Origin of the sequence: Bacteroides sp. 3_1_13 (genome assembly GCF_001185845.1) — a bacterium.
In the GTDB taxonomy this organism is placed as follows: Bacteria; Bacteroidota; Bacteroidia; order Bacteroidales; family Bacteroidaceae; genus Bacteroides; species Bacteroides xylanisolvens.
Window position 1 is genome coordinate 2,542,914 of record NZ_KQ236955.1, and the last position, 46,666, is coordinate 2,589,579.

General features: G+C 41.4%; 33 protein-coding genes (1 of these 33 running past the window's edge). 15 read left to right on the forward strand and 18 right to left on the reverse strand.

Going from position 1 to position 46,666, the window contains the following annotated elements:
• From HMPREF9009_RS08990 to HMPREF9009_RS09025, 7 genes are all read left to right on the forward strand, one after another.
• A protein-coding gene (locus HMPREF9009_RS08990; protein ID WP_049701962.1) for a hypothetical protein crosses the window boundary here: on the forward strand, nt 1-818 show its end. Its footprint begins 853 nt before the window's first position; the window shows 818 of its 1,671 coding nt (coding positions 854-1,671); the start codon falls outside the window, past its left edge; the stop codon is at nt 816-818.
• A gap of 21 nt (nt 819-839) precedes the next feature.
• A complete protein-coding gene (locus HMPREF9009_RS08995) occupies nt 840-3,983 on the forward strand; it encodes a SusC/RagA family TonB-linked outer membrane protein (RefSeq protein WP_049701963.1) in 3,144 nt (1,047 codons plus the stop codon).
• Nucleotides 3,983-5,665, forward strand: coding sequence for a hypothetical protein (locus HMPREF9009_RS09000; RefSeq protein ID WP_008645534.1), 1,683 nt, complete (start codon nt 3,983-3,985; stop codon nt 5,663-5,665). The genes HMPREF9009_RS08995 and HMPREF9009_RS09000 overlap by 1 nt, the downstream gene beginning before the upstream one ends.
• 121 nt (nt 5,666-5,786) lie before the next feature.
• On the forward strand, nt 5,787-7,898 hold the full coding sequence (locus HMPREF9009_RS09005) for a hypothetical protein (protein WP_049701964.1): 2,112 nt from the start codon (nt 5,787-5,789) through the stop codon (nt 7,896-7,898).
• A 16-nt stretch (nt 7,899-7,914) separates the two neighbouring features.
• Entirely contained in the window at nt 7,915-11,178 is a 3,264-nt protein-coding gene (locus tag HMPREF9009_RS09010; protein WP_053095306.1) for a DUF4450 domain-containing protein, read from the forward strand.
• A 35-nt stretch (nt 11,179-11,213) separates the two neighbouring features.
• A complete protein-coding gene (locus tag HMPREF9009_RS09015) occupies nt 11,214-12,623 on the forward strand; it encodes a glycoside hydrolase family 28 protein (protein ID WP_192918837.1) in 1,410 nt (469 codons plus the stop codon).
• A gap of 974 nt (nt 12,624-13,597) precedes the next feature.
• Nucleotides 13,598-17,887, forward strand: coding sequence for a hybrid sensor histidine kinase/response regulator transcription factor (locus HMPREF9009_RS09025; protein ID WP_049702327.1), 4,290 nt, complete (start codon nt 13,598-13,600; stop codon nt 17,885-17,887).
• 66 nt (nt 17,888-17,953) lie between these two features.
• Here the strand turns inward: HMPREF9009_RS09025 and HMPREF9009_RS09030 are convergent, their stop codons facing one another.
• Nucleotides 17,954-19,093 carry a glycoside hydrolase family 88/105 protein gene (locus HMPREF9009_RS09030; RefSeq protein WP_049701966.1) on the reverse strand — a complete coding sequence of 380 codons (1,140 nt, stop codon included), beginning with the start codon at nt 19,091-19,093 and terminating at the stop codon, nt 17,954-17,956.
• 264 nt (nt 19,094-19,357) lie between these two features.
• Between HMPREF9009_RS09030 and HMPREF9009_RS09035 the strand changes: the two genes are divergently transcribed.
• Complete coding sequence (locus HMPREF9009_RS09035) at nt 19,358-19,681, forward strand: nucleotidyltransferase domain-containing protein (RefSeq protein ID WP_004301671.1); 324 nt, start codon at nt 19,358-19,360, stop codon at nt 19,679-19,681.
• The gene (locus HMPREF9009_RS09040; RefSeq protein WP_004313789.1) at nt 19,678-20,079 is read left to right on the forward strand and encodes a HEPN domain-containing protein; all 402 of its coding nucleotides are present in this window, start codon (nt 19,678-19,680) and stop codon (nt 20,077-20,079) included. Before HMPREF9009_RS09035 ends, HMPREF9009_RS09040 begins: the two co-directional genes overlap by 4 nt.
• Nucleotides 20,080-20,102: 23 nt before the next feature.
• Here HMPREF9009_RS09040 and HMPREF9009_RS09045 read toward each other — a convergent pair whose 3' ends face one another.
• The 4 genes from HMPREF9009_RS09045 to HMPREF9009_RS09060 all read right to left on the reverse strand — a co-directional run bounded on the left by HMPREF9009_RS09045 (nt 20,103) and on the right by HMPREF9009_RS09060 (nt 25,868).
• Nucleotides 20,103-20,753 (reverse strand): HAD family hydrolase, encoded by a 651-nt coding sequence (locus HMPREF9009_RS09045; protein ID WP_049701967.1) that lies wholly within the window; start codon nt 20,751-20,753, stop codon nt 20,103-20,105.
• Nucleotides 20,754-21,022: 269 nt separating this feature from the next.
• Nucleotides 21,023-22,699, reverse strand: coding sequence for a glycoside hydrolase family 43 protein (locus tag HMPREF9009_RS09050; protein ID WP_049701968.1), 1,677 nt, complete (start codon nt 22,697-22,699; stop codon nt 21,023-21,025).
• A gap of 154 nt (nt 22,700-22,853) precedes the next feature.
• On the reverse strand, nt 22,854-24,095 hold the full coding sequence (locus HMPREF9009_RS09055) for a DUF4861 domain-containing protein (protein ID WP_008020781.1): 1,242 nt from the start codon (nt 24,093-24,095) through the stop codon (nt 22,854-22,856).
• Nucleotides 24,096-24,248: 153 nt separating this feature from the next.
• Complete coding sequence (locus tag HMPREF9009_RS09060; RefSeq protein WP_049701969.1) at nt 24,249-25,868, reverse strand: glycoside hydrolase family 28 protein; 1,620 nt, start codon at nt 25,866-25,868, stop codon at nt 24,249-24,251.
• Nucleotides 25,869-26,219: 351 nt separating this feature from the next.
• Here HMPREF9009_RS09060 and HMPREF9009_RS09065 point away from each other — a divergent pair, with 351 nt between their 5' ends.
• From HMPREF9009_RS09065 to HMPREF9009_RS09075, 3 genes are all read left to right on the forward strand, one after another.
• Nucleotides 26,220-27,077 carry an enoyl-ACP reductase FabI gene (locus HMPREF9009_RS09065; protein WP_004301687.1) on the forward strand — a complete coding sequence of 286 codons (858 nt, stop codon included), beginning with the start codon at nt 26,220-26,222 and terminating at the stop codon, nt 27,075-27,077.
• Nucleotides 27,078-27,083: 6 nt separating this feature from the next.
• Nucleotides 27,084-28,091, forward strand: a complete 1,008-nt coding sequence (locus HMPREF9009_RS09070) for a gliding motility protein GldB-related protein (protein WP_008020785.1) — start codon at nt 27,084-27,086, stop codon at nt 28,089-28,091.
• A 98-nt stretch (nt 28,092-28,189) separates the two neighbouring features.
• Entirely contained in the window at nt 28,190-28,894 is a 705-nt protein-coding gene (locus HMPREF9009_RS09075) for an SAM-dependent methyltransferase (protein ID WP_008645497.1), read from the forward strand.
• Here the strand turns inward: HMPREF9009_RS09075 and HMPREF9009_RS09080 are convergent.
• The 3 genes from HMPREF9009_RS09080 to HMPREF9009_RS09090 form a co-directional block, all read right to left on the reverse strand.
• Nucleotides 28,860-29,978 carry a hypothetical protein gene (locus tag HMPREF9009_RS09080; protein WP_049701970.1) on the reverse strand — a complete coding sequence of 373 codons (1,119 nt, stop codon included), beginning with the start codon at nt 29,976-29,978 and terminating at the stop codon, nt 28,860-28,862. The genes HMPREF9009_RS09075 and HMPREF9009_RS09080 overlap by 35 nt on opposite strands.
• Before the next feature lie 63 nt (nt 29,979-30,041).
• Complete coding sequence (gene lipA / locus HMPREF9009_RS09085; RefSeq protein WP_009040139.1) at nt 30,042-30,890, reverse strand: lipoyl synthase; 849 nt, start codon at nt 30,888-30,890, stop codon at nt 30,042-30,044.
• Nucleotides 30,890-33,100: a S9 family peptidase gene (locus HMPREF9009_RS09090; protein WP_008645487.1), complete on the reverse strand. Its 2,211-nt coding sequence runs from the start codon at nt 33,098-33,100 to the stop codon at nt 30,890-30,892. The genes lipA and HMPREF9009_RS09090 overlap by 1 nt, the downstream gene beginning before the upstream one ends.
• Nucleotides 33,101-33,254: 154 nt before the next feature.
• Between HMPREF9009_RS09090 and HMPREF9009_RS09095 the strand changes: the two genes are divergently transcribed.
• From HMPREF9009_RS09095 to HMPREF9009_RS09105, 3 genes are all read left to right on the forward strand, one after another.
• On the forward strand, nt 33,255-33,557 hold the full coding sequence (locus HMPREF9009_RS09095) for a hypothetical protein (RefSeq protein ID WP_004301693.1): 303 nt from the start codon (nt 33,255-33,257) through the stop codon (nt 33,555-33,557).
• 139 nt (nt 33,558-33,696) lie between these two features.
• Entirely contained in the window at nt 33,697-34,065 is a 369-nt protein-coding gene (locus HMPREF9009_RS09100) for a BlaI/MecI/CopY family transcriptional regulator (protein WP_004301694.1), read from the forward strand.
• 23 nt (nt 34,066-34,088) lie between these two features.
• Nucleotides 34,089-36,206 carry a M56 family metallopeptidase gene (locus tag HMPREF9009_RS09105; protein ID WP_049701971.1) on the forward strand — a complete coding sequence of 706 codons (2,118 nt, stop codon included), beginning with the start codon at nt 34,089-34,091 and terminating at the stop codon, nt 36,204-36,206.
• Between the two features lie 6 nt (nt 36,207-36,212).
• Here HMPREF9009_RS09105 and miaA read toward each other — a convergent pair whose 3' ends face one another.
• The 10 genes from miaA to HMPREF9009_RS09155 form a co-directional block, all read right to left on the reverse strand.
• On the reverse strand, nt 36,213-37,115 hold the full coding sequence (miaA, locus tag HMPREF9009_RS09110; RefSeq protein WP_049701972.1) for a tRNA (adenosine(37)-N6)-dimethylallyltransferase MiaA: 903 nt from the start codon (nt 37,113-37,115) through the stop codon (nt 36,213-36,215).
• Nucleotides 37,116-37,237: 122 nt separating this feature from the next.
• Nucleotides 37,238-37,792, reverse strand: coding sequence for an IS1096 element passenger TnpR family protein (locus HMPREF9009_RS09115; protein ID WP_004308535.1), 555 nt, complete (start codon nt 37,790-37,792; stop codon nt 37,238-37,240).
• 21 nt (nt 37,793-37,813) lie between these two features.
• On the reverse strand, nt 37,814-38,581 hold the full coding sequence (gene lpxA / locus HMPREF9009_RS09120; protein ID WP_004320906.1) for an acyl-ACP--UDP-N-acetylglucosamine O-acyltransferase: 768 nt from the start codon (nt 38,579-38,581) through the stop codon (nt 37,814-37,816).
• Nucleotides 38,582-38,599: 18 nt separating this feature from the next.
• Nucleotides 38,600-39,985, reverse strand: a complete 1,386-nt coding sequence (locus HMPREF9009_RS09125; RefSeq protein WP_004301699.1) for a bifunctional UDP-3-O-[3-hydroxymyristoyl] N-acetylglucosamine deacetylase/3-hydroxyacyl-ACP dehydratase — start codon at nt 39,983-39,985, stop codon at nt 38,600-38,602.
• Between the two features lie 11 nt (nt 39,986-39,996).
• Nucleotides 39,997-41,037, reverse strand: a complete 1,041-nt coding sequence (lpxD, locus tag HMPREF9009_RS09130; RefSeq protein ID WP_004320905.1) for a UDP-3-O-(3-hydroxymyristoyl)glucosamine N-acyltransferase — start codon at nt 41,035-41,037, stop codon at nt 39,997-39,999.
• 82 nt (nt 41,038-41,119) lie between these two features.
• Nucleotides 41,120-42,349, reverse strand: coding sequence for an HD domain-containing protein (locus tag HMPREF9009_RS09135; protein ID WP_004308539.1), 1,230 nt, complete (start codon nt 42,347-42,349; stop codon nt 41,120-41,122).
• Between the two features lie 30 nt (nt 42,350-42,379).
• Nucleotides 42,380-43,204 (reverse strand): orotidine-5'-phosphate decarboxylase, encoded by an 825-nt coding sequence (gene pyrF, locus HMPREF9009_RS09140; protein ID WP_004301706.1) that lies wholly within the window; start codon nt 43,202-43,204, stop codon nt 42,380-42,382.
• Nucleotides 43,205-43,286: 82 nt separating this feature from the next.
• Nucleotides 43,287-44,399 (reverse strand): peptide chain release factor 1, encoded by a 1,113-nt coding sequence (gene prfA, locus HMPREF9009_RS09145; RefSeq protein ID WP_004301709.1) that lies wholly within the window; start codon nt 44,397-44,399, stop codon nt 43,287-43,289.
• A 3-nt stretch (nt 44,400-44,402) separates the two neighbouring features.
• A complete protein-coding gene (locus HMPREF9009_RS09150) occupies nt 44,403-45,569 on the reverse strand; it encodes an AIR synthase-related protein (RefSeq protein ID WP_049701973.1) in 1,167 nt (388 codons plus the stop codon).
• A gap of 270 nt (nt 45,570-45,839) precedes the next feature.
• Nucleotides 45,840-46,421, reverse strand: a complete 582-nt coding sequence (locus HMPREF9009_RS09155; protein ID WP_004304537.1) for a LemA family protein — start codon at nt 46,419-46,421, stop codon at nt 45,840-45,842.
• Nucleotides 46,422-46,666: the final 245 nt, after the last annotated feature.

Here is a 46,666-nt window from a genome sequence, read left to right on the forward strand (position 1 = left end):
TTAACAGCGTTTATAGCAAGGAAGATTTTGAAACAAACGAAGATCTGACTTCTGTGTTTGATAAACAATGGCGTACTACTGTACAGGAAGTAGACCTTGAAAATCCGATTCCTATGAGTAACGGAACGGCTTACCGTGTCACAAAAATGAAAATACCGACTAACGTATTGATTTACCGTCTTAAGGAACTTTTCAGAAACTATGAATATCTGAGCGCAAGTGATAAAGAAAAGTATTTCAACACTACGAATCTTTCATTTGAAAAGATCAGTGAAACAGACGAAGCAACTATAAATGGATGGCCGGCATTAGGATTTCCCAAGATAGGATATAGGGTACTTTATTTTACTCTGACAGATTTGGAAAATAAAAATTATACGCTGGACTATACCCCGTTTAGAGGTGAAATGGTAGGAAAAGATTATGTCGCTACTTCATACAAAATTCCACCTGGAACTTACACGTTTGCTATGGGATTCCGGCAAGCTAAAGACTTGGGAGCGATTGATTTTTCAATTTTCAAAGATGGAGAGGAAATTCAAGTTGGTACTTTTTCACAGTCTAAATTAAACAACAATTCTGCTCTCCATTACGACCGTGGTAAAGAAGGGGGATACCCGGAAAATATAGATGAAGCTGTTAAACAAGGATTTAAAGATAAAGCAAAATACGATCGTGACGGTGGTACTGTAGGCACAGTTACTATTCCAGGTGATAAAGCTTCTGAAATTGTGATCCGCTTTAAAGGCTCTGGAAGCAACTTGAAACACGCATCGTTATATCATTGGTGCCTAAGACCAACTAAGGACTGTTATTAATCTTATGAAAATAAAGACAACATGAAAAAGATACAAGTTTTATTTTTCGCCCTGTTAATTTGCCTGTTCGCAGCTAATCTGTATGCACAGGAACAAGGCAAAATAAGCGGTAAAATATTATCTACCCTGAATATTCCGATTGAGGGTGCGGTAATCTCTGTCACCGGAAGTGAAGATGTCACTACGGACAAAAATGGAGTATTTCAAATTCAATGCAAGGATCCGCAGAAAGCCAATATTTCTGTTTGGGCTGCCGGGTATTATACAGTGTTTCAGGCGGTAAATAACCGTAAGGAGATGTCTATTATTCTGATTCCCGAATCGGAGTACAAGTATAATGAGACAACGGTGTTGCCTTTCCGTATTGAGACAAACGGTGTTACTACTTCCGCTGAGAATATTGCCAAAAAAGACTTTGTGCCTGCCGGCATGAAGATAGACCGTGCTTTGGCTGGACAAATTGCCGGTTTGCAGGTAACTCGTGGTAGCGGTATGCCTGGAGAGGGAAGTTATCTCAATTTCCGTGGAGTACGTTCGTTTGTGGGTAACAATGCTCCGTTAGTTGTTATTAATGGTATACCTCATATACCGGACGTGAATGATTCTCCGTTGATTAACGGATTGAGCCGTAATATTTTCCAAGCTTACAATCTGCAGGATATTCAGAATATTACAATTTTGAAAGGTGCAGAGGCTGCTTTATATGGTTCTATGGGTGCTAATGGCGTTATTCTGATTGAGACAGATGGTGCTAATTCGGACAACATGAATACGGAAATCAGTTACTATGGACAATTTGGTATCAATTGGAATAATAAGCGTATGCCATTATTAAACGGAATCAACTACCGTTCGTATTTGTCGGATATGGGTATGAGTTATTTCGGTAATATGGATGAGTTCTTTACTGAATTTCCTTTTATGAGTGATCCTAATAACAGCAAATATGCTAACTACTACAATAACAATACGAACTGGCAGGATGAAATCTACCGGAGAGGATTCGTAACGGAGAATCTGTTTCGGGTAGAAGGTGGTGATGCTATCGCTAAATATGATTTATCTTTGGGGTACTCTAAAGAAGATGGAATATTGAAAAGTACCCAGCAGAATCGCTACCATACCCAGTTGAACGGAAACTTCTTGGTGAGTAAGAATTTTGAAGTCTATGCTACTGTCGGATTGGCATATATCAATGGCAATTATCAGGAACAAGGAATGAATATGCGTACCAATCCGTTACTCACTGCTTATGCACAGTCTCCGTTGCTGGCCCCTTACCAAAAATCTGATAATGGAATATTTACTCCGGTTTATTCTACCTATTATTATGGAATTAGCGAGAATATGGCTTATGCCGTAAGTAATCCGCTGGCTATTGTTAATACATTAGATGCGAGAAGTCGGCAGTATGACGTCAATATCAAAGCTGGTTTCAATTATAAAATGTTTCCCGGATTTTCTCTTGGTGGTGTGTTTGGGTTGTATTATAATTACAATAAAGAACACATTTTTGTTCCGGGACGTACGGATCTTACCATTGTTCCTATCACCGACTCATATGGTACAGAAGAAAATACGATACGAGAAGGTGTAGCGGAAGCCACTAACTACTTTTATAATTTAAATGCGCGCTACAACAAGTTGTTCAACAGCCGTCATGCACTGAACGTTATGGCAGGATTCCAGGCAATGACTACTTTGCAGGAATATGACGGAGCATATGCCCGTAACACTACTAATGATTTCTATCAGGTGTTGGGATCTGCAAATGCTGTTGGTCGTTATTTCGATGGTTATCAGAACAAATGGAACTGGGCGAATATCTATGCTCATGTCGACTATACTTATAATAATGTTCTGAATACTGCATTCAATATGGCAATTGACGGTTCTTCTGCCAACGGAAGATATACAAATCATTTCCAGGTATATCCGTCAGGTAGTGCCACCTGGATGATGAAAAACATGTCTTTCCTGATTGATAAAGATTGGATAAATCGTCTGGATATTCGTGCGGAATATAGTCTGATGGGAAACAGTCGTTTTTCTTCTAATTACGGAAAGTCGTATTATAGTAGTTCGCCATATATGGCAGTGTCAGGTATTTTGCGTACACAAATTCCGAATACACACTTGAAACCTGAAGTAACTTCACAAATGAACTTGAGTTTGGACGCAAGCATTTTAAGAAATCGTATTAACGTAGGGGTTGATTACTATCGTGGAAGAAGTAAAGATGTTATTATGAACATTAGTAAATCTGCAGTTTATGGTACGTCTGCTTATTATGCAAACGTCAGTAAGATTGACAATAATGGAGTAGAGCTTTCTTTACAGGCTTCACTTGTTCGCCTGCGTGATTTTGAATGGATTGTCGGAGGTAACATTTCTTTTATGGAAAGCAAAATCAAGTCGTTAGGTGGCAAGGAACAAGAAGTAATTGAATATGAAGACGGTTCCATGTTGGTGAGTCGAGTAGGAGGTAATCCATATGAGTTTTACGGACTTCAGGCAACGGGTGTTTACTCCACTCAGTCGGAGGCAGAAGAGGCAGCATTGCTGAACAGTAGTAATCAGCCATACCGTGCCGGTGATGTACGTTATGTAGATCAGAATAATGATGGTCGGATCGATTCTAAAGATTATGTATCTTTGGGTAGTGCTACTCCTGATTATTTTGGAGGATTTTACACCAACATCCGTTACAAACAGTTTGCTTTAGCTGCTGAGTTCTCATATTCAAAAGGAAACGAAGCTTACAATGCAGTAAGGCAGACACTGGAATCAGCTTCATCTTTTTCCAACCAAAGTGTTGCTGTAGCCAATCGTTGGAGTGTGGAAGGACAAGTGACCAATATTCCGCGTGCCAATTATGGAGACGCTATTGGCAATAACAAATTTTCTTCTCGCTGGATTGAAGACGCTTCTTATTTGCGCATGAAGAGTGTTACGTTAAGCTATAGTTTTGATAAGCCAGTTTGGAAGTTCTTCCGTTCCGGCACACTGTATGTGACAGGAGAAAATCTGCTTACTGCTACTAAATACTTGGGACTGGATCCGGAATTTGCTTACTCGTCCGGTAATAGTGCAATACAAGGATTTGATTATGCGAAAGTAATGCAACCGAAATCTGTCAAATTGGGTATTAACTTGAAATTCTAATGATGAAGATGAAAAAAATATTATTAAATGTCGCTTTCATTCTAGCGGCTACCTTATTGGGAGGATGTGATGATTTCTTTAATCCCGATACGGATGTTACACTCGATAATGAGGATTATATATCGGAAGAAAGTGAGATGTACTCCGGTTACATTGGTATTATGACTAAAATGCAAGCTATTGGAGACAAGGTGATTTATCTGAATGAACTTCGTGGAGAAATGGTGGTGCCGACTGCAACGGCACCCACTGAACTCTATAACTTGTATAATTATGATGATGATTTGAGTGGTAATTCGTATGCAGATCCTTCCGGATTTTACGAAGTGATTAATGCTTGCAACGATTATCTTCGAAAATTGAAAACATACGAAGAAAATAATTCTATTAACGAAAGCCATTACAAGGCGTTGGTCAGCAGTACGCTACGTGTTAAGACATGGATGTTTATGACAATTGCCAAAATCTATGGAGAGGTAGTTTGGGTGGATAAACCGATGACTTCATTAAGAGACTTGTCAAAGTTTGACGTGTTGAATCTTGATGAAACAATGGTTGCTTGTAAGAATTTGTTGGATATTGGTTTTGATAACATTGATGGAACTTATGAAACGGCTTGGAAAGACTGGGTAGATCCGGACACAGAATTAGCGAACAGTGAATATCGTCGTTGGGATATGATGACTCCGCCTTATTATGCTTTATATGCAGAGATTTGCTTGTGGTTAGGTAGATACCAGCAGTGTATCAATATGATACTTAACAAAATGAATAGTATGTATGAAAAGACCAACAATCAATCTATTGCTTTTTTACGTAATGATATGTTGTTCAGTCATTATAATAATTTTTTTAATAATGAGACACCGTATGATTATGAATCTGCATCAGCAATCATGTATGACTATCAAAACAGACAGACGAACAATCTGTTGAAACATTTCGATTCTGATTATCCGAATAAATATTGGTTAGCACCGGCCGAAGTGGCAGTTGAACGTTTCAAAGACAATGAATTCGATCCGCTGGGTAATCAAACCAAAGATTTCCGAATGGATCGTACGGTTTATGATTACAATGGAAAATGGGTGGTTTGTAAATTTCGTCCGATTTCCAGTCCTTTGCGTGCTGCTTATCGTGATGACGTATTTGTGTATACTTATCGAGGGGCAGACCTCTATTTCATGTTGGCGGAAGCTTTCAATCAGTTGGGTAGAAGAGCGGTAATAGACGCTTTAATTAATGTTGGTGTTAGTGGGTATATTAGTGAATTCGACGTTAATGAAGAAGGAACTTATTCTGGTAACTGGTATGGGTTTACCCCTCATTGGACAAATGCTAGTACCGTATACAATTATTCAAATGGAACTTCAGGAATCGCTAGCCGTAAATATGGTGACAAGGGGATTCGTGGAACGGAAGTAAGTTATAGTGGTTTAGGATCACGTACCTTTACCTCCGATAAGCAAAACAATGATGAAGAAATATTGAAAGAAATGATGCTGGAAATGGCATGCGAAGGAAAAGTTTATCCGGCTATGATTCGTATGGCAAAACGTTATAATGATAATAGTTTCATGGCGAAGTATATTTCGGAAAAGTACGAAACTACTGGCAATGCTGAAGACATTCGTTCCAAAATAATGAATGGAGACTATTTTATCAAATGGAATTTAAAATAAAGATCCTCAAATCATCCTTTGGTTTGGATTATTAGGGTGGAGTGACGCGGGTTTTTGAATGAGAATCCGCGTCATTTGTTTCAAAAATAAATACTTTTGTAAATAACAATAATAAAGAAAAATGAAAACATTCGCAGTATCTATTGCAGCACTTTTTATTTGGACAGCTTGCGGAGATGGAAATCAGCCGATAATTGACCGCGAGGCATTAGTAGAAAGGAATAGTCCTGTTGTGACGGCATTCGATTCATTAGCTTCACTTTCTGTAGGAAATGGAGAATTTGCTTATACGGTAGACATAACCGGATTACAGACGTTTCCGGACAATTATAAAAAAGGAGTTCCATTGGGAACGCAGAGCCAGTGGGGCTGGCATAGTTTCGCCAATCCGGACCGGCTTACTCCGGAAGAAACCCTGAAAGAATACGATTTTGGCAGGGGAAAGAAAGAACTTTACGCTACTCAATTCAAAGAAGAAGGCAGACAACAGGATGCCGCTAATTGGTTTCGTGTCAATCCGCATCGTCTTCATTTAGGAATTGTCGGCTTTGACGTGGAAGAAGGTACGGATATTGGACAGGTAACTGACGTTCATCAGAAACTTTGCTTGTGGGATGGAAAAATCGAAAGTCGGTTTAAATTAAACGGTGAAGATTATCAAGTGGAGACAGTCTGCCATCCTTCTAATGATATGATTGCTGCAAATATTACCTCTAAGGCGCATACCGGGATTTGTTTTCGCTTTCCGTATCCTACGGGCGCTCATTGTGATGATGCATGTAATTGGGAAGCCGTTGATAAACATACAACGACTATTGTTACTCAAAATGAATCTTCCGCAGTTTTGAAACATACTTTAGATAGCACAGAGTATTTCGTAACTTTGTATTGGGAAGGGAAGGCTACTTTCAATGAGAAAGCAAAACATTATTTTGTTCTGACTCCAATGGACGATCATTTAGCTTTTACATGTGCTTTTACTAGTACAGCTCCTTCAACGCAGCCTGTTACTGTAGCACAAACTCAAGAAGAAGCAAAAAACTATTGGAACTCGTTTTGGAAGGAAGGCGCAGCTGTTGACTTTTCGGCATGTACAGACCCACGGGCCAAAGAACTGGAACGACGTGTGGTACTTAGCCAATATTTGCTTGCTATTCAGAGTGCAGGTACTACTCCTCCGCAAGAGACGGGGCTTACCTATAATTCGTGGTTTGGCAAATTTCATCTTGAAATGATCTGGTGGCACGAAGCTCAATTTGCTCTTTGGAATCGTAGCAACTTACTTGACCGTACATTAGGCTGGTATGAGAAGGCTGAACCGATAGCGCGTCAAATAGCCCAAAGACAAGGGTTTGATGGTGTTCGCTGGATGAAAATGACCGATCCTTCAGGAACAGAAGCCCCTTCCAAAGTAGGAAGTTTTCTGATTTGGCAACAACCTCATTTAATTTATTTGGCAGAATTACTTTATCGTGCTGATCCGACTAAAGAAGTATTGGAGAAATATAATCGTTTGGTACAGGAGACTGCAGAATTTATGTACTCTTTTGCTACATACGATGAACTGGAAGGACGTTACATATTGAAAGGTGCCATTCCTGCACAAGAAACGTTGCGTGCTGCAGAAACAGTTAATCCTCCTTTTGAACTTTCTTACTGGCATTTTGCCATGCAGACCGCCCAACAATGGCGTGAACGTATGGGACAGCAACGCAGTTTGGAATGGGATGAAATGATCGATAAACTTTCCCCTTTAGCATCTAATAATGAAGGACTTTATCTGGCTGCTGAAACAGCCATAGATACTTATAAAGATATTCGTTATACTTCCGACCACATGGCAGTATTAGGTGCAGTCGGTATTCTTCCGATGAATAAACTTATCCGGGAAGATTATATGAAAAATACATTGCACTGGATTTGGGATAACTGGAATTGGGGTAAAACCTGGGGATGGGATTATCCGATGACGGCTATGAATGCTGCCCGTTTGGGTGAACCGGAAAAGGCCGTCGGAGCTTTACTGATGGATAAACGCACAAACACATACTTGCCGAATGGTCATAATTATCAGGACGGTCGTTTACGTATTTATTTACCGGGTAATGGCGGCTTGCTGACTGCTATTGCGATGATGTGTGCCGGTTGGGACGGATGTACGGAGACTAATCCGGGATTTCCGAAAGATGGAACTTGGAATGTCCGTTGGGAAGGATTGAAGCCATTACCATAATCAAACACAAAAAAATATGAGTTATTTTCATCTGAATCTTATTTTAAAAGGAAAGCTGACTGTTTGTTGCCTCTTGATGTTGTTGGTGATACCATTAAATGCTCAAAGAGAGGCAAAGCAGATCGGTGACTTTAAAGAATCCATCTCCTTGAATGAACATCTGCGAGGTACAAAAAGGACGTTGCAATATCGTCCCGATGGTGATGAGTTTGTTTGTGTCAATGGTAAGAATCGGTATACCCGTGCTTTGTACGGTAGTCACAGTCCTTTTCGTGTAGAAACAAGTGACCGACCGGTTTTTGCTTTTTATAATAACGGACGCGGAGGAAATATAAGTTTCAAAGTCATTCTTCGTGACGGAACAGAATTGGCGCTTGATCGCACCGGGTATTGTGAATCCCGTTATTCGGCTGGAAAACGTACCTATTATTTGACAGACCCGTCTTGGGGAAAAGGAGAACTGCGTATTTCAGTATTGGCATTAGCCGATATGGATGGAGCTATTTGGCGTTTTTCTCCTTCGAATATGCCTAAAGGAGCTATACTTCGTTGGCAACATGGGGGAGCTACCGGAAAACGTTTGAGTCGTAATGGAGATATGGGGGTAGATCCGGCTGATTGCTTCGAACTTCCTGCCGAAGCGACTGACCTTGTCACAGGTGAACTTGCTTTGCAGAAAGAAGTATACTTGGTACGTGGGGAGGTTCCCGAAGGCTATAATGTCCGTAAACTCTATCAACAAGCGGAGGCAGCCTCTTTGGCGTTGGCTTCTCATTTGAAGATAGAAACGCCGGACCCTTATTTGAACACGTTGGGTGGTGCATTGGTCGCAGCTGCCGATGGAATTTGGGACGGACAGGTTTGGTTGCACGGTGCTATTGGCTGGCGTATGCCGTTAAGTGGATGGAGGGCCGGATATACTGGTGATGCCTTAGGTTGGCATGACCGGGCACGGACTCATTTTGATGCTTATGCAGCCAGTCAGGTGACTGATGTCCCGAATACAATACCTCATCCGGCACAAGATTCTACAATGAATCTGGCGCGTTCGGAAAAACGTTGGGGAACTCCTCAATATAGTAATGGGTATATTTGCCGGAATCCTGGACGTAACAATCAGATGCACCACTATGACATGAATCTTTGTTACATGGATGAATTGTTATGGCACTTCAACTGGACGGGAGATACTGCGTATGTCCGCAAAATGTGGCCTGTGATTACCCGCCATCTAGCTTGGGAAAAATTAAATTATGATCCGGACAATGATGGTTTATATGATGCATACGCTTGTATTTGGGCAAGTGATGCGCTTTACTACAACAGTGGCGCAGTCACCCATTCGTCGGCTTATAACTACCGTGCCAATAAAATGGCTGCTTTTCTTGCTTCTTTGATAAGCGAAGACCCTTCACCTTATCAGAACGAAGCCGAGCAAATATTGAAAGCGATGAATAAGCGTCTTTGGATGCAGAGCAAAGGTTGTTGGGCGGAATATCAGGATTTTATGGGACATCGCCGGCTTCACGAAAGTCCGGGATTATGGACTATATACCATGCACTCGATAGCGACGTTGCCGATCCTTTTCAAGCATATCAGGCTACACGGTATGTTGATACGGAAATACCACATATCCCCGTGTATGCCGATGGATTGGAAGAGGGGTATGCAACGATTGCCACTACCAATTGGTTACCTTATTCCTGGAGTATCAATAATGTGGCTTTCGCAGAGGTGATGCATACAGCTTTGGCCTATTTCCAGGCAGGACGTCCGGAGGAAGCATATCGATTGATGAAAAGTTCATTTCTGGATGGTATGTACTTAGGTAACAGTCCCGGAAATTTGGGGCAAGTCAGCTTTTATGATGCTGCCCGTGGAGAATGTTATCGTGACTTTGGAGATCCGATAGGGGTAGCTTCCCGATTACTGGTACAAGGATTGTATGGCATTTTACCCGATGTATTGAACGGGAAGATGGTGATTCGTCCGGGATTTCCCGCAGGATGGTTAAAAGCTTCTATTTCTTTGCCTGACATAACCTATCACTTTGTCAGGGAGAATGATACGGATATTTACCGGATAGAGCAACGTTTTAAGGCGCCTTTGGCATTGACATTACAAGTGAATGTCGGAAGAGAAAGGATTCATTCTGTGAAAGTAAATGGGAAAGAAGTTGACTGGAGCTTTGCGGAAGCTGCTTCCGGTTATCCGGTGGTTGTTATTCCTGCTTCTTCTGCCCAAAAAGCAATTGTCGAAATTGTGTGGAAAGGAAACTGTCTGAATCCGGTTCTGCCTGAAATACAGGCGGAGGCTTTAGCGGAAATCCGTATTCCATCCATTTTAGGGGCGGTATTCGGTAAAATATATGATCCGCAGGGAGTGCTGATACAACCGAATGTTAGTGATACATCTATAAGAAGTAAGGTCAATGATCATTTGGGGCATCATACATTCTTTGTTCGCATGAAACAAGGACAGATGGAATGGTGGCAGCCTGTAAACGTACAGATTACGAAATCGGAAAAAACATCAGTCATTCTTCCTTTCTCACAGGTGAATACGTCAGAGTGCCGGGTGATGAATATGGATTCTTTGTTCAATGCGAATGTGACTGATATTTTCCGGAATGAGTATCTGACACCCCGTTCGCCTTATACCACTTTGCAACTTCCTGTTCAGGGCATTGGCGAGTGGTGCCATCCCAAATTAACTGCTGATATTGATGATGCAGGTTTGCGTGCCTTGGTACGTGATGAGATGCTGACTACCAAACTGGGTGTGCCATTCCGAACATTGGCTCAAGGAAGCAATATTGCTTTTACTTCGTTGTGGGATAATTATCCCGACAGTTTGAGTATTCCGCTTTCCGGTCGGGCTTCTCATGCCTATTTAATGATGGCAGGCAGTACCAACCACATGCAGTGTCGCATTGCTAATGGTATTGTTCGTGTATACTATACAGATGGAACTTCTGATGTATTGGAATTAGTGAATCCGGATAACTGGTGTCCTATTGAGCAAGATTTCTATGTTGATGGTCAGGCATTCACCGTTGTTTCTCCCCGTCCTTATCGCATTCATTTTAAGACGGGTTTGGTTAGCAATGATTTGGGAAAGGACTTAGGCATAAAGGGTGTTTATGGACGTTCCATCGAGGGAGGAGCAGGTGTACTTTTGGACATGCCTCTGAATCCTTCCAAAGAGTTAAGTCATCTGACGTTGGAAACACTTTCAAACGATGTTGTTATCGGTCTGATGGGAGTTACATTGCAATAAAATAAAAATAACATATTAATAAAAGGATAAGAATTATGATGAGAAGAACTATTAATTTACTACTGATGTTGCTTTTGGTGTCAGAGGTAACATTTGCGAATACTGTTGATTTTGATAAAGCATTTAAAGAAAGCGCCCGTATCGAAAAACAGATTAAACGGACCTCTTTTCCGAAACGAACATTTCTTATAACTGATTTTGGAGCAAAAACGGATGATGAGGCTAATCCTTGCCATGAAGCCATTAATCAGGCTATTCTACAGTGCAGTCTGTCAGGAGGTGGCACAGTAATTGTTCCTAAAGGTACTTTTTATACCGGACCTATTACTTTAAAGAGCAATGTGAATTTCCATCTCGAGGAGGGAGCTGTTTTGAAATTCTCTACAGATCAAAGCCTTTATTTTCCTGCTGTTTTAACCCGTTGGGAAGGAATTGATTGCTATAACGCTCACCCCTTGATTTACGCTTATGGTGAAAGCAATATTGCCATAACCGGAAAAGGGATTATTGATGGACAAGGTAGCATGGAAACTTGGTGGCCGATGTGTGGGGCCGTAAAGTATGGTTGGAAAGAAGGCATGGTGGCTCAACGTAATGGAGGTCGTGAACGTCTGTTGATGTATGGTGAAACATCGACTCCTGTTTACAAGCGTCTGATGAAGCCGGAAGATGGCATGCGTCCGCAGCTATTGAACTTACATTCCTGCCACACCATCTTGATTGAAGGTGTTACTTTGTTAAATTCTCCATTTTGGGTGATTCATCCTCTTTTCTGCGAGAGCTTGATTGTTAGCGGAGTGACTGTTTTCAATCGTGGACCTAACGGAGACGGATGTGATCCTGAATCTTGTAAGAATGTGTTGATAGAGAATTGTACATTTGACACGGGTGATGATTGTATTGCCATTAAATCAGGACGTAATGAAGACGGACGTAAATGGAATATTCCCAGTGAGAATATTATTGTACGCGGTTGTATGATGAAGAATGGACATGGAGGAGTCGTGATCGGCAGTGAGATTTCGGGTGGTTACCGCAATTTGTTTGTAGAAGATTGCCGGATGGATAGCCCGAATCTGGATCGTGTCATTCGTATTAAGACGAGCACTTGCCGTGGAGGACTTATAGAAAATGTATTTGTTCGTAATGTAACGGTAGGACAATGTCGTGAAGCAGTGCTGCGCATCAACTTGCAATATGAGAATCGGGAAAAATGTAAGAGAGGTTTTGACCCGATTGTTCGTAACGTGCATTTGAAAAATGTGACTTGTGAGAAGAGTAAATTAGGTGTGCTTATTATCGGATTGGAGGATGATAAACATGTATATAATATCAGTGTAGAGGATTCTCATTTTAATAATGTAGCCAAAGGAGCAAATGATATTAAAGGGGCGAAAGATGTTACTTTCAAAAAACTTTATATCAATGGTGAATTGGTGAAATAGGGTATAATCGTGATAGATAAAAAATCCGGCTATGAATGAAGAAGAATGGAAGACTATCTATGACGTACAAGTTTATGTTACCTTCGTACTAATATTATGGAAAAATACAGCTCCTTATTTTTAAAGTAGTTCTTGTGAAAAAAATGAATTTAGGCTTTATTATGGTTGGATTAGTTTTTCTAATCAGTATTCCGAGTAATTCATCAACAACTATAAAAAATAAGGAAAATCCTTGGTCTTATTGTTATTCTGATGATTTGCGTTTCTTGCAATCAAAAAAGGAAGGCAGAGGTATCTCTGTCTTCCTATACACACGATGTACAGAACAAAAATATAAATTATTAATCAACTATTCAGATTATGAGGAAAGCACTTTTTGTCTTTCACAAATTTCACAGAGACGTAAGTTGTAGTTTGACAGGTATTTACTGTGATTAAAGATCCTTTTTTAGCTCTTCACATTCTTCACACTGTTCACACTCTTAAGAAAGAAGCCTTGGTCAAAGTGTTTCCCAACTATGGAAGAACATAGGAAGACGAATATGATTGAATACTGGATTGAAATAGTAGACATGATATTAGCCAATTATAGTTGACCATATAGCCGACTTTAGTTGGCTATGTGGTCAACTTCCTTTAGCTAAGTGGACGACTCTAGTTGGCTGTTAACCTAACTTCAAAATTGGCCTGTAGAGCTGACACGATGTCGTGTTAAACTGTATACTTTATGTGTGGTTACAGTTTAATTCGTTTCCCCACCGTTTTGATTTGCCACGATTGTAATTTAATGCAAATCATTAGTTGGTATATGGAAAAAATGACATATATATGGACAATAATCCTCATTTCGAAATAGTCTGCTATGTTTTTTGTATTCGTTATTCCTTTTGGTTAGTTTTGCTTGTATAAATCTTAAAAAAACTATGAAAAGATGTATCTTTGTAACCAGCAATCAAAATAACCCCAAGCACTATATGAAATATAAATTATTATGCCTCTTCGTTTTGTTAAGTTTTTCTTTATCGGATTTGTATGCTGATATTGAACTTAGTTCCAAACAAATGAGAACCAGTGATGGGCTACCTAGTAATTCAGTACGATGCATGTTTCAGGACAGTAAAGGGTTCTTGTGGTTGGGTACTTTAGACGGATTGACCCGTTATGATGGAAATACTTTTCTTACTTATCAGTTGGAAAGCGGAAAACACGATCAGATTTCTTTAGCAGATAACAGAATAAAACATGTGGCAGAGGATAAGAACGGTTTTTTGTGGATAAAGACTGTACCGGAATTATTCAGCTGTTATGACCTACAGAAAGCTTGTTTTGTAGATTTTACCGGTACCGGAAGTGATGGAGAAAACTATTCGGAAATATTTATGTCCTCTAATGGAGATGTGTGGCTTTGGCATAGAAGGAACGGTGTACGTCAAATTGTTTGTGAGGACGATCGGACTATGACCTCTGTGAAGTTTAGAACGAAATTTGGAAACCTGCCCGATGACCGGATTAAATTTATAAATGAAGATTCTAGTGGCAGGATCTGGATTGGTACCATGCAGGGACTTGCGTCTGTTTATAAAGGGAAAGTTGAATTTATTGATAGGAAATTGAATTTTTCTTCTTCTTTCCCTCATGGAGAGGATATGTATTTTCTGACAAAGAGTGGAGATGTGTATCGTTGTGTAAATGGATCGAAAAAAATAGACTGTTTAGCGTCGCTGTCTGCTATTGCCGGTAATAATACATCTGTCAGTACACATTCATTGATAAAAGATAAATGGGTTATATTTACTTCCAGCGAAGGGGTATATGAATTTGATTTTCAGAACTTTCAAATAACTCCTTGCCGGGAACTAAAAATAAATAATGGAAAAGTGATTCATGATAATTACGGAGATTGTTGGGCTTACAATAACACTGGACGAATTTATTATATAAACTCGGAGAGCGGAGAAATAAAGGATTTTCAACTGATTCCTGAAGAGAAGATGAAATATATAGATTATGAACGCTATCATGTGGTGCGTGATGACCGGGGGATTGTGTGGATTTCAACTTATGGAAACGGACTTTTCACCTACGATATTCAGGAGGACCGGTTGGAACACTTTGTTTCCGAAGGGAAGAATGCAGGACCTATAGGGTCAGATTTCTTGTTATGTTTGATGAAAGACAGGACAGGAGGAATATGGGTAAGCTCCGAATATTCTGGTTTGTCTCATATTTCCATTTCAAATAAAGGCATTACACATGTCTATCCGGAATCACCGGATGTTTTTGACCGTTCGAATACAATCCGGTTACTGACTAAAATGTCGAATGGAGATATATGGGTAGGAACGCGAAGAGGTGGATTGTATAAAAATGATTCTCATCTGAAAACTAAGATAGATAATCATTATTTGCCCTATAATATTTATGCGATTTCAGAAGATAGTGAAGGGAATATATGGATGGGAACCCGGGGCGACGGACTAAAAATAGGAGATACGTGGTATAAAACGGATCTGTCCAATCCTTTTGCCTTATCTAACTCTAATATTTATTCCATTCTTCGCGATAAGAAAGATCGTATGTGGGTGGGAACATTTGGAGGAGGACTGGAACTGGCAGAATCAACGGAAAAAGGACAATACAAGTTCCGTCGTTTCTTTCAAGGAAAGAAGTATGGCTTACGGATAGTCAGAGTAATGGCAGAAGATGAGAAAGGGATGATATGGATGGGCACAAGTGAAGGTATCTGCATTTTCCACCCTGACTCATTGATCACTAATGAAGATAACTATCATTTGTTCAGCTACACCGATGGCAATTTTTGCAGCAATGAGATTCGTTGCCTGTTTCGTGATAGCAAAGGGCGCATGTGGGTAGGAACTTCGGGTGCCGGGCTGAATCTATGCGAACTGTCAGACGACTGTCAGTCTTTGAAATATACACATTATGGAATAGCGGAAGGACTGGTTAATAATATGGTGCAATCTATTTTAGAAGATCATTCGGGACAATTATGGATTGCTACGGAATATGGAATTTCAAGGTTCAATCCCAACAGCCATTCTTTCGAGAATTATTTTTTCTCATCTTATACATTAGGAAATGTGTATAGCGAGAACAGTGCGTGTATGGGGGCAGACGGTAAACTGATTTTTGGAACAAACTACGGATTGACGATTATTGACCCGAAGAAGATTCCAACAGAAAGATTGTTTTCTCCTATTGTTATCACAGGATTGTCCGTTAATGGAATTCAGGTGAAGCCTAATATGCCGGGGTCTCCTTTGCAAGAATCTTTAGCCTATTCGGATAAGATTACATTGAAATATTTCCAGAATTCTTTTATGCTTGATTTTTCTACTCTCGATTATTCGGATAATGGTCAAATCAAGTATATGTATTGGCTGGAAAACTATGACAAGGGATGGAATGTTCCGTCCTCGTTAAGTTTTGCTACTTATAAATATCTGGAGCCGGGCACTTACATTTTCCATGTGAAATATTGTGATGGTGCCGGTATTTGGAATGATACCGAAACAACCTTGAAGATTGTTATCGTGCCTCCGTTTTGGAAAACGAATTGGGCTATGCTCGGATATTTCATCCTGATGTTGATAGCTTTGTACTTTACATATCGTATCATTTTTAATTTCAATAGGTTGCGCAACCGCATCAATGTTGAAAAACAACTGACAGAGTATAAACTGGTATTTTTCACAAATATCTCTCATGAATTCCGTACTCCGCTTACATTGATCCAAGGAGCATTGGAGAAAATGTACCGGACGGATGATATTCCACAAGCCTTATTGCATCCGTTGAAAGTCATGGATAAAAGTACACAACGTATGTTGAGGCTGATTAATCAGTTGCTGGAGTTCAGAAAAATGCAGAACAACAAGTTGGCTCTTTCTCTGCAGGAAACTGATGTAGTTGCTTTCCTGTACGAAATATATTTAAGTTTCAGTGACGTAGCAGAACAGAAGAATATGGATTTCCGCTTTTTGCCGTCTGTACCATCCTATAAAATGTTTATTGATAAAGGTAATTTGGATAAGGTGGTGTATAACTTACTTTCAAATGCTTTTAAGTATACTCCTTCGGGTGGGACAATTCTGTTTTCTGTGAATGTGGATGAGGTGAAGAAGTGTTTATACATTCAGGTAGCGGATACCGGAGTAGGTATTCCTAAAGAAAAGCAGGGAGAATTGTTTAAACGTTTCATGCAAAGTAGTTTCTCCGGAGATAGCATTGGAGTAGGGTTGCATTTGAGCCATGAATTGGTGCAGGTGCATAAGGGAACTATTGAATATAAAGATAATGAAGGGGGAGGTTCCGTATTTACGGTATGTATTCCGACTGATAAAACTGTTTATTCGGAAAAAGACTTCCTGGTTCCCGGCAATCTCCTGCTGGAAGAAGCGAATATGCAGACTCACCATTTACAGGAACTTTCAGAAGAATGTCAGGAACATGAAAAGACAGTCACCACATCAAGAAAACATAAAATATTAGTCATCGAAGACGATAATGATATTCGTGGATTCCTGCAGGAGGAGCTTAGTGCTTATTTTGAAGTAGAAGTGGCTGCGGATGGAATATCCGGATTTGAAAAGGCATGCAACTATGACGCAGACTTGATTATCTGCGATGTATTGATGCCCGGGATGACCGGTTTCGAAGTGACAAAGAAACTGAAAACTGAATTTGCGACAAGTCATATTCCTATTATTCTGCTGACTGCCTTGACTTCACCGGATAAGCACCTGGAAGGACTTGAAGCGGGAGCGGATGTTTATGTTGCAAAGCCATTTAGTTTTAAGCTTTTGCTTGCGCAGGTGTTCCGGCTGATAGAGCAATGCGAAAAGTTGCGGAAGAAATTTTCCAGTGAACCGGGGGTAGTACGTCCTGCTTTATGTAACACGGACCGGGATAAGGAGTTTGCGGATCAGTTGGTGGCTGTGGTGGAAAAGATTTATTCTCAATACAACATTTCTATTGATGAATTTGCGCAGATGATGGGGATGGGACGAACTGTATTTTATAAGAAATTACGGGGAGTGACCGGATACTCACCGAATGAATATTTGCGTGTTGTACGAATGAAGAAGGCTGCCGAACTGTTTTTGACTGAAAGGAATCTGACTGTTGCGGAAGTTTCTTATAAAGTGGGTATTAACGATCCTCTTTATTTCAGTAAATGTTTTAAAGCGCAGTTTGGAGTATCTCCTTCGGCTTACCAAAGAGGGGAGAGAAGTAAAACGTAGTTATATACTTACCTTGAATCTGGTTTGTGAAGGATAGACCGGATTCAAGATAAGTATGTTTATCAGTTACATATTGAGGTCTAACTTATAGATTTCACTTCCGGCAAGAAGGAAACATCCTGTTCCGAAATCCTCAAAATCAGGAACTTTGTCGTATGTGACAGGTTGACTGTCTTTCGGTTCTTTGCCGGTTCCCTGTACATAACCAAGAAAACCATTCGGATGAACTGCATCCTTCACCATAGCATTCCATGCTTTTATGATTACAGGCAGATAGGTCTTTTTATCTAATAGACCGTTACGTATGCCCCAAGCCATACCATATACGAAAAGAGCTGTGCCGGAAGTCTCTTTGCCTCCAAAGTTTGACGGATCGTGGAGACTGACATTCCAAAAGCCATCTTCACGCTGGCATTGTTTCAGTGCTTTGCTCATGGTTAGAAAATCATTGATGTAATCTTGGTGATGTTTTTCATCGGATGGAATTTCATTCATTACCCGTACTAAAGCGGCATATACCCATCCGTTACCGCGGCTCCAATAACAGTTTTTACCATTCGGCTCTTTGTATGGAGGGTCGAAATTATGGTCTCTCCACCACAAACCTTCTTTGACATTGAACATTCCGTTCTCTCCGTGTTTATTACGGGTATATTCGTACATATCCCACATCTTGTCGAAGTACTTCTGTTCGCCTGTAAGTTTCCCCATTTTGGCAAATATAGGCATCCCCATCTGGATGGCATCTATCCACCACCAGTCGTTTACTTGTGGAGTGTTGACCAACATATCCATATTGGCTTTCGTTTTCCGTATTTTCTCAGGATCGGGGCAAATGTTGTATAAATCGAGATAGATTTGGCTGGCGCAGTAATTATCTGCATTACGGGTGGTTGTCCCACGGTGGAAGCCCCACTGGTGGTAATCCGCCCATTCTTTGGCATAGAGATAATATTCGTCTGCGGGATAGATGGAGTAGAGTGCCATTAAGCCTTCGTAATATACACTTCGTGTCCAGATATTACTGGGCCGAACTACTTTTTTCACAAAAGAAGGAGTACGATAATCGGCATATTTTTTCATGAAATAGTCGTTCACTTGAAGGGTTACTTTGAGAATTTCTTTTTTATCGGGAGCTGTTTGTGCTTTTATATTCCCGTAACTCAATATTACTCCTGCAAAAAATAGTATAAGATGCTTTTTCATTTTATAATAAATTAGATTACTATTGTTCTTAGATTGAGGCACACAAAGGTGAGCCTTTCTTTATCTGTTGCAAAGAAAATGCATTGTAAGGAAAGTGATATTGAAATTTGTACGGAAAATATGTAATATTAGACTTTATTCTTTATTCATATTAGTCATGGATAAGAACCAAGTATGAATAATTAGCAAGAGCGATTTTTTTGTAAGTCATATTGTTGTATTGATATTTATTGTATATTTGTAGAAGAGTAAGGGGAGACGAATATGAAAAGTCATACAAATAAAATATTAGAGTCTATTAAGCAGGCATTGACAGAGCATTTACCAAAAGGTGGCAAGGCTTTGTTGTTTGGTTCTCAAGCTCGTGGGGATGCACGGATTGATTCTGATTGGGATATTTTGATTATCTTGGATAAAGAAAAATTGGAGCCTGAAGATTATGATAAGGTAAGCTTTCCCTTAACTATGTTGGGATGGGACTTGGGAGCGCGAATTAATCCGATTATGTATACGATGAAAGAATGGGCTGCAAGTTGTATTACACCATTTTATAAAAATGTAGAGCAGGAAGGAATTGAATTAGTATGAAATTGACAGATGAAGAACGTAATTCTTTGGTGATATTACAGTTGGAGAAAGCTAAAGTATTTTTGAAACAAGCAGATGAGATGTTTGATATGAAGTATTGGGATATTGCTTCCAATAGATATTATTATGCCTGTTTTCATGCTGTTCAGGCTTTATTAATACAAAATGGATTATCATGTAAAACCCATGATGGGTTGATAGCTTGCTTTGGCTTGAATTTTATAAAAACAGGCAAAATTAGTGCACGTTTGGGAAGTTTTTTGGCGCGTATGGAACAATTACGGCAAAAAGGGGATTATAATTGCATTTATTCAATATCGGAGGATGAAATCAGTACGATAAAAGCTCCGGCAAGAGAACTTATTGAGACTATTGAAGTTTTACTTGCCGAATCATAATTATTCTTATAAGAATATCATCATTAAAGAACCATTTTTTTTATCTCTTCGGCAGTATCTGTTATATATGCCGGGTTAAATTCCTCCAGTTCCGTACGTGGACGGAATCCCCATGTCACTCCGCAGGCGGTTACACCGGCATTGGCTGCTGTTTGCATATCTACACCGGAATCGCCTACATAAAGAACATCTTCTTTTTGTACATTGGCAAGTTTTAATACATCAAAAACGATTGTTGGATCAGGCTTGACATTGACTCCTTCCCGTTGACCGAAAACGGCAGTGAAATGAATTTCCGGAAAGTAGTGGGTTATGAGCTTTTCGGTAGCGGCCTGATATTTGTTGGAAGCTACGGCAATCTGAATACCTGCGGATTGCAGATAAGATAATAACGCTGGAATGCCCGGATAAGGTCGGCTATCATCTGCATTGTGAATATTGTAATAAGGAACGAACTCATTGCGTACACGAAGTACATTTTCTTCCGTCTTTTCACCTTCGGGCAATGCGCGTTCAAAGAGTTTATTGATGCCATTGCCTACCATGAAGTTGTACTTTTCTACTTCATGAGTGGGGTATCCTAATTTATTTAAAGCATAATTGGTGCTGTGGGCAAGGTCGGCGATGGTATTCAGCAATGTTCCATCCAGGTCAAATATAACTAGTTTCTTCATTCTTACTCTATCTGATTGTTCTCCTTTAATCTCTTTTACCGATACAAAAATAGGTAAAAAAGATAAGATAAAGAAATCCTTTCCTATTTGCCGGATTTTATCTTCTCCTTTGGAAAGAATTGTTTTTTGCCACGGAACTGTAGTGAACTTTTAGTTTCTCGGTGTGAAACAATTAGTTCCACACCGAGAAACCAATGGTTTCACCGTATGGAACTAACAGTTTCAAGGCATGAAACTAGAAGTTTCAAACTAGGGAACTAAATTTGAAACTATTTCTTAGTAATCCGGAACCAGTCTACATCTGCCCATCCTCCGTCGTTAGTAACGATAGCGGGACGTGTGCAGAACATGCCGACCTTAGCACCGATCCATTGTCCTTCTCTTGCCTGGAAAGGATTGCCTAGTGGATGATACTTCTTTCCGTCGAGGCTATAGCTGAAGTTGCACATCACAATGAGGTCATGTCCGCCTTCGCTACCCTTGATTTTCTTGCCATCACAACTGAAACGAACTTTCAGGTAAACCGTATTTTGAGAAAGATTAACAGAAGCATTTGCCTGTTCCGGTTTTCCTTTATCCGCTCTTTTACATTCAACTTGAGATAAGATCAAACCTTTATCTGTATTTTCCAGAATGATTCCGGCATAATCTCTGCCCATAACAACAAGTCCGGTGCGTTCACCTTTAAGTTTAGGATTAGGGCTGAACGTAAGTTTCATTGTTGTGGTGAAATTATCAGAAGGAGTTTTCTGCAAGAGCAGGTTGGCTACATCCCACAAATTCTTATATTCTTTTAAAACTGGATAAGAATATAACCTCACATAACTCTTGTCGCCTGCGTAATAGGCCCATTTCTCATTGATGTTAGCATGCCATTGCCATTGTGGAGAAAGTGTATATCCGTCGAACTCGTCACTTTCCTGCGGAGTGCAGATAGGATATGTCTGACCTACATTCGGCTTCTTGTAAGTCAAGACAGGTTCGCCACAGCCGTCACTGTCTTTATCGATACCGATCACAGGCCAGTCGTTCACCCACTTCATCGGTTGGAGATGCATGATACGTCCGTAAGCGCCGACATCCTGAAAGTGGAGGAACCAGTCTTCTCCGGTAGGAGTATCCACCCATGCACCCTGATGAGGACCGTTGATCGGAGAGTCACCTTGCGCGAGTACTGTTTTCCATTCGTAAGGACCGTAGATGTTTTTAGAACGTAGTACGACCTGCCAGCCTGTCGGTACACCACCTGCCGGATGGAAGATATAATAATAGTCGTTTCTCTTATACATTTTAGGACCTTCGCAAGTTTGATGTGCTTCGTGACCGTCAAAAATAATACGAGAAGGAGTGATCGCTGCATTTGCTTCCGCATTCAGTTCGCAGATAGTGATTACACTTTTCAGTCCGGCACGGCTTCCTGCGTATGCGTGTACCATATATACTTTTCCGTCCTCATCCCAAAACGGACAAGTGTCAATGATGCCTTTTCCTGCTTTCACCAAGACCGGTTCGCTCCACGGACCTTTCGGATCTTTGGCTTTCACCATAAAAGCTCCCTGGTCGGGATCTCCCCAAAAGATGTAAAACTCACCGTTGTGATGACGGATAGCCGGAGCCCATACACGATTACCGTGTTCCGGCCGTTCCGGAGTTTCGATAGGAGGGAGGGCATTGGGAACTGCAGCACCGATGATTGTCCAGTTGACTAAATCTTTGGAATGAAGGATTTGCAATCCCGGCAAGCAGTTGAAACTGGATGAAGTCATATAGAAATCATCCCCTACGCGACAAGCGTCCGGATCGGAGTAGTCGGCATAAAGTACCGGATTTTTGTATTTACCGTTTCCGAGGTCGGAAACCCATACTTCAGATACATAGTTCTTCTGTGCTACTGCGGTGAAAACCGTTAATAAGCAAAAGGCTAAAGTCTGTGTCAATCGTTTCATGTTATAGATAGATTATTTATAGATATGATTCGTTGGTTTTATCTGATGGCAAAGGTAAATAAAAAGACTCTGCACAAGGAGGAATATTTGTGCAGAGTCATAGAAAAATTGGTAGAAACCTCGTAATTTTTGTTTAGTTGTATTTGTTTCTACCCTATTTATTGGTGCGGTTATCTTTTATTTTCACTGTCACCGGATGAGCCAGCTCTTCTTTCCATTCGCGGAGATGAGCAAACCATGCTTCCGGTGTTTTATATCCGAATGTCTCTTTCATCGAAGTGAAAGTAGTGTGATACTGGAAATATTTATTTCCCGGAGCGGTAATGGTATAAAGGAAATTGGCTTTATCCTTTTCTTCCGATTTTACATAACGTTGAGGGATACAAGTGCCCAGCCCTACAGTTTCTTTGGCATATTTCACGGTGTCGTTGACAGGCCAGTCTGTTCCCCAACTTCCTACGAGCCCTTTATGATCGGAGAAAGATTTGGAAGTACCTACGATGTCTTGCACACCTGTACAGAAAACTTCTTTATTGAGCGGTTCGTCAAAGAATGTTTCGATATGAAGATCGCGATGTCCGGCATAAAGCGTGTAGCGTGTCATCATATCCAGTTCCTGATCCTGATATTTCCATCCGGTCACTTCAATTTCTGCAATCACCCGCACCGGTCCATAAGAGATGATACGTTCTGTGCGAGTGTCCACTGGAGTGATATGCGTTGCTTTTTGTCCGTCCCAACCTTTCAATGCGCCCGGTCCGCAGCTGTCGAACACACGAAGTACGTCATCTCCGAATCCTTTAGCTAATTGTTCATCCGTCGGGTAGAACTGCGATTCTTTGATCTCCAGTCCTTTGTTGAACTTGCCGTAAATATCCGGTGTCTGTTTCTCATTGAAATAAAGACGATAGCCCACCAGTTCCGATTCCAGAACCGGACCGTGCGGACGTACCATGCTGTATATATTGCTGGTGCCGGGAACGGTGATAGCCTGCACCCGTTGATGTTTGCCTTTCCGGTTGTCTACTATAAACATATCGGCATAAACCCTTTCCGGATAAGTCTTTGCACTTTTCTCCGAAGAGAGTGTAACCTGGAATGTTTTTCTACCGTGAGCAGGGAGGTCGGTCACAAAGGCCAGTTCGTCCATCTTGCGGTCTCTGTTCAAATCGTCCAGCTGTGAAGGTATTTCCTTTGTTCCTTCCATGACAACAGCGGATTTAACTTTGAAGCCGGCGTGCAACTCATGCAGGTTGATAACAACTGGAGCATCCGCTTTGGCCTGATTCCAGTTGTTTTGTACTTCAACTGTGATGGTTTTCTCCTGTTTCTGCGCCTGGGCAGACAGACTGAAAACTCCTAAAAGGAAAGTAAAAATAAAAAGATTCTTCTTCATGATTTTCTAAGGCTGAAATTATACGTCGTATTTCTCCTTGCAAAAGTAACAGAAAAAATAGCAGACTGTCTATCTTTTGAAAAGATTATAGTCTGCTATTTGAGCTTTTTACTCTATATAATGATATTGTGGTTTTCTTTTTTGCAATGAACTTTATTTGAGGCTTAAAATTTCTTCTTTCGCTCCTAATTCTTCATAAACCTTTCCGTCTACGATCAGATTCTTAGCATTTTTGACATTTAATATATTGTTACCTTTGGATGATTCTACATATACATTCTCCAAAGTAACTCCGTCAACTTGGCTGATAACAACGCCGTCCGTAGCTTCTGTCATCACGACATTCTTAACGGTAATATTGCTGATCGGCATTTCCGGCAAACCATTGAAGAACATGGCACGTCCCGAACCTCTGCAAACAATATTAGAGATATGAATATTGCGGAAAGCGGGTGTTTCTTCCGTTACCGGAGGAATACTTGTCTTCATGCGGTTCAGCAAATCCTCTTCCGATTCTTCGCCGGCACCTTTTCCACCGTAGAACAGGTCGAACAACAACGGTTCGTTCGGAATATTAATCATGTTGATATTATTAATGTAGATGTTTTCTACCACACCGCCACGTCCGCGAGTGCTCTTGAAGCGCAAACCTACGTCTGTGCCCATAAATGTGCAGTCTTCTACATAGATGTTCTTCACACCACCCGACATTTCACTACCTACTACGAATCCACCGTGTCCGTGCAGTACCGTATTATTTTTAACGATAACGTTCTGGCAAGGTTCACCGCGACGGCGGCCGTCTTCATCTTTACCGGATTTGATACAGATAGCATCATCTCCCGCATCGAATACACTATTAATAATGAGCGCGTTCTTGCAAGATTCCAGGTCGATAGCGTCACCATTCTGGGAATACCACGGATTGATGACCATGATATTATTTACTGTAAAATCTTCGCAGGACAAGGGGTGCAGACACCAGCTTGGTGAGTTTTTGAAAGTAACACCTTCCAACAGTACTTTCTTGCTTTTGACGATGCTTAACAACACCGGGCGCAACCACGGACGGATTTCAGCCCATTCTTCGTCTGTATTGATACCTTCGGGTACATTGAAATCTTTACAAGCCATTGCACCTTTCAGTGAACCGGCCGTGGGGTACCATATCTCTTGTTTTTCATCAAGAACACCTCCCGAGTTTACTAGCTTTTTCCATTGTGAAGCAGTCAGTTTGCCTTTTTTTACCGGACGCCAGCAGTCGCCGTTCCCGTCAAATGTGCCATATCCTGTGATAGCGATGTTCTCTGCATTGCGTGCGGAAATAGGCGATTGGCAACGACGGGTTTCCAATCCTTCAAAAGAAGTGGCAATGATAGGATATGCCTCAAAATCACCGGTGAAAAGCACCAATGCATTCTGTTCCGTATATAAATTCACGTTGCTCAACAGTTCGATAGGTCCTGTCAACCAGATGCCTTCCGGGATAACCACTTTACCCCCTCCGCGTTGATTCACCTCTTTAATAGCATCGTTGATTGCTTTGGTATTCAGAAACAGACCATCGCCTTTGGCTCCGAATTTCTCAATGTTTACCTCGTAAGCAGGAAAAACCGGTTGCTGTACTTTGGGCATTTCAAAAGGTAGATTCTGGTAGAGAGCGTCACTGATGGAGCTTTCTTTTACGGCAGTCTCGCTTTGTTTACATCCTGATGAGATAAACGGTAAACAGGATAGGGCCATCCAGAAGAGTCTTTTTGTCAATGTGTTCATTTAGTAACTTATTTCTATAGGGTTATACATCTATTGTTTTTCTTGGTAGTTGGGTGATGATTAATGAGGGCGATTTCATAATTCTTATGTCCTTCCGCAGGCGATCTGTCGCAGGCAGCCTGCAGGAGAGGAATAAGACAAATTCATGTTAACCTAATTCTAACCTTAAATAAATATTATGAAAAAACCTCTTAATTATCGATTGCAAAGATAGGTGGCAAACCCCAAGAGGATGTGGACTAATTGATAGAATACGTGTATTTTTTGTCATTTCTGTCTATTATTTGCACACTTCTCGTGTTTTTATGCAGAAAGTTCCTATCTTTGCACAAAATTTAACTATTAAAAGATATGAGTTATAACTTGTTGAAAGGAAAAAGAGGTATTATCTTCGGTGCTTTGAACGATCAGTCTATTGCCTGGAAAGTAGCAGAGCGTGCCGTAGAAGAAGGTGCAACTATTACATTATCAAATACTCCGATGGCTATCCGTATGGGAGAAGTCGACGCTTTGGCCCAGAAATTAAATTGCCAGGTTATTCCGGCAGATGCCACCAGCGTAGAAGATTTGCAAAATGTATTCAAGACCTCCATGGATATACTGGGTGGACAAATTGATTTTGTACTCCACTCTATCGGTATGTCTCCCAACGTGCGCAAGAAACGTACTTACGATGACCTTGACTATGGAATGTTGGATAAGACATTGGATATTTCAGCTGTTTCATTCCACAAAATGATTCAGTCGGCCAAGAAATTGAACGCTATTGCTGATTACGGTTCTATCGTTGCTTTGAGCTACGTGGCCGCACAGCGTACTTTCTACGGCTACAATGATATGGCAGATGCTAAGGCATTGCTGGAATCTATTGCACGTAGCTTTGGTTACATCTACGGACGCGAACATAGCGTACGTGTGAACACTATCTCGCAGTCTCCTACATTTACTACTGCCGGTTCGGGCGTGAAGGGTATGGATAAACTGTTTGATTTCTCCAACCGTATGTCTCCGCTCGGAAACGCTACGGCTGACGAATGTGCCGATTATTGCATCGTGATGTTCTCCGATCTTACCCGTAAGGTGACTATGCAGAACTTATTCCATGACGGTGGATTCTCCAGCGTAGGTATGAGTCTTCGTGCCATGGCTACTTATGAGAAAGGACTCGATGAGTATATGGACGAAAATGGTAACATCATTTACGGATAAAAGATTATGAAACTACGGATCTCTCTTCTTATTATTTTAATTAGTATGCTTTTCGCCTCCTGCGGGATAAGCACGGGAAAGGGTACGGAGCAGAAGGAAGAGGAGATTTCTGTTCTAAGATATGATAAGCTGTTGAGCGAATACGTTCGCTCCAACAGCTTTTCTGCTATGCAGAAGTTGACGATGGACTACCGTATGCCGACGAAAATCCTGATTGAGGATGTATTGTCTATCGGTACGGTGAAAGATGATACCATTTCGCAACGTCTGCAGAAATTCTATTCGGATACGACTTTAGTCCGTTTGCTTAGCGACGTAGAAGCAAAGTACCCTAATCTGGATGAGGTGGAAAAAGGACTAAACAAAGGATTCCGGAAACTGAAGAAGGAAGTGCCTGATACAAAAGTGCCGTTTATCTATTCGCAAGTGTCTGCCTTCAACGAATCTATAATTTTGGTGGATTCTTTATTAGGGATCAGTCTTGATAAATATATGGGGGAAGATTATCCTCTTTATAAGCGTTTCTATTACGATTATCAATGTCGCTCGATGCGTCCGGAACGGATTGTGCCGGATTGTTTTGCTTTTTATCTTTTGAGCCGTTACGGAATGAACTATCATGAGGGTACTTGTTTGATTGACTTGATGATGCACTCCGGAAAAATCAACTACGTCGTGCAAAACTTATTAGGATATAGTGATATCGGCGAAGCGATGGGATATTCCAAGGAGGAAAACGACTGGTGTAAGGAGAATGAAAAGGAGATATGGAATTATATCTGTACCAACGATCATCTGCATGCACGAGACCCGATGGTGATCCGCTATTATATGAAGCCTGCTCCTGCTGTCGATATGTTGGGTGCTCAAGCTCCGGCATTGATCGGAACATGGATGGGAGCAAGAATCATCGCCTCTTATATGAAAAAGCATAAGGACATGAAACTGAAAGATCTCCTGGAATTTACTGATTATCATGTGATGTTAAGTGAATCCAACTATCTGGCTTCCTAAACTGTTGCGTTTTTCAATTTTTAATTAGCTTCGCTCAAAACCTTATTTGATTTTTAACATTAAAGTATAGTCTTAATTCTCAATTCTCAATTTAAAAAGTGGAAACTGCCCTCTATTTGTTGCCCGTGACGTTAGGTGATACGTCTATTGAAAAGGTATTGCCTTCTTATAATAAGGAGATCATTTCTGGTATCCGGTATTTTATAGTCGAAGATGTTCGTTCTGCCCGGCGTTTCCTGAAAAAGGTGGACCGGGAGATTGATATTGATGCATTGACATTTTACCCGTTGAACAAGCATACTTCTCCTGATGATATTTCCGGTTATCTGCAACCTTTGGTGGGTGGAGCTTCAATGGGGGTTATCTCCGAAGCAGGTTGTCCGGCAGTAGCTGACCCGGGAGCGGATGTGGTTGCTATCGCACAACGTAAAAAGCTGAAAGTGGTTCCTTTGGTCGGACCTTCTTCCATTATCCTTTCCGTGATGGCTTCCGGCTTTAACGGGCAGAGTTTTGCGTTTCACGGTTATTTGCCGATTGAACCGGGAGAACGTGCCAAGAAACTAAAAGCACTGGAGCAGCGTGTGTATGCTGAAAATCAGACGCAACTTTTCATAGAGACGCCTTACCGGAATCATAAGATGGTAGAAGATATTTTGTTGAATTGCCGTCCTCAAACAAAGCTCTGTATCGCTGCCAATATTACTTGTGAAGGAGAGTATATACAGACGCGTACAGTGAAGGACTGGAAAGGACACGTGCCCGATTTATCTAAGATTCCCTGTATTTTTCTCTTATATAAATAACGCCTTTCAGGTGTTCATATTCATCTTCGAAGCAACTGCTGAAGAAGCCCTTTCCTAAGTTCTCCTCTATCTGTTTGAAACTCCACAGCTTACTGTTTTTAAAGCGGGGGGTACAAAGGATGGAATCGTCTTTGATATCGACAATGAATAGATAGATAAGACGGTTGGTCACTTCATTCTCGAAGTGATAAACGATGTTGAATTCAGGTTTGATACCTTTTTCATGAGGAAAAGCATTGTTGATTAAACGAGTGGCGCCTGCTTCCAGAGATTCTCCGTAGCGAAGATAACATTCCATGGGAATATCTACTTTCCCTCTATCCAGAATGGCTGTTGATGGCCTGTCGCAAAGGAATAACATTCCGTGAGTGGATATGGCAATTCTTATCACCGGATTGATGTATGCGTTTTTGTAATTAACAGCTTCTATTGCAGGTGTTTTTCCGATCACGTCTCCTTTGGTATTTACAATAGGAACATATTCCGTGTGTGACATTAAATGATTGAAGAAACGGATGGCGATCTGATTGAACAGGATACTCATCAGAAAGACAGTAGGAGGTAACACTTTATAGAGTACAAACAGACTTGTCTTACTTAGTGGGTTTTGGAAAATGACGGTGATGCTGATTATAATAAAATGCAGTATTCCGAAAATCAAGGCAATGCGGGCAGATACAACGGCTGCCTCTGCTCCCTGCGCATATAAACGTTTGTTGCAAGAACCTATCTGTTTTAAGAAGTGGTTGATAAACCTTTTCTTATGCATATAAAGACTTAGCATCGGAATGAGAATACTGACTTCCAGCGTAAGTGGAAGCGCACCGGGGGGAACATAATCACCAGGAATGAGAGCTGCTACGGATAATAGTGCTAACACTCCGGTCGCTATATAGAGGATAAAATTAGGAATCAACAATCCTTTACGTCGATAAGAAAGGTATATACCTATAATACCTATGCCTGTACCGATGTAAATAGCCGTGTCTTGCGTTATAAGTTCACACAATAAAATGGAAATAATAACGGGGATAAAACCCAGCGACATGTTAAATGCGGAAGAAAGTATTCCTTTATGAGCCATCTCTATATTTATGTTTATTTGTCGGTTCTATCTATAAAACAAATAGGGTATGTGTTTTGTTTACTAACGAATATGTTTCTCTGCATGGTAGGAGGAACGAACAAGGGGAGCGCTTTCTACGATGTTGAATCCTTTCTCTAAACCTACAGTTTTATATTCTGCAAATTGCTGCGGAGTGATATATGCCGCAACGGGATAATGCCGGTGAGTCGGTTGAAGGTATTGGCCTATGGTAAGAATCTGGCAACCGGTTGCTAACAGATCATCCATCAATGTTTCGACTTCCTCCGGGGTCTCACCCAGTCCGACCATAATGCCGCTTTTAGATTTAACTCCCTTTCCGGAAATGTGTCTGATAACTTGCAAACTTGTATCATAATTTGCCGCGCTGCGCACTAGCGGACTAATGCGGCGTACGGTTTCCATATTGTGTGAAATAATGTCGGGGCGGGCTTCGATTACCAAATCTAACAACTCCATCCTGCCTTGAAAATCAGGAATGAGCACTTCGATTGTTGTTTGTGGATTCAGCCGTTTTATTTCCCGGATGGTACGTGCCCAATGTGCTGCTCCCAAATCCGGTAGATCATCCCGGTCTACGGATGTGATGACAGCATGATCCAGTTTCATCAGTGCGATGGATTCTGCTACATGGGTAGGTTCGTTTATGTCTAGCGGGTGCGGGCGGCCGGTTTGTGTGTTGCAGAATTTGCAACTGCGCGTACAGATGTCACCACCGATCATAAAGGTGGCAGTTCCTTTTCCCCAGCATTCCCCCATATTAGGGCAACGCCCACTGCTGCATATAGTATGCAAGCAGTGGGAGTCGACAATCCGTTTGGTTTCGGTGTATCGTTCGTTGGCACCGATATTAATTTTCAGCCATTCGGGCTTACGTACTCTGTCCGTCATTATAAATTGTTCAAGAAAAAGTTGGTCAACCGTGTGTATAGATGTTGGCGGGTATTGCCACCATATATTCCATGATTGCGGTTTGTATACACTTGCATATCAAATTGTTTTCCAAGCTGAACCAACTGTTCGGCATATTCCGCACAATTTTGGAAGTGCACATTATCGTCTGCCATGCCATGCACCAACAACAAGTTTCCATGTAGTTTGTCAGCACGGGTGAAGGCTGATGATTCCTTATATCCTTCCGCGTTCTCTTTCGGAGTACGCATGAAGCGTTCGGTGTAAATCGTATCATAGAAACGCCAGTCGGTGGGTGCAGCCACTGCTACTCCTGCTTTGAATACGGGAGTTCCTTCGCTCATACTCATGAGAGTCATGTATCCGCCGTAGCTCCAGCCCCAGATACCGATGCGATCTTTATCCACGTATGGCTGTTTGCCGAGATACAAGGCAGTCTCTACCTGATCTTTGGCTTCTTTGACTCCGATTTTCAGATAAGTGCATTTCTCGAAAGCTTCTCCACGACCTCCTGTGCCGCGACCGTCCACGCATACCACGATATAACCAAGGCTTGCCATGTATGTCTCCCAACTGATTCCCCAGGTATCCAATACCTGTTGAGAGCCCGGACCGCTATATTGATACATCAGTACCGGATATTTTTTAGATGCGGAAAAATTAACCGGTTTCATCATCCAGCCGTTCAACTTCACGCCATCTGTGGTTTGGAAAGTGAAGAACTCTTTTTGTGGCACAGCATATCCGGACAATGTTTGTTTCAATCCGTCATTGGTAATAAGCGTTTTGAGTGTTTTGCCCGAATTATCATTCAGTGTAACCAGCATCGGAGTATTCAAGTTGGAGAACTTGTTCATGTAATACTTCATTGATTTACTGAAGAGCGGTGTATTGGTTCCTACCTGTTGGGATAGTTTGAGCTTCTTGCCTTTCTTGTCTATTTTATAGACAGCTTTGCGCAGAGGGCTTTCTTCATTGCTGGTGTAATAGAAAGAACCGTCTTCTTCATCATATCCCAGAAAATCTTTCACCTCAAACTTACCGTTAGTAACTTTTTTAATCAGATTACCCCCCATGCTATACCAATAGAGGTGACTGTAACCGTCACGTTCGCTAAGCAGGCTGAAATATTCCGGATAGAACTGGATATTATCGAAAATATTCTCCTTTATGTAATAAGGAGACTCATCACGAAGTATAAGTTTGCAAAGTGTGGAACGAGGATCGGCAAAGTAAAGATCAAAACGGTCTTGATGGCGGTTCAATGTCATGATAGCCAATTTATTGGCATCCTTTGTGAAACGGATACGCGGAATGTATCCGTCTGCATCCAACGGGAGTTTCATTGTACGGGTGACATGTGATTTGATGTCATACGTGCGTACCTCTACTTTCGAATTCGGATATCCGGCTTTCGGATACTTGTATGTATATTCGCCCGGATAATCTTTTAAAGCATCAATGCGGGGTGCTTGTCCGGCAAATACCGGGAAAGAGTAGGAGGGAACTTCCGACTCGTCGAAACGGATAAAAGCAATCAGCGTATTGTCGGCGCTGAATTCCAAAGCACGGTCGAAGCCGAACTCTTCTTCATACACCCAGTCAGGAATACCGTTGATTACCGAATTCTGTTTGCCATCTTCTGTGACCTGGCTTTCGCTGTTGCCGTAAAGCAACTTAACAAGAAATATGTTATTGTTGCGTACAAATGCAATCATGGTACCGTCCGGAGAAAAGACGGGGACCTGTTGAGGTCCACCGTCAGACAGCCGTTCAATAATGTTGTTTGTCGTAACGCCCTTATCATTTCGTTTCAAAGGGTAAATGTAATGTACAGCTGTGTATGAATGCCTGTAAATAGGTGTTGTTTTAGTAGCAATCAGCAATTTCTGACCGTCGGGCGAGAATTGGTAACTGTCGAAGTTCTTGAAGTCACATTCACGTGTGGTATTTACATCGAAAATCACTTCTACTTTCTCGCCTGTCTTGAAAGAGTATTTAATGATTTGCGTGCCGTCAGCGTTCATCTGTGTGTAGTGTTCGCCATCAGGCATAGGGATTACTCCCTGAATATTTTCCGGGCGGAAACGTCCGGAAGTAATATCTTTTAAATCGAGTGCCTTTTGTCCTTGTGCCATTCCGGTCAGACAGAGAAGGCAGAGTAATAAAGTGATGCTGATCTTTTTCATCTGCGTTTATAATCGGTTTTGGTTTTAATTCGTACTTGCAAAAGTAACAATAAACTTAGATTCAACAAAGCCTGACCGATTTTTATATAGATTTGATAAGGATTATTGGGTGAGATTCAATATCTTTGTGAAAAGGACTTTAAACATTACCACTATGAATTCAAAAAGAAAAGACTTGCAATATGCTTCTGTCTTCTTATTGGCCGTGGCATTGACGTTCCTGATGGGGAAGGGTGATAATCTGTGGTTGGTGTCATGGGGTGACTTGATACCGAGTTTGTTTGTACTGTTCATAGCAGGTGATTGTTTACATAGTTCCCTGCTTCGTATCAAACGTGGCGAAGAGGAGGGAGGAGCCCGGTGGAGTACTTGTTTCACTTTCCTGGTATTCAGCATTATTTTTATGGGCGACTTGTTCTTTATCGGCAACTTTATTGTCAATAAACTGTGGAGCTAAAAGAGATGTAATAAATCTGTTTCACAGGTGTTTAATAGTAGATTCTTCGTCTTAACTATATCTTTTAGTTTACTTTAACTAGATAAATTAGTTTATGAACTAAAACTTTTCGTTATTTGCAGCAAACAAAGTTGCAGATATGAAAGGATTAACAGCAAAAGAAGAAGAAATCATGGGCTTTTTCTGGGAAAAAGGTCCCTTGTTCGTGAAGGAAATGTTGGCTTTCTATGAAGATCCCAAGCCACATTTCAACACACTATCTACGATTGTGCGTGGGTTGGAAGAAAAAGGTTTTCTAGCTCATTATACTTTCGGAAATACCTATCAATATTATCCCGTAGTCAGTGAAGAAGATTTTCGTAAAGGAACGCTGCGGAATGTGATTAGTAAGTATTTTAATAATTCTTACCTGAATGCCGTTTCTTCTTTGGTTAAGGAGGAAGATATTTCCTTGGATGAATTGAAACAGCTCATCGAGGAAGTGGAACAGGCTGACAAAAAACACTAATCTATTAAACGAAAATCTATGCTATGGGAGTTTTCTTCATTTATATATTAAAATCATCTGTTTGTCTTGTTCTGTTTTACCTGTTTTTCCGGTTATTACTTAGCAAGGAAACCTTTCATCGTTTCAATCGTATGGCTTTATTGGGAGTGTTGTTCTTTTCATTACTCATTCCTTGTATCGAAGTAACTACCCGGCATCAGGTTGAAGTGCAGCAGGCTGTGCTATCCATTGAACAATTGCTGTTGATGGCAGAGTTGGAGGCTACTCCTGCCAATGTCGGTGCAGTACAGGAGACGCCGGCCATATCTTGGGTACAGATTGTTCTGTTGGTCTATCTGGCGGGTATTCTGTTTCTTGCCTGTCGCAATATCTATTCTTTGATTTGTCTCTTCCGGTTGATACATTCCGGCAAACATGAGAAGTTGGAGAAAGGGGTTACACTTGTGGTGCACAATCAGGAGATAGCTCCGTTCAGTTGGATGAAGTATATTGTCATCAGCCGGAAAGACTTGGAGGAAAACGGGAGGGAAATCCTTATTCATGAAATGGCTCATATTCACCATCGTCATTCAGTAGATTTATTGGTGGCGGATATTTGCATCTTTTTCCAATGGTTCAATCCTGGTGCATGGTTGTTGAAACAGGAGTTGCAGAACGTTCACGAATATGAAGCGGACGAGACCGTCATTAATGAGGGTGTAAACGCGAAAGAATATCAACTATTATTAATAAAAAAAGCCGTTGGCACAAGGCTCTACTCTATGGCCAACAGCTTTAATCACAGTAAACTTAAAAAACGTATCACTATGATGTTAAAAGAAAAATCGAATCCGTGGGCACGGTTGAAGTACTTGTATGTACTTCCGTTGGCAGCTATTGCAGTAACTGCTTTTGCCCGTCCTGAAATCTCTGAAAAAATGGAAGAGATTTCTGCTGTCAAAGTTAATGATTTGGCGGAAATTGTGCAAGAAAAGGTGCTGCAAGATACAGTAAAAGTATCTAAAGACGAGAAGAAAGATGATTTGGTGGTGTCCGGCGTGAAATCGAAAGAGGAGGAAGAAATTGTTATTTTTGAGGTTGTAGAGCAGATGCCGGAATATCCAGGTGGTATGAGTGCACTGCAAAAATATCTGTCGGAGAAAATAGCTGGTTCTCCGATGAAGGGTAAAGCGGGCGGTAGAGTGATGGTAGGCTTCACTGTGGCTGAAACCGGGAAGATAAAAGATGTACGTGTACTTCAGTCGGATGAAGCGTCATTAAATCAGGAAGCCGAAAGAATTGTCAGTGAAATGCCGGATTGGATTCCCGGAAAGCAACGAGGCAGACCTGTACCAGTGAAATATACTGTCCCTATAAGATTTGGGAATATCAGATTTGCAGAGAATAAGCAGCCTTTGATTTTTGCTGATGGCAAGGAGATTAGTATGGATGCTATGGAAAAGCTGGACCCGTCAACAATAGAAAGTTTCTCTGTGTTGAAAGATTCTGCTTCGATAAAAGTGTATGGTAAACGTGGTGCGAACGGGGTGATACTTGTGAATACTCAACGAGGCAGTAAGACTAAAATACAGAATAAGGAAATCAGTTTTTCACAAAAAACAACCAGTACGGATGCTGTTCCCGATTTTCCGGTCAGTGGAACTGTTGTTGACGAGCAGGGGCGTCCGAAGGCTGGAGTCAGCATTATTGTGCCTAATACAAATCATGGTACGATAACGGATATAAATGGTCATTTTAGTCTGAAAGCAATGAAAGACGGCAATCTGTGGTTCTCATTTATTGGATATAAGCCAGTAAAAGCTTCTGTATCTTCTACGATGAATATACGAATGGAGCAGGAAGTGGTTGACTTGTTTCCTGAACTTTCAGGCAGTGTGAAAAATGGAAATTCAGGGTTTAAGGTGAATAATGGTGTAACTGTGCATGGGATAAAAGGCGAAGAGCCTTTAGTCATTATAGACGGGAAAGAAGCTATGGAGAAAGATGCGTTGTCTAAGCTTGCGCCGGACCATATAAAAAGTATTTCTGTGCTGAAAGATAAATCAGCACAGGTTGTCTACGGAGACAAAGGAAAGAATGGGGTGATTATTGTAGAAATGTTGACGGATGATGAATATCAGGCCCGTCAGAACAAAAGATAAGAGAAATCATGTATTGATTTGTTGACGGAGGTACGCTAGTATCTCCGTTTCTTGTTCCGGGTGGAACCATTTTATTTCTTCATCTCTTTTGAACCAGGTCATCTGTTTACGCGAATAAATGCGGGAGTTTTGCTTGATTTTGTCTATAGCAAAGGAGAGTTCCCATTCTCCGTCCAGATATTTGAACAGTTCTTTATAACCTACTGTATTGAGTGAATTGAGGTGACGATAGGGAAGTACGGAGCGTACTTCTTCCAATAATCCTTCCTCCATCATCTGGTCTACCCGACGGTTGATACGGTCATAAAGTTCTTCCCGATCACGAGTCAGGCCGATTTTCAGAATATGGAAAGGACGCTGTTTTTTTTGTTGGGTGCGAAAAGAAGTATAAGTGCGTCCGGTCATATAGCAAATCTCCAACGCATGAATTACCCGCTTGGGATTCTTCAGATCTACAATCCGGTAATATTCCGGGTCTAACAAGCGAAGTTCTGCGCAGAGTTGTTCAAGGCCTTCCTCTTCATACTTTTGTAGCATGAGTTGACGGGTTTCCGCATCAACGGTAGGAATATCGTCAATTCCCTTACAGATAGCGTCTACGTACATCATTGAGCCACCAGTGAGAATCACGACTTCGTGTTGCGTGAATAATTTCTCCAGAATATCCAGTGCTTCTGTTTCGTATTGAGCAGCGCTGTAATAGTCTGTGAGGTGGAGCGTGCCGACCAGTTGATGGGGGACACGTTTAAGTTGATCGGGAGTAGGAGCTGCTGTGCCTATTTTTAATTCGGCATAAAGCTGTCTCGAATCGGCAGATACAATGCTTGTCTGAAATGTTTCTGCCAAGCGCAGGCTCAACTCCGTTTTCCCCACACCTGTAGGACCTATAAGAACAATGAGAGTAGGCATAGATTTTTAAGTATTAAGTATAGAAGTATTAAGTATTAAAGCGTACGGGACTAAAAAAAATATTAGGTATTAACTGCCTGACACTACATAGCAATTAATACCTAATACTTGATACTTAATACTTAGAATTTTTCTTCTTCGTATGGGCTGCTAGTGTCACCACCTATGTCAAATCCTTCCTGATCGAAGTCTTCCATGTCGAAGTCCTGGTCTCCATAGAAGTTTTCATCCAGATCAAGAGAACCTCCCGCAGCGGTCATTTCTTCAAAATCTACCGTTTGTTTAGGAGCATCTCCTGATTTCTTGGTACATTTGGCACCATTCATATCTTTTCCGGTGATAATTTCGGATAGTTCGATGAAGAAACAACGTTCTGTTATGTAATCGAATACATATAGCAGTTTCTGTTTTTCGTCTTCTACCAGTTCACTGATAGCAGTGTCTTTCATTACCCAGCTATCTATTTCCGGATTGTCGTCCATTTCTTCTAAGGTTACTTCTTTTCCTTTTTCCCAGTCGTCATCGCAGATAAAGAAAGAAGTCATCTGGTCGTTTGCGTACCCTACTGATTTCAGTATTGCTTCATGGAAGTCATAAAAAGTTGCTTCCGGATCAATTTGTATTTCTCTGACAAAATCGTCAACTTCATCAGATATGATAGTAAATCTGTATATCATAATATGACTATTTTGAACTGTTTATTTAATAATACCACGTTCTGAATTACGGATAAAATTGACTATATAGTCAATCTCCGGGCTCTTTTCGAATTCATCTTCTATTTTTTTCAATGCTTCTGTCGTGTTCAAACCACTTTGGTAGATGATACGATATGCATTGTGAATACTTTCGATCACTTCATTGGAGAAGCCACGACGGCGCAAGCCGATGATATTGATTCCGCTGAAAGCGATCGGTTCGCGTCCTGCAATGATGTAAGGAGGAATATCTTTACTGAAACGGCATCCGCCCTGAATCATTACATGACTGCCTACATGACAGAATTGATGCATCAATACATTGGCGCTGACAATCGCGTTATCATCAATGACGATTTCGCCTGCCATCTTGGTAGAGTTACCGATGATACATCCGTTACCAACCAATGCGTCGTGTGCTACGTGTACACCTTCCATCAATAAATTGTTATTTCCCACAATCGTGCGCCCTTTAGCTGCCGTACCACGGTTGATTGTTACATTTTCACGAATCAGATTATTATCTCCGATTTCGGCTGTCGATTCTTCACCGCGAAACTTGAGGTCCTGCGGAATGGCTCCGATAACGGCACCCGGAAAAATCGTGTTTCCGTTACCAATACGTGAACCGTATAAAATATTGGCGTTAGCCATAATTTTATTGTTGTCGCCGATAACTACGTTCTTATCTATAAATACAAAAGGCGCAATTTCTACATTTTCTCCGATCTTAGCTTCGGGATGGATATACGCTAAAGGACTTATCATGCTTTTAAATATCAATTATTACTTATTTTTTACTATTTGTGCCATGAATTCTGCTTCGCAAACAACTTTCTCGCCGACAAACGCATATCCTTTCATGGTAGAAATGCCACGGCGGATAGGTGCCAGCAGTTCTACACGAAAGATGATTGTATCTCCCGGCACTACTTTCTGACGGAATTTCACTCCATCTATTTTCATGAAATAGGTAGAATAACGTTCAGGATCATCTACGGAATTCAAGACGAGCAAGCCTCCGACTTGTGCCATTGCTTCCACTTGAAGTACTCCCGGCATAACGGGCTCCTGTGGAAAATGTCCCTGGAAGAAAGGTTCGTTGGCTGTGATATTTTTAATACCTACAATGTAGTTGGCACCAATTTCAATCACTTTGTCCACCAGTTGGAAAGGATAGCGGTGCGGTAACAATTCGCGGATACGGTTTACATCCATTATTGGTTCACGGTTACAGTCGTAACTTGGTGCCTGTATTTCGTGCAGACGGATTTCTTTCCGCATCTGGCGGGCAAATTTATTGTTGATGGTGTGTCCCGGACGGGTAGCGATGATACGGCCTTTAATCGGTTTTCCAATTAGAGCGAGGTCACCGATGACATCAAGCAGTTTGTGACGGGCACATTCATTGGGCCAAACTAACGGTTTGTGATTGATATAGCCTAACTGATCGGCATCCATGTGAGGTACTCCCATCACATCTGCCAACTTATCGAAGCTTTCCTGTGACATCTTGCGTTCGTAGATTACGATCGCATTGTCCAGGTCGCCACCTTTAATCAATCCGGCGGAGAGCAACGGCTCTATTTCACGAACAAAGACGAAAGTACGGCTGGCAGCCACTTCGTCTTTGAAATTATGCATATCTTCAAGGGTAGCAAACTGATTCGGGATAATAGTCGAATCGTAAGAAACCAGTACATTCAGACTGAAATTCTCGTCAGGTAGTACAATGATAGAAGAACCAGTCGTTTCATCCCGGAACTCAATTTTAGACTTGATAATATAAAAGTCTTTGACGGCATTTTGTTCTACTGTTCCTACACGTTCTATTTCTTGTACGTAATATTGTGCACTACCATCTAAAATAGGAAATTCCGGTCCGTTAACTTGGATCAGGCAGTTATCAATGCCCAATGCGTAAAGGGCTGCCATACCATGTTCAATGGTGCTTACTTTGACTCCATTTTTCGACAATACAGTACCACGGGTGGTTTCTGTTACATTGTCGGCTACTGCGTCGATAGTTGGTTGTCCTTCTACGTCAATGCGTTGGATTTTATATCCGTGATTGTCCGGAGCTGGATTGAATGTTACAGTGAGATCAAGTCCAGTGTGAAGACCTTTCCCGCTCAGTGAAAAGCTATCTTTCAGCGTTTTTTGTTTCAGCATTGGTTACTTATTTACTTATTTAATAGTTGTTTTAATTCTTCTACTTCTTTGCGCAAGTTACGCAGTTCTTTCTGCATATCCGGCAGGCTTCTTTGTGCAATGGATGATTTGAAATATTGCTTCAGTTCCATAGGAGGAGTTCCGATAAGCTGGCTACCGGACTTGATGTCTCCCGGCACACCTGATTGTGCGCCTAATCCAACTTTATCTCCTATTTTAGCATGTCCTGCAATACCTACCTGACCACCGATCATACACCATTCACCCACTTTGGTAGAACCGGCAATTCCGGCTTGCGCAGCCATAACGGTATGCGAACCTATTTCATCATTGTGTGCTATTTGTATCAGATTGTCTAACTTGACACCGCTGTGTACTACCGTAGCTCCCATTGTAGCACGGTCTACACACGTATTAGCACCTATATCTACTTTATCTTCCAGAATAACAATTCCGATTTGCGGAATCTTATCATATCCGTTCGGAGTGGGAGCAAAACCAAATCCGTCAGCTCCGATCACTGCACCCGAATGAAGGATACATTCATTACCTATGCGGCAGTCATGATAAACATTTACATTGGAGTAAAGCAGGCAACTGTTGCCTATCTTCACGCCGTCTCCAACGAAAGTGTGGGGGTAAATTTGAGTATTATCTCCAATCACGGTATTTTCACCGATATAGGCAAAAGCACCGATGTATACATTCTCACCAATTTTGGCGCTGGGAGCAACGAAAGCTAATGAATCTATCCCTTGTTTCTTAGGCTTGCTCATCTCATAAAGATTGAGCAATTTAGCTAGACTTTCGTATGCATTGTCTACTTTGATAAGAGTAGCTTTAATTTCGTGTTCGGGAGTGAAGTCCTTATTAACCAAGACAATGCTTGATTGTGTTTCGTAGATGTAAGGTGTATATTTGGGATTTGACAGGAAAGAAATTGCTCCGGGCATTCCCTCTTCAATTTTAGCGAATGTGTGTACCGTAGCGTTTTCGTCTCCAATGATTTCCCCTTGGATAAATGCTGCAATTTGCTTAGCCGAGAACTCCATGTCTTTTATTTAAAATTTAATTAGTTCACAAATAACGGATTTTTTTTTCAGATTTCCGTGTTATTGCATGAATATTTTATACTTATCTGTGTAATCTCTGATAGCAGAGATAGTATTTCTTTACCTTTTTGGACAATAATGAGATGTTCAGCATGTCCGATGCTTCGGCAATATTTTTGATAGTGCCGTCTTTGTAGATAATATCAATACTGTCATCTGCCGGGTCATACATATTCTTTTCGATGCTGGGGGTAGAGACAAAATAGTTCGCTTCGGAAAGGGTTATGCCTAGTTGCTGGCTGATGTGCAAAGTTAATTCTTTTTTTCTGTCCTCACTAATAGGCTCCGACGAAATTTCCACTTTAAAGATATTTCGGTTTATCATTCCCGTGCTTAAAGTGGAAAGTACCTTATCTGTGTGGGTGCTCCACACTTTCAAGGCTGTCCATATATCATTGTCGTCCAGCTGGATAAAATTCTCCAGACAGTCGGGGTTGTTATAGAATTCCGTTGGATTGATATCATTGTAAAGGAAAAAACGTAATGCAGGAGATGCAAACAGTTCCACTCCTTGTGAAGCCAGTTCTTTGGCACGCAAGAGAGTACTAATCAGCATCTTTTCGTATGCCACGGACGTCTTATGCAGGTATACTTGCCAGTACATCAGGCGACGTGCCGTGAGGAAATTCTCGATAGAATAGATCCCTTTGGATTCGACAACCAGTCGGTCATCCGCTACATCAAGCATTTTGATAATTCGGGCGGAGCCGATGTTACCTTCCGTTACGCCTGTATAAAAGCTGTCGCGGCGAAGATAATCAAGCCGGTCCATATCCAACTGACCGCTTACGAGTTGATGCAGAAAGCGTTTCGGGTATTCGTCCTTGAAGATTTGAATGGCAAGACTCAGCTGGCCGTTCATCTCTTTGTTCATCCGTTCCATCAACATAAGAGAAATCTCTTCGTGCGAGACTCCTTTTACAATCGTGTCTTCCAGTACATGCGAGAAAGGGCCGTGTCCTATATCATGCAACAGGATGGCAGCCTGCACGGCCTCCGCTTCACTATCAAAGATAAAATTGCCTTTGGAGGCCAGTTGGGTGATAGCTTCACTCATCAGGTGAAAAGCACCTAAGGAGTGTTGGAAGCGGGTGTGTTGTGCACCGGGGTACACAACAGATGATAATCCTACTTGCTTGATGCGGGTAAGACGCTGCAAAAGGGGATGCCGTACTATATCGTACAGTAACCCCTTTGGAATATTGATGAACCCGAATACGGGGTCGTTAATTATCTTTCTTTCGTAAGGCATTCGTTTTCTTTAGAGATCCTTTTTCCCTTTTCAGAGAATTGCTTTGAGTTGTTCAGCCATTTGTGCTTGCACTTCTTGTGCGGCGGTGCGGGCAGCTTCTGCAAATTTCTCTGTTTTATCTACGTAGATAATACCACGCGACGAGTTAACAATCAATCCGCATGTACTGTTCATACCATATTTGCAAACTTCTTCGAGTGAACCGCCTTGTGCTCCCACGCCTGGTACGAGAAGGAAATGGTTCGGGACAATCTTGCGGATGTCCTCAAAAGCACGTCCTTGAGTAGCACCTACCACATACATCATGCGGTCATCGCCAGCCCATTCCTGTGATTTGCGTAATACTTTCTCGAACAGACGTTCGCCGTTTACGTCTTCTGTCAATTGGAAGTCATGAGATCCTTTGTTGGAAGTCAATGCCAACAGGATCACCCATTTGCCTTCGTAGGTAAGGAACGGAGTAACGCTGTCTTCACCCATGTAGGGGGCTACTGTTACAGAGTCGATATCCAATTCTTCAAAGAATGTGCGGGCATACATTGCAGAAGTATTTCCGATGTCACCACGCTTTGCGTCAGCGATGATGAATTGATCCGGATAGTTATCTTTGATATATTTTACTGTCTTTTCAAATGCGATCCATCCTTTTACACCCATGCTTTCATAGAAAGCCAGATTGGGTTTGTAGGCGATACACAAATCAGCTGTCGCGTCAATGATTGCTTTGTTGAATGCAAAGATCGGATCTTCTTCTTTCAACAGATGTTCCGGGATTTTCTTGATATCAGTATCAAGTCCTACACAAAGGAATGATTTTTTGCGCTTTATGTTTTCAAATAATTGTTGCTTATCCATCTTGTTATTTACTATTTTGCAATTTACTATTTACTATTTTAAGAAACCGTTCTCAACTCTCAATTCTCAACTCTCCACTTCTCTAAAGTTCGCTTTCTTTCAGGCGTTCTGCATTTTCCGCTACGATCAGATGGTCGATACAATCCTGGATATCCCCGTCCATGAAGGCTGCCAGATTATAGATTGTATAGTTGATGCGGTGGTCGGTGATACGTCCCTGGGGATAGTTGTAAGTTCGTATTTTGGCTGAACGGTCTCCGGTAGATACCATTGTCTTACGTTTGGAGGCAATGTCATCGATATATTTCTGATGTTCTTTGTCGTAGATAAAAGTACGGAGACGGGCCAAGGCGCGCTCTTTATTTTTCGGCTGGTCGCGTGTCTCGGTACATTCGATAAGGATTTCTTCGGCAATACCGGTGTTCGGGTTCTTCCAGATATAGCGCAGACGTACTCCGGATTCTACCTTGTTTACATTCTGTCCGCCGGCACCGCCGCTTCGGAAAGTGTCCCATTTGATTTCTCCTTCGTTGATGACTACATCGAATTCTTCAGCTTCGGGAAGCACGGCCACGGATGCGGCTGAAGTGTGAACACGTCCTTGCGTTTCCGTCGCAGGAACACGCTGTACGCGGTGTACTCCCGATTCGTATTTTAAAATTCCGTATACATTATCGCCTGTCACACTACAAACAATTTCTTTGAATCCACCGGCTGTCCCTTCGTTCGCATTGGAGACTTCCATTTTCCAACCTTTGGTTTCACAGAATTTGGCATACATACGGAAGAGGTCGCCGGCAAAGATAGCTGCTTCGTCGCCTCCTGCACCTCCGCGGATTTCGAGAATAGCGTTCTTGCTGTCTTGCGGATCGGCAGGGACAAGCATCAGTTTGATTTCTTCTTCCAATACCGGAAGGCGCTCTTGACTATTGTCCATTTCTTCTTTCGCCATTTCGCGCATTTCAGCGTCCGATTCATTGGCAAGGATATTTTTAGCTTCTTCAATATTACCCAGTAATTGGATATATTCTTTCCTTGCTTTCATCAAGTCGTCTAATTCCTTATATTCTTTAGTCAACTTGACATAACGTTTCTGGTCGGCAATCACTGCCGGGTCTGTGATAAGGGTAGATATTTCTTCAAAACGGGCTACGAGTCCGTCTAATTTTTCTAGTATGGTACTATTGTCTGCCATTCTTTAATATCTAAATTCTCCGAATTCGCTCTTAATGATTAATTCTGTTTGCTCGCATGCTTCAACACGTCCTACAATCTGTGCCGGGATACCGAATGACTCGGAGATAGCTATCACTTTTTCTGCATGTTCCGGTGACAGGTAGACTTCAAGACGATGTCCCATATTGAATACCTTGTACATTTCTGCCCAGTCCGTACCGCTTTGTTCCTGGATCGTTTTGAATAAAGGAGGAACAGGGAAAAGATTATCTTTTACTACGCGTACGTTTTCTACAAAATGCAGAACTTTAGTTTGTGCACCACCGGAGCAGTGTACCATTCCGTGGATTTCCGGACGCAATGCATCAAGCAATTTTTTGACTACCGGTGCGTATGTACGGGTAGGAGAGAGTACTAACTTACCTGCATCAATTGGAGAATCTTCCACGCTGTCTGTTAGTTTTAACTTACCGGAATAAACTAACTCTTCAGGAACTGCAGCATCATAGCTTTCCGGATATTTTTCAGCAAGATATTTGCCGAATACGTCGTGACGGGCACTCGTCAAACCGTTACTGCCCATACCGCCATTATATTCTTTTTCGTAAGTAGCTTGTCCGTAAGAAGCCAACCCAACGATAACGTCACCTGGGCGAATATTGGCATTGTCGATAACGTCTGAACGTTTCATACGGCAAGTTACGGTAGAGTCAACGATGATGGTACGTACCAAATCGCCGACATCTGCAGTTTCACCACCGGTTGCATATACGCCTACACCCATTTCACGGAGTTCGGTCAGCAATTCATCTGTTCCGTTGATGATGGCGGAGATTACTTCTCCCGGAATCAACAGTTTGTTACGTCCAATGGTAGAAGAAACAAGGATATTGTCTACGGCACCTACACAAAGCAGGTCGTCGATATTCATAATCAATGCATCCTGTGCAATACCTTTCCAAACGGATAAGTCACCCGTTTCTTTCCAGTACATATAAGCAAGAGATGATTTGGTTCCGGCACCATCGGCATGCATAATGTTGCAATATTCCGGGTCACCTCCCAATATATCGGGAATAATTTTACAGAATGCTTTCGGGAAGATTCCTTTGTCGATGTTCTTGATGGCGTTGTGCACATCTTCTTTTGATGCGCTTACTCCACGCATCATGTATCGTTGATTACTCATGAGTTATAGAATTATTTTGTATACGGCTGCAAAAGTACAGCTTTTTTTTGGTACAGCCAACTAGGTACTAGTAAATGTTAATCATTAACTTTTATACTTTGGGATATTCTATTGAAAAGGAGAAGAATAATAGAAAATTAAGAGTTAAATTCATAGTTTTCATTACTATGAATTTAACTCTTAATATAGAAGTGTTTTATCTAATGAAAAAATGCCGAGATAAATATCTCAGATGATATCAAGTATCTTTTTGGGTAAATCAAATCTTTTTTAGAATTCTACCTTCGGAGCTTTCTCGCTTCCTTCTTCTGCTTCAAAATATGCTTTCTTATCGAAGCCGAACATTCCTGCAAAGATATTCTTCGGGAAACGGCGGATATTGGTGTTATAAGCTTGTGCAGCATCATTGAAGTTTTTGCGTGCTACATTGATACGATTTTCCGTTCCTTCCAGTTGAGCTTGAAGTTCCAGGAAGTTCTGGTTAGCTTTCAGGTCCGGATAATTCTCGGTGATAGCTAATAACTTACCCAATGCTGATGTTACAGCACCTTGTGCCTTTTGGTATTGCGCCAGCTTTTCCGGTGTCAGGTCGGCAGCATCTACTTTGATTTGAGTAGCCTGGCTACGTGCGGCAACAACTCCTTCCAAGGTTTCCTTTTCATGTGTCGCATATCCTTTCACTGTGTTTACCAAGTTAGGAATCAGGTCGGCACGACGTTGATATTGAGTTTCTACATTTGCCCATTGACCACTTACATTCTCGTCCATAGTAACCAGACCGTTATATACACTTACTGCCCATATAACAAGGATAGCCACAACGGCTAAGATGATAATAATTGATTTCTTCATGTTTCTTGTTTTTCCTCAAATCCGCAACTAAGCTCTTCAGCGTCCTTCTTGCGTCTAAACGTCCTCTCATCACTGAATTAGCAGATAAATTGAGGCTGAAATACCCACTTCTGCCCACAATATCCCCTTGCCCCACTATGCGACTTGAGGCAATACGCAGTATCATACCCATAAGTTGTAGGCGTTATCCAAAATCAGTCTGAAAAATATCTGCGTAAGCATTATTACAGGTATAGATATTCAGC

Bases quoted from the DNA above. Each gene is read 5' to 3' on its own strand.
- lipA (WP_009040139.1), bottom strand. From the start codon at position 30,890: ATGACGGACAGAGTACGTAAGCCCGAATGGCTGAAAATTAATATCGGT.
- HMPREF9009_RS09035 (WP_004301671.1), top strand. From the start codon at position 19,358: ATGAAAAGTCATACAAATAAAATATTAGAGTCTATTAAGCAGGCATTG.
- HMPREF9009_RS09000 (WP_008645534.1), top strand. From the start codon at position 3,983: ATGATGAAGATGAAAAAAATATTATTAAATGTCGCTTTCATTCTAGCG.
- lpxD (WP_004320905.1), bottom strand. From the start codon at position 41,037: ATGGAGTTCTCGGCTAAGCAAATTGCAGCATTTATCCAAGGGGAAATC.
- HMPREF9009_RS09115 (WP_004308535.1), bottom strand. From the start codon at position 37,792: ATGATATACAGATTTACTATCATATCTGATGAAGTTGACGATTTTGTC.
- HMPREF9009_RS09080 (WP_049701970.1), bottom strand. From the start codon at position 29,978: ATGGCTCATAAAGGAATACTTTCTTCCGCATTTAACATGTCGCTGGGT.
- HMPREF9009_RS09015 (WP_192918837.1), top strand. From the start codon at position 11,214: ATGATGAGAAGAACTATTAATTTACTACTGATGTTGCTTTTGGTGTCA.
- HMPREF9009_RS09005 (WP_049701964.1), top strand. From the start codon at position 5,787: ATGAAAACATTCGCAGTATCTATTGCAGCACTTTTTATTTGGACAGCT.
- HMPREF9009_RS09090 (WP_008645487.1), bottom strand. From the start codon at position 33,100: ATGAAAAAGATCAGCATCACTTTATTACTCTGCCTTCTCTGTCTGACC.
- HMPREF9009_RS09030 (WP_049701966.1), bottom strand. From the start codon at position 19,093: ATGAAAAAGCATCTTATACTATTTTTTGCAGGAGTAATATTGAGTTAC.
- HMPREF9009_RS09125 (WP_004301699.1), bottom strand. From the start codon at position 39,985: ATGCTGAAACAAAAAACGCTGAAAGATAGCTTTTCACTGAGCGGGAAA.
- HMPREF9009_RS09155 (WP_004304537.1), bottom strand. From the start codon at position 46,421: ATGAAGAAATCAATTATTATCATCTTAGCCGTTGTGGCTATCCTTGTT.
- HMPREF9009_RS09065 (WP_004301687.1), top strand. From the start codon at position 26,220: ATGAGTTATAACTTGTTGAAAGGAAAAAGAGGTATTATCTTCGGTGCT.
- miaA (WP_049701972.1), bottom strand. From the start codon at position 37,115: ATGCCTACTCTCATTGTTCTTATAGGTCCTACAGGTGTGGGGAAAACG.
- HMPREF9009_RS08995 (WP_049701963.1), top strand. From the start codon at position 840: ATGAAAAAGATACAAGTTTTATTTTTCGCCCTGTTAATTTGCCTGTTC.
- HMPREF9009_RS09070 (WP_008020785.1), top strand. From the start codon at position 27,084: ATGAAACTACGGATCTCTCTTCTTATTATTTTAATTAGTATGCTTTTC.
- HMPREF9009_RS09045 (WP_049701967.1), bottom strand. From the start codon at position 20,753: ATGAAGAAACTAGTTATATTTGACCTGGATGGAACATTGCTGAATACC.
- HMPREF9009_RS09135 (WP_004308539.1), bottom strand. From the start codon at position 42,349: ATGCCTTACGAAAGAAAGATAATTAACGACCCCGTATTCGGGTTCATC.
- HMPREF9009_RS09025 (WP_049702327.1), top strand. From the start codon at position 13,598: ATGAAATATAAATTATTATGCCTCTTCGTTTTGTTAAGTTTTTCTTTA.
- HMPREF9009_RS09010 (WP_053095306.1), top strand. From the start codon at position 7,915: ATGAGTTATTTTCATCTGAATCTTATTTTAAAAGGAAAGCTGACTGTT.
- prfA (WP_004301709.1), bottom strand. From the start codon at position 44,399: ATGGCAGACAATAGTACCATACTAGAAAAATTAGACGGACTCGTAGCC.
- lpxA (WP_004320906.1), bottom strand. From the start codon at position 38,581: ATGATAAGTCCTTTAGCGTATATCCATCCCGAAGCTAAGATCGGAGAA.
- HMPREF9009_RS09040 (WP_004313789.1), top strand. From the start codon at position 19,678: ATGAAATTGACAGATGAAGAACGTAATTCTTTGGTGATATTACAGTTG.
- HMPREF9009_RS09055 (WP_008020781.1), bottom strand. From the start codon at position 24,095: ATGAAGAAGAATCTTTTTATTTTTACTTTCCTTTTAGGAGTTTTCAGT.
- HMPREF9009_RS09105 (WP_049701971.1), top strand. From the start codon at position 34,089: ATGGGAGTTTTCTTCATTTATATATTAAAATCATCTGTTTGTCTTGTT.
- HMPREF9009_RS09050 (WP_049701968.1), bottom strand. From the start codon at position 22,699: ATGAAACGATTGACACAGACTTTAGCCTTTTGCTTATTAACGGTTTTC.
- pyrF (WP_004301706.1), bottom strand. From the start codon at position 43,204: ATGGATAAGCAACAATTATTTGAAAACATAAAGCGCAAAAAATCATTC.
- HMPREF9009_RS09095 (WP_004301693.1), top strand. From the start codon at position 33,255: ATGAATTCAAAAAGAAAAGACTTGCAATATGCTTCTGTCTTCTTATTG.
- HMPREF9009_RS09150 (WP_049701973.1), bottom strand. From the start codon at position 45,569: ATGAGTAATCAACGATACATGATGCGTGGAGTAAGCGCATCAAAAGAA.
- HMPREF9009_RS09100 (WP_004301694.1), top strand. From the start codon at position 33,697: ATGAAAGGATTAACAGCAAAAGAAGAAGAAATCATGGGCTTTTTCTGG.
- HMPREF9009_RS09060 (WP_049701969.1), bottom strand. From the start codon at position 25,868: ATGAACACATTGACAAAAAGACTCTTCTGGATGGCCCTATCCTGTTTA.